Here is a 57,671-nt window from a genome sequence, read left to right on the forward strand (position 1 = left end):
CAATGAGAAATACAAGGGTGACACAATGCTTCAAAAGACTTTCACCGAAGATTTTATGACCGGTAAGAAAAGAAGAAATGATGGACAGCACAACAAGTATTATGTAAAGAACAGTCATCCGGCCATTATCTCTGCTGAAGTATTCAATATGGTTCAGGAGGAAATGGCAAAGCGTTCAAGGGTTATCAGCAACGAGGATGGCACGGTAGAAATCAGCGGAAGCAAATATAATGGCAAATATCTTCTGGGGAATTTGCTTATATGCGACGATTGCGGTGCTTATTACCGGAGAAGGACTGAACGCGGTAAGGTGGTCTGGCGCTGTGCGAGCCGGATTGAGAAGGGTAAAGACGCCTGTCCTCACTCCCCTACTTTAGATGAAGGATGGCTACAGGATACCCTGGGCGCAGTCGTTTGCCGGGACGGAGCTTATGATGAAGGCTATATCAGGAATGAAGTTGATAAAATCCAAGTTTTTGACGCCTTTATTCTGATTTTTCTTAGGGATGGGTCACGGGGGAAAATGTTGTTCCAGAACGGCAGACCTATGATATACTAATAATTGACAAGAAATGATAAGTAATTTTGAGATTTAGCTTAATGAGTGAATATGCCGGCGACGTTTTACATCATTAGCCGCCGATGTTTTACAGTTTGATGAGTCTTTTCATACAAGAAAGTTAAAGGGGGAATATGTTTGAAAAAATCGGACGATCGAATTCAATATATCGCAGATTACATTTCTGCTTATGAAGAGAAAATCAAGTTGCTTAACATCAACGGACTTTTTGATGCTGCTAAATTGTTTGAATTATTTGCAATTGAAGTGGGAAGCTTATACTTTGGTCAGAGGCTTAGTAATTTAAATATTGACACATATACTTACCCTTGCGTTGATTTGATTTCTGCGGATAAGCAAACTTACATACAAGTAAGTACTGTGAAAGACATCCCTGCAAAGATAAAAACAACACTTGAAAATATTAGGGATTCAAAGCTAGTTGAAATTAACACGTTGACAAATGTAAAGTTTTTTATGCTTAGCAATGATAGTGTTGATAAGGTAAAGGACTATACAGGAAATGACCAGATAGGCAGTATTTCCTTTACTAAAGCAAACGACTTAATTACGACAAAGGATATTCTTCAAAAAGCAACAGTCAATCTGGACTTTCAAATTGCCGTATACGAGCTGTTTAAGAGAGAAACAGAGAGTGTTAAAGATAATTCATATAAATTTCGAGAAGCTATTGAGAATAGCAAAACCGTAGGACTAGGTAATATAGATTGTAAAATAAATAATGAATACGAAATAGATCGAAGCGAACTTATTTCTAAGATAAAAGCAGATAACCATATTAATATTTCTATACAAGGGGGAGCTGGTAGCGGCAAGTCTGTTCTTTGCAAGAAGATTGTTGAAGAAGAAGCAAATCTTATTTATGCAAGGGCAGAACGGTTTCTTGAAGAAACAGACATAAACAATATTTGGGGGTTTAATGTTAGGAAAACGCTTGAATATTTAAATGGTAAGCCAGTTGTTTTTTTTATTGATTCTCTTGAATTTATTGCTGATAGCCGAACAAAATTAGATCTATTATGTGCTCTCTTTGAATGTACGAAGAAATATCCATCAGCAAAAATAATCACTTCATGCCGTACAAGCGATAAAAACGCTTTTATGAAAATCGAAAGTAATTATTCAATTTATTCATATGAAGCGTCCGAATTAACAATAACAGAGCAATTAGCGATTGCAAAAAAATACCCCATCATTAATAAAATGTGTGATATGAATTCTTATACTGAACTTCTGAAATCACCATTTTATATAAACTTGATAGTTTCAAAAATTACTGACATTGATGACATTTCTGATGAAAATCAATTAAGAGAGTATATTTGGCAAAATATAATTTGTTTGGGCGGCAGCGAGATTAAAAAAGTTGTCGAGTCAATAGCTTTTACTAGGGCCAAAGATTTTTCGCTTGGCGCAAATAGCTCGGACTATGACACAGGAATAATTAAAAATCTTATTTCACAAGGCGTAGTGGTCAGTAATGGAAAAACGGTTAGATTAAAGTATGATATCTTTGAAGATATTTGCTTTGAGCAGCACTTGGATAATGAATTTAATAAATGCAAGGGGAAGTATAATGAATTTTTTGACGAAATAGAAACTTTCGGCAGATGTATTTATAGACGTTATCAAATTTGGATTTCAAACAAATTGTTCGCGCAGGATAATCGCGAAAAGTTCTTATATGAATTGGTTTTTTCATCTAATATGCCAATAGATTGGAGAAAGCAAACCGAAATTGGATTAGTGAAATCAAGACATTGCAGTCAATTTTTCAAGGAGTATGGGCAAACGATAATTAAAAATGGGATGCTTAATGATTTTCTCAGAACAACAAATTTATACGCTTTCGAAATCAATGGCTTTTTTAAGAAGTTGCTCCCTTATATTCAAATACGACCAAGCGGAGAGGGTAGAGGGAGCTTAATTAATTTAATCATAGAAAACAGACTATACGAAAAAGATGAAATTTTACGATTAGATTTAGAAAAAATTTGCACAGATTATTCTAAAGTACAATTGAAAGAAAAGCAGACGGCAGAAGAAGCTTGTATTATTTTGGAATATATCATTGAAAAATTTTTAGTCGAAAGCGAAGAAGCTAGTTACTATAAATTAGATGATATAGTAAATCGCTTACTTGTACCTATTTATCAAATGGCGGAATATTCCAAAGACTGGATCAAAGAATTTTGGGGTAGGTTAAAATCGTACTATAAGGGTGAAAATCGAGATAAGAAACGATTAGCAGAAGATATTATAGAGGATACTCTCAAATTTAAGCACACGAAACTAGCAGAACATTTACCGACGGAATTATGTGATCTGGCAGAAATGTTTTGGACATATACACCTAGGAAAAGCCATAACAACTATGGTTTTTATGAAAGAGAAAGGGACGATAGGTCTTACCAGTATGGGCTAAGTAAAAAGGCAGAAGAATACGAGCACGGTTCAACTCGAAGCACTGCAATTGAAGATAATTTCTTTTGTATTTTATTTAGAAAGAATTTTTGGGAAGGCTTGAATTGGGCAATTAGTTTTGTTAATAAAGCAGTATCGGCCTTGGCGGAAAAACATGAAGGCGGTTTATTTACTTATGAAATTAATTTTGTTGAAGATAATTTGAAAAAGTCTTATATAGGTATATCGGAAATGTGGTTAGCAACTTTGGAAGAGCACAGAATGCCCATGGTTATAAGTGATTTATTATTTTGCTTAAAAGAAGAGTTGCGTAGTGTAATAGAAAATGATGCTGTTGTGAATAAAGAAACTACTAAATTTGCTTATAATGTCAGCAAGCTTATCTACGATAAATCAAATAACATAGCGCTGTTATCAATTATTGCAGATATAGGAATGGAGTTTCGGCAAAAACTGCCTAGCTATGCATTAGACTTAACAACAAATATTGATATTATTCTTCATGACTTAACAAGGCAAGCATTATTGATAAAGAATCCGGTTAAAGAAATGTTTGAAAAGCAGATATTGATGACGGTAGGGATGCCTTCTTCTTTACTTCCAGATAGGTACAATAAAAAGAATGTTAAGCAATACAACTTGCTGGATTATGTTATAGATTCTCAAATTTATTATGGCGAAGAAATAAAAATAAGGTGCCACAAGATTTTAGACTATCTCTATTCAGTCGTACCAAATGACAAAGAGAATGCAACCGAATATTTACAAATTCAAAAGATGGATTTGCGGACTGCGCAGGTTGTAAATGTTGACGATACCACCGTAGCATTGGTTCCTACTGTCACAGGCGAAGCGGAGAAAATAACAATTGAAAATGAAAAACAAAGACAGCCTGAAAGTCGCATATCTTCACTAATTAATAATTGCAATAAAAAAATCAGTAATGGTGGATTTAAATTAAGTGATTGTCTTGAAGCTATACAGTTGTTGTTGGAATCAAGAGAAAATTGTATTGTACCAGGAGTTTACGATAAGATTCTTATTGACTTAATTATTTGGGCACTACACGATAAAACACTTGATGAAAACATGAGGTCAAGATTTTGCCAAATATGGATAAGCGGAATAAGAACTTATTTTACAAATGGGAGTTTCATTTTTGAATATAGTTATAGTTGGGTACTTTTTACTCAAATAGAAAGCAATGTTTGCGACGAAACAAAAAATCAGATTAAGCAATTAATAATAGATTTAATAATGTATAAGGGACAACATGGAGTAGTTGCGGAAATAGCACGTTATACAAAACGATATTTAGCAACTAATGAACAACTTGCAAGAACTATCTTCAATACAATTATTAAACTTGCTGAAGATGAAATGAACCATCAGAAATTCAATGCTGAATATATGAAAAAGAATAGGCAAAAAGAAAAAATAAAATTTTCACCAAATATCCAACCGAAACTCCGAAATATTGATTTTTATATAAAAACGGATAAAAAGAAAATATATAAAAGCCAGAGAGATGAAATAATCAGAGAGTATTTATTCAATAAAGCCGAGCTTGAATTATCAAACTTTGACATGGATAATTATGATATAACAACTTTATGTTATGCGATTAATTGTGGTTTGTCTTTAAGGGATACTTCTTTTGCTGTGATTGTAAAAAAATTTGTTGTGGCCATGATTAATGTATGGAAAGAAAACCAAAACACACATCATTCACATGATATACTTGATGTTTATTCACTTTATGAAGTTATGGATTTATTTCAAAGAGAACTTGTCGCAAATGAGATTCAGACAGCAATCGTTTTAGACATTCTTTTTACAGGAATTGATTTTTCAAAATTTACTAGAGAAACTATAGAGTTTTATCAGGATGTATTTGGGTCTTTACTTGCACACTATTTTGATTCACATAGCGACAAAGATAAACGAGCTTATTGTGAAAACATTATTCACTCATTAGAAGATAAGATTATAGCAATAAAAGAAGAAAAGGTTAAGGTCGAATTTTATAAATCGTTAATATTATCTAATACTAGGTATGGTGGCAGCGGAGATTGGAGTAAATTCCCATCAGGGTATTCTTATCAAGATAAGCAATTTTTAAATGATATGTTCAGCAAATATGGCGGATTTCATTTAAAAGAGATGCTGAATACAAGTTATAAACTTCACTTAGATAAATTATTACCGGAGATACTTTTGTCAGTGAGAGACGCATTCAAGAATGCTCCGCGAACAAATAAATCAAGCTCTGATATGTTTGCAGAAATAGTAAGGAAGGAAAAAACAATTATTCTAATACTGATAACAAAAGCTTTCCTAGATTTCAGCGACAAAATAAAACAAGATGACGATTTAACAAAGGCATTTGAAGAAATCTTAGAGATGCTTGTGGAAATAAGCTACGAAGAAGCGGCAACAATCTTAGATGAATTCAGAGTTCACTAAACGTTTACTAAGTTAATTAAAATATTTAATTCATATGAAAAAGTGATTATAAGATGTTGATTCGGCAGCGACACAAAGAAATTAAGAATATGAAAATGTTGATTAATTGTTTTAATAAGGATAGAAAAGTCAGATCAGAACTACGATAAAAGTGAGCGATGTATTTTTCCGTCAAGGGGATACTAGAGGTTTATACACACTAAAGGCATTCAGAGGTTGTAGTCCTGTTGCAGGACAAAATAATTTATGGATTAATTTTAGAAAGATAAACAGAAGGTATCGAGTTAAAAGGAGGAACGACATAGTGGCTGTTAGCGATAGAGTTCAAGAAGCTCTCATAAAACTCGAGGAACACGATGTTGATAACGCTCTTATCCAATTAAGTATAGCTGTAGATGCTACCGCTAAGAAAATGTTCCCACAATTGAAAAATGCTCAAAGAATTAAATCGTTTTTGAAGGCAAAGAGGACATTCATTTGGTGGACTCTATATAACGGTATTCCAAATTCTGACGGTGAATTCTACTTATCATTTGCTGATAAAGGATATGTTTCCATCGAAGACATAATGTATAAGTACATCCGCTGCCGTTTGTTGCATGAAGGGGAAGCCCCAGCCAATATTTCATTTGACTATGTCGAGTATTTTAAAGTGAATGCTGATAGTAGCTTGATCTTACCTGTGGCCTATTTATATGCAATACTTTGGGCTGTAATTAGTAGTGATGAAAATAAAAACGAAAAGATGGTTCGCGATTTTTGCGTTTGCTTTGGATTGAAGAAAGCTAATTTAAATGATTATTGGGGCGATGAGGTTCGCATAAAGGATGCTATACGAAATGGATTTGAATACGATTGCGAGGCCATATTAAAGCAACTCAAAGAGCAAGCATGAATGTTAGTAAAAGGTGAAATCAAAGAGTTTGATAAAATACTCATGGCAGAAACGTTGATTGGAAGAAGCAAAGACAAATCAGATGGTGCAATTAAAATGGCTTTTAAATTAGCTTTGAGAAATGTATCTGAAGATTATATAACATTATGCTTAAATTCGTTAGTGATAGTGAGAGTAATCGTGGACGAGAAGCGATTTCTAATTGTATGAAATAAGAGAGAATATTTTGACGCTAAGAGGCTGTAGTTGATTAGAATTTGGGGAGGTTAGTTAGTATGCAGTACGGTTATTTAACCTTTAATGCGGTTGAAAGCATTTACAACTTAGACGGGATGAATATGGTTATCATTCCGACAGATAAAGATAGAATTTCTGAATTATATCAGTGTACTGATCTTACCAATTTTTTGTTAGAATTCTCTGATCCGATATATAAAAAGTCTGCTATGTATATTAAAGATATTCAGCCTAGATTTGATAATTCTATTCGATGCAATCCGATTTTTATCTCGAAGTTAGCAGATAATAGAAGGATTGATAGTTTTGAGTTGACTGGTGATGATGTAGATGAGTTTTTTAGTCCATCAAGATATTTTTTTAATCTGCACTGTAATAGTAAATTATCACCAAAAGAATTAGTGTATGGCAAAGACACTGCTAATATTTTTAAATTTATTTATAGAGAAAAATCGGTTGAGATTTCATTAAATTATGGGGAAATTTTAAAAAATGGAATTGCGAGCGATTTGAAATTGCATGCAAAATTATTCATAACGTTTCCTGAAACAGATGATATTTGTTTTGTCTATCAGATATATTCAATAGTAGTTAGATTTTTACATTTTGTTAGACATCAACAGCAGCATAATTTATTGCCAATTGAATTATTTGGGAAAATCGATGATAAAAAATCTCACCTAGGATTACTTTATGATAAATTATATATCAAAGGAAAATTTAACGGAGGAGATGATATCGAATCTATTTACTTTGAAAAACATATAAGTAATCTGTTGCAATTGTTTGCCGATGACGAAAACTATCCAATAGCGCATTTGCCTGAAGTGGCAGAATGGTCATATGAATATACTGCTATAAGGTTTCTAACTATATTTGGTGCATTTGAAAGAGAGTGCAAATTAAATGCTGCACTTTACGAAATATCTTATGATAGTCAAATCAAATCTTTTAAAACAGCATTGCTTTTAAAAATTGATGAACTTAAAAAAGTTACTAATTAAGAAAGTAATTTTGCAAATCAAGCAAAAAATAGAATATCTCAGCTTTGGACACAACTTGGTCAAAAGAAAAAAATTGAAAACGCATATGCTGTGTTAAATAATGCATTAAATAATTCAATCGATAATTTGCTGTGGAGATTAAAAAGAAAAAATCCTAAATCGGATATTACTAAACTAGTAAGCATTGCGGCTTCATTACTGACAAATTTGCGTGGTAAAATCGCCCATGGAGAATCAAGTGCTGTACAGTCTGATGAAGATGTTGAATGTATTCGGTTTCTTGATGTACTAGCATATGCACAAACTTTAAAACGTGCCAAAATTACTGATGTAGATATTGAATTAATTATTGGTGCTGTGTATAAGTGTAATTTTAAATATATGGAATTATTCAACAGTAAACAGAAGGACAGCCAATAGAACGTTTAGTGATAAAAGCTACATCAAGGTCCTACCAGGTTCAAGCGGCATCTTTTTGACCGTTCAAGGCACGTGGAAACTGTTGTCGAATTGCATCGAAAAGACTCTATTAAGCAATTTCATGAATAATAAGATGAGAGGTAACATTAGTAATTTTATATGGTTTTGAGAGGAAATTATGATTAATTTCGAGGAAAAGGGCGATTTTAAAGAGTGGTTCATGATGGCAAGTAATAAGATAGGAGTGTATTATCCAACAGCTAAAATACCACTTAGATTTTATAATGATTATCTAGCAAATATTAGAGTCAAAGATGTTGATGAAGTCAAAGAAATGTTACGAATATTATTGGGCGGGGGAACCTTTGGAATAGATACTTCTATGTTTGATTACTGTCCCGAACTAGATAAATATTGTAAAGAAAACAAAAATTGTGGGATAAATTACAGCATTAGCTCGGACGAGAGATATCATAGAATGAGGATTGGAAACGCTGCATGGGAGGGAATAACTTGGGGACTTAGTTTTCTACCGGTATATCCTATAAAAGTGATAGAATTGATTCAAGACTATTTTATTACTTCTATTCAATCTATGCCGGATGATATGATTGATGGATATTATCAAGCAATAGAGATTATTAGAAAGAGATTTGTAGATATTACATACCCTAAAGAAATATTTGAAGCATTAAAGCCATACGAATTTGAACGGCTCATTTGTTTATTATACAATAAAATAGGATATAACACAGAGTGGACTCAGGCAACTCGTGATGGAGGAAAAGATATTATTGCTTCCAAGGAAAATGCATATGGCAATGAATATATTTATATTGAATGTAAAAAGTATAGTAAAGCAGAATTGAAAAAAGAAACAGTTCGAGCATTTGCCTATACTGTATTAAATGATAAAGTACATAAGGGAATAATTTTTTGTACTGGTTATGTTTCTAAAACATTATATGAATATGATCAGCGAATTGAAATAATAGATTATAATAAATTAATTGAACTCTTGAACTCATATTATGGAGACTGGTTAAAATTTGTAGGAAACGAAGTATACAACGAATCCAAACAAATGATAAATAGAAGATTCACGACATGATAGGATTAAATCAAAAAGCAAAAACTGAAATTCACTTACAGACGGTTTTTTTTAAAATGCCTTTCCTCTAAGGAGATACCAGGTTCTGGTAGCATCTTTTTTGACAGTTCAAGGCATACAGAATCGGTTTGCTTAATTGAGCGGGCATAAGGCCTTGAAGATGAAGGGCTTGAGGCATATTTGTGTTATCGGCAAGTCCTGCGACCCTTGGTAGATAAAAAGATGACATGGCATTTGCTGAAGTATATATGAAATACGGAAGGAGGGTTATAAGTGAAGGTTAGAGTTTTTGACAATGAAACCGATCATTTTTTTAAATCAGAGGTATACGCAAAAATAAATACCGGTTGGTATGAAAAACAATTGGTACACGTTCCGTCAGAAAACGGTGGATATATTAAGTTTTTTGATTATTTGGATAAGAGTAAAGAAAAAATGCCGTACAAAGTTAATATAAATACAATTATATCGGATAGTCCAAAGGAATGGATTAGGCAAGAGTCTGGATTTGTAGATAATCAAATAAAAGGCTTTGAAAAACTACTACGCAAAGAAGTTCGTTTTTTCGAATATATGGGTTATTCATGGCTGTATGAAAATAAGTCTATCTTGGCTGGATTGCTGAATGGTGATGCTATACCTTTCAAAGGGAGCATTTTTGAAAACAAGGCTGTTGCCTCCGTGATAAGCGGATGGACATATGTTGAGACACCGGAAGACGTTAACAACCTATTAGAAAATGCCTATTATTTTCACGATTCGATACTTAAAACAGCAAATTATACGAGCGGTGCTTATGTTAATTCTGACCGCTCAATGTACCCTGTGGCTAACATCCGACAAGTGACCATGTTCTTTGACAGCCAATGGTGCGACACAATCGAAATGGTATTCGAAGGTGTAACCGCTTTCAATTTGCGACCGGCTGGAGATAACTACGCGGCCGATATATTAGAAGCTTCACTCATTATAAAGGATTCATCCATATTCTTTTGCGACGATGGGATTGAAGAGTGGGATGAAGATACTTGGATAACAGCTTATGGTTTACGTTGGCGTTTTGTGCGGTAATCAGTGATTAACAGAGTCCACCCCTCCACCAAGGGGATACCAGAGGGATACGGCATCTTATTGATATCCTCAAGGCATGTGGAAGCCGCAGTCCTGTTGCAACGATTGAAACACTGACGTTGCAAGGCTTAACGGGGGTGATACAAGAAATATGCTTTGACGTGAGTGAATTCCCTCACGTCTTTTCTTTTTGGTAGAATATTAATGAGGTCTCATTTTATTATATAGATGCGAAGGACAATGAAAAATGTAAGGATTATACCCGCTAAACCGAAAGAAAATAAAAAGCTTAGGGTTGCCACTTATTGCCGGGTCAGCACCTTCGGGCCGGAGCAACTGCGCAGCCTTGAGATTCAGATAAATGCGTACAAGAAAATGATAAAAGGCCATCCCAACTGGCTTTTTGCCGGTGTTTTTTATGATATTGAAAGCGGGCTTCGAAGAAGTGGCAGAAAAAGTCTAGACAAACTACTCAGAAAAGTTGTGAAAAGGTAAAATAGATTACATCCTCACAAAGTCAATCAGCAGGATATCAAGAGACACTCTGGAGATTTTGAAAATCACAATATTTTTAAGAGAGCGAGGGATCAATATGCATTTTGAAAATGAGAAACTGGATTCAATAGAGGCGGATAAAGAATTTGAGATTACGCTGAGGGGTATGCTGGCGCAGGACGAAAGCCGGAATACCAGCGAGAATATCCAGTGGGGAATTCAGCGCAAGTTCGAAAAGGGCGAGATTTATACGAAGTATAAGAATTTCATGGGCTATACCTGTGTTGACGGTGAAATGGTCATTGTGCCGGAACAGACAGAGGTAGTTAGAAAAATATTTTACTTATACATACAAGGCCAGACGTTGGGACAAATTAAAACCTATCTGGAAGCCCAAGGAATTAAGACTGTAACGGGTAAGGACATCTGGGATACAAAAACGATTCAGAGAATGTTGACCAATGAGAAATACAAGGGTGACACAATGCTTCAAAAGACTTTCACCGAAGATTTTATGACCGGTAAGAAAAGAAGAAATGATGGACAGCGCAACAAGTATTATGTAAAGAACAGTCATCCGGCCATTATCTCTGCTGAAGTATTCGATATGGTTCAGGAGGAAATGGCAAAGCGTGCAGTGTGACTCGTTCCTAACTGAAAAGGTTAAGCACTGTTCAAATGGTATCAACTTACAAATGCAATCCATCAAAGAACACATCAAATGAGTTGATACCATAAATTTGTTTCAAAGCTAATAGAACGCTAATGCGCACACTATAGCGACCTTGCTCTATTTTAGCAAGAATATCCTCAGTCATTGGAATACCCAAAATCTCTAACTGGGCAGATGCCTCACGTTGAGATAAATTAGCCTTTTTGCGCAAAGCTTTAAGATTGTGACCGATTGAAATGTCTTGTTTTAATCCGTTAGACATAGCTACCTCCCTAAGCGAAATTTCTTTTGCTGGATAAATATATCCATCTTGATTTTATCCTAATTACCGTGCTATAATTGGATAAATATATCCAGTTTGCATATTGGGAGGCCATGAATGATGGAAAACAGCAAGAACGAATACTTGGTCAAAATCGAAGAGGCTATTAAAGAACTGCCTAACAAGGCACAAAACGCCATCTATTGGATAATAACGCATTTTGAGTTTGTGGAAGAGATGTGCAAAAATCCAGAAATGACTAATGAGGAAATCGAAGAATATAAAGAAGAGGCAAAAGCAAAGGAAGATTATATAATGCTTGCTCTTCTGTGTGCTGCACAAACGTATAAGGAAAACAGCAATGAAACAACGGAACAGGAGAACTGATAATCCAAGGAGTGGAATGACAGGGTAACGCCTTGAAATGCTCCCCTTAATACTCCGACTGGCATTTATGGCGAAAGCTTATAGATGTCAGAAGCTCGGTGAAGTCGTCTGAGAGTGACCGTAGATTGTTAAGGTTTAACAATCCGAAAGCTGTCCAGAGGTGGATGGTGTCACCTAAAGGTCGGAGGTCTATAAAGTACCTATGGTCAGAATGATAAATGTTATCTGACGAATCCGCGAATGTACGGGTCTATACCTTTGGGACATAGAAATGTGTTCTGGCGTTAATTCGCAGTCAGCGTGGTAAAGTAAGAATTGCATGTATGAAATACCATAGTGCGTTACAGGCGCATCCCAACTGACAGGCTTATAGTGGAGACCTATGGGTACTTATGTAAAGATAGGATTATTGGAATGAGGAAAGGTATCGAGTTTTCCTTATGGAAAATAAGCAGACGAAGAACAATAAACCGCTGAATCGGTACTGAAAAGTAGAGGTCGAACCGTTGAAGCCCCTGTAATGGGGGTAGAGGGATGACCTCAAGTCATTATCATTCAAATCGAATCATCAGTAAATATGAGGATTTCGAGTAAGACCAAAAGAGATTACTCCGTGAAGGGAGTGATTCCTTATGCCAATAGAGAGAAAGAAAATCGTTAGTACAGAGGATTTACGCCATGCAGAATACTATGACATGCAAGGAGTGTTTGACGACCTGTATGCCAGAAGTAAAGCAGGTGAACAATTTACAGACCTGTTAAGCATTACTCTATCAAAAAACAATGTACTTCTGGCATACCGCAACATCAAGTCAAATACCGGTAGCAACACCGCTGGAACTGACAAACTCACCATTAAGGACATTGGTAAAATGCCAGTGGACGAAGTGGTGGAAAAAGTAAAATTTATCGTCACTGGTAGCAAATATGAATACCGTCCAAAACCAGTAAGAAGAAAGGACATCCCAAAGCCACATGACCCAACAGCGCTCCGGCCACTTGGTATTCCATGTATATGGGATAGGTTGATACAGCAATATGTCAAGCAAGTTATGGAGCCAATATGTGAGGCGAAATTCAGCGAAAACAGCTTTGGTTTCCGTTCCAATCGGTCAGTTGAGAATCGGGCAAGTACGGCGAATAAAACCCCGTTGCAAACAAAAATCTTGGTGTGCGTACACAGCAGAGGGACGAGTAGGATTGCACGATAACCTCCGAATAAACGTTCCCCTTATGATACCAACCACTAAGAGGAGCAAGCGCAGAATATGCGGATAATCGTATCTCGCTCTTCTGCGCATAATGGGGTAAATGTGCAATACTGGGCATTCCGTTTCAGCATACCAGTGAAATCCATTGTCACCACATCACACCAAAGCAAAATGGTGGCGGGGATAAATACGAAAATCTTATTCTGGTACATGAAACCGTCCATAAATTGATACACGCCACACGAGCAGAAAAAATTACCCACCTGCTTACACAGGCACTCTTGCATGCAGCAAAGCAGCGTTTTGGTGCATCAAGTGAAAAAACGCCTCAGATAAATGGGCAGTATCTTCTCTTTGATGAAGAAATTATAGAAAATACTGTTGAGCCTGCTTCTCCGGTAATAAATATTAAAAAACGTAAAGTCCCTGTCAGTAAAAAAGGTGACAGAGAAAAGGCTGACTGAAGGATTGATAAGAGAAACTGTAGAGTGCGTTATCAATCCGAATGAAGCTGCACGCGGAATTTGCGGCAATGAACTTAAGGTGATTGGAAAGAAACAGGTAAGATCTGAGCTGATAATCCATATGATATGATACGCAGCACTGTATAATGAATTATCAGACACCAAATTCAAAAAACTGATACGAAAGCAATACAACTACATAAAGAAAATTGCAAGAGAATGCTTCTGGTAAATAACAGCTTCACATCAAAACCTGTGAAGCTGTTATTTTAGGGTACGGTATGTGTTCCAGCGCTTACCATTTACACTAAAGTATGTTCATACCCATCCAAAATGATCTTACGGATTTGGATTTAGCGAATCGGCATAATAATTGTAACAGCAGTACCCAGATTAGGGTTGCTGGTTATAGTGAACCGGTAATCGGTTCCATAAGCAAAATGGAGCTTCTCCGCCACATTACCAATCCCGATCGGGCGTATTTTTGAATGTGCTGCACAAGATCCGTCTAAATTGTTTCTGCTGAGCAATTGATCAGCTTTTTCCTGTTCCATCCCGATGCCGTTATCTGTAATAACGATTTTTATATAATTATTTTCCCTGGTTACTGCTAACTCTATAAGGCCGGAAGATCCTTTGGGGCATATACCATGCAAAATAGAATTTTCTATCAGAGGTTGTAATATATTTTTGGGGATAAGGGCTCTCTCCAGTTCCCGGTCAAAGGTGCAATTAAATAAAAATTGATCCATATAACGATATTTTTGTATAATAATATATTGATTTATTACTTCAAGCTCTGTTTCTATATGTTCGAAAAGGCTGTTTTCTTCCAGATGAATACTATCCTGCAGCAAACAAATGAATGCGCTTGTGAGCTTTATAACATCCTGATTTCGGTTTTTTCTGGCAAGATAGATGACTGAATTAAGTGTGTTATAGATAAAATGCGGATTGATCTTGGTAAGCAACAACTCAAACGATACTTTTTGTTTGGCTTCCAGATTATCCAAAGCATCCTTCATATATTGCTTTGTTTTTACGACCATATGATTAAATCCGTCCGAAATATTGACCAGCTCACGTTCGCCTATAAGTGATACAGAAATATCCAAATCGCCGTTTGCCACGGTTCCGATTGCCTGATCCAGCTTTATTATTTGCTTTGATACATTTATCAATCGGGGGAAGATAAAAATGAAAATAAGCAATAATGCTACAATAATAATTATAATTGCCGGAATCACAAAAGGAATATCCATAATCTTATTTACATGTTGATTACTTAAAAAAGATACGATTTTCCAGTTGCAATTATTTACAACATCGGTAAAATAATAGCCGTTTTCTGATTTTTCAAAATTTGTTTTAAGCTGTTTTACTTCCTGCAGGAACTTAGTCCTTTCACCCCCGGAAAAGTAAATCATATTGTCACGCTCGTCGAATACGGCGATCTGGCTAAAGATACTGTTTTCAGTAACAATGCCTTCCATGAGAGTATCCAGATCCAAATTTATAATGACCTGTCCGATAGCTGTTGGAACCCTGTTATTGACATTATTTATGTTGAAGATGCAGCTGATAAGGTTGAGGTGAACAAAATTACTTGTTCTGGAGGGGAAAGCGTAGTTCCCTGTAAATCCAAGATACTCTTTTGAAGAATTACCCTTTAGCGCATATTTCTCAAACCAATCAATAAAAAAATCATCATAGGGGCACTCACTCCAATAAGCCGACCCGTCATTGGCAATAATGCAGTAACTGTGAATGTAATCTTTTAACAATATGTTATTTTTAATATTCTGCAACAAATGAGTCACGTTCTTCACTTTCTCCGAAGCTGATTCATAATCGCGCCGTTCAATGAATGCGCGCATATCACTGTTCAGCGATAAATATTCACTCAGCCTGTAAATTTCGTCTATAGAGTTTTCAATTTGAGTTAGATTTTTCTGTGCCTCATGATTTCCGAATTTTGCAATATTTGTTTGCATATTTGGAATAAATATATAATAAAAAATACCTGCAAATGAAATCAAAACAATAAATACAACTGCAATCAGTCGAGACATGATAGAATACTTTATTCCATGCTTCATAATCGGTATCCTTTTCCAGTATTTATCAGCGCAAGATAAAAATTATTATTTGTAGGAATGCTGATTTCGGTATTCGTACGGGGTTTCCCCGGTAATTTTTTTAAAAGTTTTGCTTAAATACTGACTATTTGAGATTCCTATCTGTTGAGCTATATCACGTATTTTCATATTTGTACTGCAGAGCAGTTCCTTTGCCTGCAATATCCGATATTCTGCCAAATATTCGTGAAAAGCCTTTCCTGTTTCTGATTTGAATTTTCTGCCTATGTACATGCTATTGCTGTTAAGCAAGGCTGATGCTTCGCTCAAGGAAAGCCAGCTGTTATAATTTTTTTTGATATAATTAATGACAAAACAAGTAGATGCCGATAAGCCGCTTTTTAGCGTATTGCTGCGGTAAAGCTCGCTTAATTGCAGCAATAAATATTCGGATACACTTTCAACATCTAAAAGCTGTGAAATCTCTGTTTTGTTCTTTATAATATCCATGCCGAATCCCGACAATAGTAACAGGATCTGGTTAACACATTTTGAAAACAGTCCGAAATCTTCCATTTTACAAGCCCGATCCAGTACATCTGAGGTCTTATCCACCATTTCCTGATAAGAATTTAAAAAACCATCGCGGTTGATAAATGAAATATCCAACTCAGCGGCGATGCTATGCTTTATTTGCCCCGATATCTGCATTGCAGGAATTTTATTAAATATATACAACGGCAGGCACTTGTGCAATAATTCAAAATCATGATGAAGTGTCTCGAGTTTTGATGTGCGAGGGAGGTAAACAGCAAAAAAATTCATGCCAAACTTCTGAAGCAAGTCGTTCTGAATCGTATTTATAAGCTGCCGGACACAAAACAAATAGTCTTTGCCGCTCGTAACATTTTGGATACAGTTCGTCATGACAACTAAATCACCATTCTGTTCAAAAATATTTGTTGTATGGTTTTCGGGAATACTCAGCTCGACGGGGCTGCCCGTATAGGACGAGAAAAGGCTGTGTTCCTTGCTGCCCCTGAGCAGAAATGGAACAAGGGCAGTGAGCATAATTAGCGTAAACTGCTTGCGATAGGGTGATAAATGCGCCTGCTCCAGGATTGAGAGCTGGGCTATCGTTAAATGCCGCTGAAGATAGTTTTTCAGTGCGTGCGTACGTATCAAAGTATTTTCATTTTCCTGTTTTTCTATTTTTGCTCTCACTTTTTTCATTACATCCAGAAGCTTTTCCGAAGTCATCTCATGTTTGACAAGATACGTAAAAATGCCTACGTCAATAGCCCTCTGAGCATATGAAAAATTCATATATCCGCTAAGAATTATAAAAGTAACAAATGGAACAATTTCCTTGATCTTTTTGCACAGTTCAATACCATCCATCCCAGGGAGCGATACATCCATAAATACTATGTCCGGAGAACACTGCTTCACCAGTCTCAAAGCATTGTCAGGACTATAAGCCCATCCTTCAACAATAAATCCGCTATTTTCCCAGTCAATTAGTGTTAAAAGATCTGATATTACAATAGATTCGTCATCTACGAAAGTGACTTTTAGATTTCTCATGTCTTACGCACCTTGTTTTCCATACAAATGTCTATATATTTCTATAAATTTCTATATATTATTGTAAGCAAACGACCGTATTAGTATTATATCAAAAGCCCGCAGGAAACTCAATAAATATATAAATAATGTACAAAACCTATAGTTTGAAGTATTGTTTCTTTCGTCAGATTTACTAAAATTATAGATAAAGTATGGTATTCCCCATTGAAACGGCCGAATACCCGCAAATAAAACTGTAAAGGAGAAATGAAAAATGCAAACCAGAAAGAAAAGATTAGCCAGAGCACTTTCGCTGGTACTTTCGCTGTTGATGCTCCTGACTGTTGCCGCTGGGTGCGGAAGTGCAAACGAGCAGGACAATAACGGTACATCCACTCCTGCCACAAAGGCAGAAACCGGCAATAAACAGGCCGGCGGCCCGGTACCAATCACAATGTGGGGATGGAACGCAGGCGAAATTGAGAAAATTGTTGATGCCTATATTAAGCTCACCAATGCAAATATTTCTCTGGATTATGTCACGGTTCAGCAGATGGAAGCCTTCCAGAAGCTGCAGACAACTATTAATGCAGGCCTTGATATGCCTGACATAGTACCAAGTGAAATCAATCAGCGCGGTACTATGATGTCACTTGATATCTGGGAAGATCTGAGCAAGGAACCATTTAATTTTGATGAATCTCTTACTTTTGATTATTTTATGCCTCTGTGTAAAAATGAAAAGGGAGAACTGGTTTGCCTGCCATATGATGTTAGTACTGCAGCTTTGGCATACAAAAAAGATATGGCAAAGCAGTACCTTGGAACAGACGATCCCGAGGAGCTACAGAAAATGCTTCCTGACTGGGATACATTTAAAAAGGTCGGATTAGAGGTTCGTGATAAATCAGACGGGAAAATATTCATGTTTGCCAGCCTTACAAACGTAAAGCAGATTATAGACGGCCAGAATCCGGCTCCGATCATAAAAGACAATGTGCTCGACATGGACAGCTCAGTCAGAAAGACTGTTACAAGAATGGTTGATTTCAGAGATAGCGGGATTGTTGATAATATTATCGAATCTTCACCGGCGTATAATGCATCCTATGCTGAACGCAAGCATATTTTCTATCCGTGTGCTTCATGGAGTCCCAACTATGTCATTACGCCAAATGATCCGGATGGCGTTGATGCCTGGGGCTTGATGATTCCCCCGGAAGGCTGCTTCAGCTGGGGTGGATCAGGCTTTATGATTCCGAGAAAAGCATTGCATAAGCAGGAAGCGTTTAACCTTGTAAGCTGGTTCTTAACTGAAGAAGGAACGAAATCCCAGCGTGAAACTGTCAGGTTCAACATTAGCAATAGGCAAGCATATGACGATCCGGAATTTGCACAGTTAACTGAAAAAAGCTTTGGCGATCAAAACTTGGGGCAGATCTTGTTTGTTGAAGCAATGAAGAATATCAATGTGCGCCCTGTTTCTGTACATGATGTAGTAATCACCGATACATTCAACTTGGTAACTGAAGCAATTAACAACGACAGGACAATTGGCGTGGACGGTGCTCTTAAGATGATTGAGACAGAATTAAGAAATAAGATACCAGACTTGAAATAATAAAGAATAAGTTTGGAAGTGGAGGGGGCCCTTCACCGGGGCCCTCTTTTTCACTGAAAAGGGAGAGGTGTACAATATGTCTGGTGATATAAAAAGTGCGGGTAAAAAGCCGGCATTGACAGTCAGGATGAAAAAAATACAGGGGAAACATGTCTGGCCGTATATTTTCGTACTACCATTTTTTGTGATTTATCTGGCGTTTAACTTTTATCCCATTATATACTCCTTTGTAATTAGCCTGACAGAGTGGAGTGGCTTCGGAGAGTCCAAATTTGTTGGATTTGCTAATTATGTAAATATATTTACCAAGGATCCCTATTTTTTGAAATCTATTGGCAACACTTTGATTTTCATGGCCTTTGACATTCCAATCGTAATAATAGGCGGGATTTTATTAGCGGCCATTTTAAACAGCAGTCTTCTAAAAGGCAGCAGTTTTTTACGGCTTGCGACCTTTTCACCCTATATAACGATTCCGGTAGCAATAGGAGTATTATTCAGCTTACTGTTTGACTGGAATTCCGGTATGATTAATAAAATATTAGTGGGAGTAGGTGCGATAGACAGTGGTATCAATTTCCTTGGAGTGCCTGCCCTTATGCGGGTAGTCATCATTTTGATGATTTGCTGGAAGTATCTTGGATATCATATGATATTCTTTAATGCAGGGATTTTAGGGATTCCGACCGAGCTATACGAAGCTGCGGATGTGGATGGTGCATCCGGCTTTACAAAGTTCACCAGAATTACGATACCAATGCTGCGGCCGATTATTGAATTTCTGATTATTATGAATATAATCTGGGGCTTCCAATTGTTTGATGAGCCGAAGGTGCTATTATCGCCATGGACATCTGCAAGCGGCGGAGCAGGGACGGTTGGAGGATCTAAAAGGGCTGCACTGACCGCAATATGGAATCTTTATGATACAACCTTCGGAACACAGATGCAGTATGGAAAAGGTGCGGCGATTGCCTATGGATTGTTTATTTTTATTTCGGTATTCTCGGGTGTCGCTCTGCTGATTATAAATAGAAATAAAAGGAAGGGGGAAATTTAGGTGAAAACGAAAAAAATGAAGTCGATCGTTCTGACACTTTTTATGTTTGTACTTGCTTTAGTTGTTCTTTTTCCCTTCTACACCATGATCATGATGAGCACTCACTACAGCGAAAATATATACAAAGGATTACCTCTGCTGCCGGGCGGGTATTTTATGGAAAACCTGAAGACGGTATTTAATGCGCATTTTGAGATATTTTATAAAAACAGCCTGATTGTATCTGTCGGTGCCACTATCCTTTCACTTGCTGTCAGCACGTTATGCGGATATGCCCTGTCAAAATACAAATTTAAAGGCGCGAATTTTCTATTTAAATTTATTTTGGTGACGATGATGGTTCCAACTCAGCTCGGGCTGGTTGCGTTCGTTGTAGAAATGAAAAAAATCGGATGGATGAATACACTGCTGCCCCTTATCATTCCACCTGCAGCTACCGGCTTCGGTGTCTACTGGATGAGAAATTATATTGCGGGCGCCCTCCCTGACGAGCTTATCGAAAGCGGACGTATTGACGGTGCAAGGGAGCCGGGAATCTTAGTCAAAATTGCTTTGCCATGTATCAAACCGGCCATATTTTCTTTGGCGCTCATGAACTTTGTAACAAATTGGAACTCATTCTTGGTGCCCCTTATTGTATTGAATAAAACTGAGACTTATACGGTTCCAATTGGAATCATTAATCTTAACTCAGCCTACAGAAATGATCTGGCGGCAAAGATCACCGCCCTTGTACTGGGAACAGTCCCATTGCTGATTCTTTTTACGGCCACTTCGAAATCCTTCATCAGGGGTATTACAATGGGGGCAGTGAAAGGATAGCATAGGGGTAAAATACCGCAGATCCGATTGAAAAAAACGATAATGCAGGAGGTTATTATGGAAAGAGCAGTATATTGTTATGGATGGCTGACGGGAAGGCCAAACTGTCATCCTGTCCATACCATGAAGCATATCGGGATGGTGGAGGAATTAGCAAAAAATCATGCTACAATGTTATCCTGGAGCATGATGGGCAGCGGTGCGATCTCGCTGCCGTTTCTGGAACGGCAGATTTATGGAGAAGTTCCTCCGCAATTACGCTTCCATGGCTTTTTGAATGATAAGGAATTTAATGAGGAATGTCTGAAGAGAGGAATATTACCGTATGCTGTAGTATATCAGGCTCAGGGATGGGAGTTTCCGGTTATTTTAAACGAAGATCAGTCACAGATCCTGGAAATGAATCTGATCCGTTCGGATAAAAACACACAATGGTACGGTCTGAGAGAGTTTACAAATAACCGGTACAATACATTATTCAATAAAGCCTTCGAAGATTATTTCCCTGACGGACTGATTAACAGCGAGGGAGAAAAGGTAACAGATCTGTGGGAGGAATGCGCCACACGGGATATGTATGGAAAGGCTACCCACAGTCACTGGGTTGAGGTCGATGGATTAAGCCAGACATGCTACGGTATGTGCCGGAATAACCCGGTTTGGAGAGAGTACCTAAAGAAGATTATTGAAATTCAGGTTGATGCCGGCGCAATGGCTATACAACTGGATGAATCCGAAACGCCGATCTGCTCCATTGGCTATGGGGGATGCTTCTGCAAGGACTGTACGAAGCAATTCCGTGATTATCTTAAAAAACTAAATGGAAAGGGCAAATTGCCGCCCGAAATGGAAGGCCTGAATTTAGACAGCTTCGATTACGGCCTGTATTTGCGGGAGCGAAACATAGCGTGGCCTGAGGATTTAATGAATATACCGCTGTCGGAGATTTACTGGAAGTTCCTGGTGGAGACACACAATGTGCATTTACAGGAGATTATTTCCTTTGTAAAACAATATGGACAGCGACAGAAGGGAACAGACATCAAGGTAAGCGGGAACTTTTCAAACATGCACCTGATGTATTTTCCATCGCTGAAGGATGTAGATTGCTGCATTACCGAGCTGCGTCGTACGGTCTTCAAGCGTCACAACTGGATGCGGCTGGCTGTCGGTTATACAGGGGATAAACCGTTGATTCTGGCTGAAAGCCCCTATGACGGATTCATGCCGAAATTTGTTGAGCTGATCCATCGTGGGCAGGCTGATGATTATTACCGTCTGTTTATTATGGAAGCTGTTGTGCACGGATGCAGTATGGCATTTCCCTATGGTGCATGGATGGGCAATAAAACAAGGGATAGTTTCCATGCTCCTTATGAAACCGGGCAGCAGGTGCAGGATTTCATATATCGTCATGATGATTTGTTCAGCAAAAAATCCGGCGCAAATGTATTGGTGCTGTACAGTTATTCTTCCTATATGATGCGTGACTGGCAATGCGGGCAGGGAGAAAATCTGGTATATATCGATAAGGATGATTTACTTTCCTACTCTGTTGCTTATGATGAGCGTGCAGCAAAGATGCCATTTTTGGACATAACGCAAAAGATGACCGAACGGCAGGTCCCGTATGATGTGCTTGTGCTCGGGGATAATGAGATGGTGCCGGATACGTTCAGCGGTGAGGATTTGTCGTCCTTTGACATGATTGTAGTTCCGGATTGCAGTTACCTTACGGAAAACCAGGCCGGCATTATCAGGGAGTACGCACAGCACAAACCGGTATTTGTTTATGGAAGCTATGCATGTAATATACCGGATGCGTTAAAACACCTTGATGATCAAAAATATTCCGTAATAGCAAACAGGGATGACGATCCCGGATGTTTTGAGGACTTTATAGAGTCATTCTGTGTTGAGTATGATCAACACAGAACAATCGGGTTTGATAATAATAATATCTATTTGCAAAAGGCAATCACTGAAAACGGGACTGTGGTTCATATTCTTAATTATGCTTACGATGCAAAGCAGCATAGAACTATCCCGCAAACTGTTACTATTGATATTAAGCAGGAGAATGTAAAACGTATTTCTACTTATACGCTCTCAGGAGATCCGCTGAAATATGAACTGCTTCAGCCGGCGGAACACGGTTTTGTCAGGATCAGAGTATATGATGTGCCATGCTATGGGTCAGTGAGATTTGAATAACAATTTGATGGAGGTATCATATTATGCGGCCAGTCGGGCTCAGATGTGAATATGTTGAAAATCCGTTGGGAGTTCAGTCCGCCCGTCCGGTACTTAGCTGGATGGGCAGTGATTTCCGCAGAGGTGCGCACCAGGTTGCATATCAGGTAGTTGCATCATCAGATGAGGAAAAACTGAAGTCAGGCGACTACGATTTGTGGGACAGCGACAAGATGGAGAGTGAAAAATTCTTCTGTATTCCGTATGAAGGGAAAAAGCTGCACAGCGCGCAGAGAGTTTATTGGAAGGTAAGGATATGGGATGAACAGGGTAGTATGTCCCAATTTAGCGAACCTGCATATTTTGAAATGGGGCTCCTGCATTCCTCCGATTGGAAGGGGCGCTGGATGGGCTTCCTGGGTGGGCTTATCGGAAATGGCATTCTAATGCGCTATTCTTTTAAGGTTGAAAAAGAACCGGTAAGAGCGAGAGCATATATATGCGGAATAGGATATTATGAGCTGCGCCTGAATGGAGACAGGGTCGGAGATAAATTGCTGGATCCGGGTGCGACGGATTACAGTAAGACGTTGCTGTATTCTGCCTATGACGTTACGGATGGATTAGGGATCGGGCTGAATAGCGTCGGCATCATTCTGGGAACAGGATGGGCGGGCACACCAAGAGCTTTGCTGCAGCTCAATATCGAGTTTGCGGACGGTACCAGGCAGGAGGTTTATACTGACTGGGGGATAGGCTGGTGCGTTGCAAAAGGCCCTATTGTATACAACAGTATCTATGACGGGGAAGATTATGACGCCAGACTGGAAAAAGACGGCTGGGATACGCCAGAATATCAAGATACATTTTTAATTGAGCATCAGCGCCCGGAAGGCTGGAGCCTGGCAACAATTATCGAACCGCCGGGAGGAGAGCTGGTGGGAGAGATATCTACTCCGATACGGTGTACAGGGGTGACTATACCAAAGCATATAAAAACATTGCCTGACGGCAGAGAATTATTTGATGTAGGCGAGAACCAAAGCGGATGGGTACGTATCAGGGTAAAAGGTGAGCGCGGAGCGAAGGTGAAATTGACATTTGCAGAGGTGCTGAAGCCTGATGGTGATCTGGAAATGTCATATCTTCGTTTAGCCCGTTGCCAGGACAGTTATATTCTGCGCGGGGATAAAGGTATTGAAGAATACGCGCCCCGTTTCACCTACCACGGATTCAGGTATTTCACAGTAGAGACCGCCGGCATTGTGTCCATTAAATCAATGCAGATGGAATTTATCCGAAGCGATCTAAAACAGAATGCTGAATTTGAATGCAGTGATGAATTTCTGAACAGACTGGTTCACATCATGTGGCATACTGACGCCTGCAATATGCACAGTATACCTACCGACTGCTGTCAGCGTGATGAAAGACATGGCTGGACCACTGACACCACGTCAAGAGCGGAAGGCAGTGTTTACCATTTTGATGTATCAAGCTTTTTCGAAAAATGGACAAGAGATGTATTTGATACGCAGGATGAAAACGGATACTTTGCAGACACGGCTCCGCACCGCTGGGGCAGGCGCCCATGCGACCCGCAGGTAAATACCCCGATTAGCCTGCCGCTGCTTTTATATCGCGCATACGGTAATAAGAGAGTTATAGAACAAAACTATGAGAGCATGAAACGTTATATCGAAGTTTTACTAAAGGAAGCCGACGACCTTCTTATATCAAGAACAGGATTCGGCGAATGGGCATGCCCGGCGGAGGAATGCTATCCGGAGCCTTATGGAGCAGGTGCGGTTTCGAAGCATGTAACAGCTACCCTCGTATCTACGGCATACCTGCATTATTCGGTGACTCAACTCAAGCAGATGGCCGGAATTCTTGGTCACGATGAAGATGCTTTGTATTTTGAGAATCTGGCAGCCGCCATAAAGGAAAAGTACAATGCCCGTTTCTTTAATGAAGCTGCCTCGCAATACGATATGGGAAGCCAGAGCTCCAATACATTATCTGTTTCCCTTGGGCTGACGCCTGAAAAATACCGGGAAGCTGTAATACGTAATATAGCCGAAAACGTGGCTGAACACGATTACCATTTGACCACAGGCAACATGGGGACGAAATCCATCGTTGAAACATTGTCGGAGAACGGCTATGAGGACTTGGTATATACCATTATGACACAGAAAACGTCGCCCAGCTTCGGGTATATGCTGGAGAAGGGGGCGACAAGCATATGGGAGCGCTGGGAGGCAGATCGTAACAATAACATCATGAATTCCCAGAATCATCCCATGCTTTCTGCCTGCAACGTATGGTTCTACAAGTATTTGGGAGGGATTCGCTTCATTGACGACACAGCAGCATATCAACAGTTGCTGATTGCGCCGACAATTCCATCACAGCTTGAATATGCAAAAACAGAAATGGATATTATGGCAGGGCATGTTTCAACACACTGGAAAAAAGAGAACGGGAGCCTAATGTTGAATGTGGAGATTCCGTTTAACACTTCGGCCAGCGTAATCATTCCAAAAAAATTTGCGGTTGAAGGGGCAAAGCTGTATGAGGGGGGTAGCATCATCTGCGATTACAGCAACAACGCTTCTTTATGCCAGGGAATTACCTCTGTAGAATCCTGTGAAGACAGGTATGTGGTTGAGATTCTAAGCGGAAGTTACAGCTTTTTATTGGAATAATGAGGGGCGTATACCACCGCAGCATAGAAGTAAATTTGGGGGGAGGTTAACATGGATAATTACATCATAGATAATAATAAAATTCGTATGCAGTGTGATGTTAAAAATCTGTATTGTGAGCGTATTTTTGTCAAATCAGACAAAGAGTGGGTTCCGGTTCTGTGCTCAGTACCATTTGCGACCATACCGACGGATGAACGCCATTTTGCAGCATTTGCACAAGAACCCACAGAACCTTATGTTAAGATGGAAGGTGAGTCTGCCCGGATTTGTCTTGAACATCCTGATTATACTGTGAGCCGTACTATTCGGCTTTCACAAAAAGCGGATGCGGTTGATTTTACCGTGACGTTTCGTGTGAAGAAGAAAATTACGCTGCGTGCACTGGAAGATAAATGGAGCTTCCTTCCTGACCGACGCGAGCAGGATGATGCATTGACAGGTCCGCTGGACTTTGTGTGGAGCCAGAGGATTAAAACATTACCTGCCGACTTTGTGTCCCACTACAACTTCAGGACACCGATTGTAATGATGCAGCAGGGTGAAATATTTGCGGGGATTGTTCCGGGACTCGAAAACGTAAAAAAGGAAGATCTGGACAAGGCACCGCTTGGGATGGATCTGGATGTTACACGTGACAGATATCCATGGATGTCATATGGCGTGATCGTGGGACAGGAAATGACCCCTGACAAGCCTTGTGAGGCTGGACATTCGCATATTGTACGGGGATCTAGTCCAGAATTCTGTAGGGTTGTACTTGATACCGGTGATGAGATCACCTACAGTTATTCAATAATTGTATCGCCGCAGCCTGTGAAGCTTGGCTATCGCTATGCGGTGCGATATCTGTGGCAGCGGTACGGAGCTCCTCAAATGGAGCTGGAGCATAGTCTGCCTAACAATCCGCGTTTTCGTGATGTTAAGACGCTTAAGCAATGGCAGCTTGAGATATGGGATAAAAATGCGGAAAATGATTATTTCTCCTATACCAAAGACGGAAAAACCGTGGGCGGAATAACAGGAAGACGTCAGGGAGAATGGTTCAGCCGGACCGATCACAAGCATGATCTCTGGTATGCGTGCTGGCTGCAGGAGTTTGTTACCGGCTACGGCACTTATTTATATGGAAAGTCGTCCGGGAAGCATAAATGGATGGAAAGGGCGGAACAGATCCTGAACCATATCTTGTCCGCGCCGCGCACGATGGGTATGTTTCCTGTTATATGCTACTATGAATCTGACGGCAGTGAAACCTGGCTGAAGGATGACGGATGGGCAGGATACCGTAACGAATTTCATACTCTGCATATGTCATGGACTGCATGGCTTATGCTAAGATGGGGTACAAAAGCATTCCCGGGGCGCATGGAGGATATATTGGAATTTTGCAAGCCCTATGCTGACTTTTTGATTGCCAGGCAGCACGAAGATGGCTGTATTCCGTCATGGTATGATGACGATGGGAATCCATCCAGGGTTCAGTTTCGTGATTTTAATGCCGAAACTGCAACCAGTGCGCTGTTTTTAATGGAAATCGGCGAGATTGCAAAAAATGAACAGTATCTTGCTGCGGGGATGAAAGGGCTGGATTTCATTACAGAATACGTGATTCCGCGCAAAAGGTGGTTTGATCTTGAGACGTTTTTATCATGTTCGAGGAAGGACTTCGATTTTTATGATTCCATTACGGCGCAGTATCCACAGTGTAATCTGTCTCAAATCCATGCATCAATTGCATACTTGAAGCGTTACCACATTACGCAAAAGGAAAACGACCTGAAGCTCGCAGAGCAGATGGCGGACTATCTCCTTTTAACACAGCAGCTTTGGAACCATCCGCTGCTTCATATCAATTCCTTCGGCGGATTTACGGTCCAAAATGCTGATAATGAGTGGAGTGATGTCAGGGAAGGACTTTGCGCCATGCTGCTTTATCAGTATTATCTGGCTACCGGAAAGCAGGAATATCTGGAGCGCAGTGTTGCTGCAATGCATGCGGGATTTGAGGTTTTACCCTATGAAAACTGGGCCCATTGCGGTTATGAAGGAATGCAATATGATTCAAGTCTTTTATGGGGCGGAGGTGTTATTCTGACGGCTGCAGAATATTTGGATGCGGAGATGGGTGCAATGGCCATTGATGCTGACGGTGGCTTCGGTACAGGTATAGATGGATGCGTCGTCAAAAAGGTGGAAGTAAACGGGGATGAGATACTCATAGATGCCACTTTTGTCGGACGGGAAGAGAACAGCCCGTTTTCCATGCGGGTATTTTCCCGCAACTCGAGAAAATATACTATTAAAATCAATGACAGGGTCATCGGTGAGTTTTCACCTGAACAACTAAAGAATAAGATTTTAATTAACGGAATGGAATAAATCAATAAAATGCTCCGCCGCAATTGCGACGGAGCATTTTTCCTGTGAAACGAAATCTTCAAAAAAGAAGACCTCAGGGCGGATTTTCAGAAAGATATTCTGCCGTCAAGGAATAACTAGGTTTTCATGACAGCATTTTTGTCTACCCAAGGCACGTGGAGATTATAGCTCTGAATAACGAATCATGGTTATGATGATAAATGAGGAGGTAAAACCACAACATATAGTGGTTTTGGAGCAGAAATTGAGCAGAAATCCAAGTAAAAAAGTGCGTTTTGACCCTGATTTTTGGAGTGTTTCATAGATGATACATAGATTTAAAAAGAAATTCAGTATATTAAGGCTAAGCGGTAAATCATTTAATGATCTGCAGCTTAGCTTTTTATATACAGATATGAAACAGTCTGAAAGATATAGGAAAGTCCATTATAAGATGTAGTGCTCCGCTTTATTGCATTAAATATTGTATTATTATAAAAGATAATGAGAGTATTCCCTTGTCGTAAGCTGTCAGGATGTTATTCTTGCTTTCTACCACTCGTTGTGTTACTATCGTGTTAGAAGTGATAGTAACTGATAGAAGGAGCGGTATTATGAAGTTATTTGAGAGTGAAACAGTTGAATTAAAGCAAGTCTATACATCTGATCTAAAGAAAGAAATTGTTGCCTTTGCAAATACAAACGGCGGTACAATCTATATTGGTGTAGACGACAGCGGAGAAATTGTTGGTCTCGATAATGCCGACTTTGTTATGCAGCAGATATCAAACTCATTAAGAGACAGTATCAGACCAGATATCTCTATGTTTATTAATATAGAGTTAATGAAAGAAGATAGCAAGTTTTTTATTAAGCTTACTGTCAGCCAGGGCACAAAAAAGCCATATTACCTGTCAGATAAAGGACTGAAACCAACAGGTGTCTATATTAGGAGTGGAACAACATCCGCACCAGCGTCAGAAGATGCAATCCGCATGATGATAAAAATGACAGATGGTGATTCCTTTGAGGCAAATCGTTCTCTGACCCAAGAGTTGACTTTTAATACACTAAATGAGGAATTCAAACGAAGAGGATTAGAATTTACAGAAGTACAAATGAAAAACTTAGGCATTCTATCTTCTGATAATATTTACACAAATATGGGGCTGCTTGTTTCAGACCAATGCAAACATTCTATCAAATTTGCGATTTTTCAAGGTACAGATAAATTAGTATTTAAAGATAGAAAAGAGCTTGGTGGTTCTCTTTTTGCCCAGCTTGCAGATGCCTATAAAACCATTGATTTTTATAATGGTACAAAAGCTACGTTCCATGATTTATTGCGCACAGATGAGAGAGATTACCCCGAAGATGCCGTTCGTGAAGCATTGCTGAATGCTATTGTTCACAGGGATTACTCTTTTAGTGGCAGTACGTTTATAAACCTTTATTCTGACCGTTTAGAGATTATCTCGTTAGGAGGACTAGTCTCAGGATTATCCCTAGAGGCAGCTATGCTTGGAGCATCACAAACCAGGAATGAAAAGCTTGCAGCCCTATTTTATAGAATGAAGCTCATTGAGGCATACGGAGCAGGTATTAGTAAGATCCTAAGCTGTTACAAGGGGTTACCGGTACGGCCTGAGTTTGAAAATGTTGAAGGCGCATTCAAAGTAGTCCTTCCTAATATTCATGCTCAAGCTTTAAGAGCAGAAGAGGAGAAGTATCTGCCAATACTCAGATTGTTTGAAGGTCAAAAAGAAATTGCTCGCTCTGATGTTGAAGAAGCTTTGGGGAGCGGTATGACGCATGCCATTAATATGCTCAAAGAAATGCAGGAAAGAGGGCTTATCATAAAAGTCGGCAATGGCAGGCTGACAAGGTATGCGGTGAAACGAAAGGATTCTAATATTTAGAAAGAAAACCTCTGTGTCATAAAATGCTGCCTGCATCAACCGGAGGTGTCCATAGCTACGGCTATGCCTGTATGTATCAAAATTTAGGGATTAAGATGAATAAATTTGCAGGTTCTGCACAAAACGATATAAAATTATGCAAAAAGACGATCTGATGTGCAGAAAGAGAGTGCGCATATAAGAGAATTCATCTACTGTATATTACCAGATGAACTGTTCTGCAATGGTATCATGAGCTTGGTATCAGCCATCAGGCAAGAAAACGGCATATATACGAAATACGGAGAAGACACAATCATAACACAGAGAACCTCGCCGACAGGCGACGGTATATAAGGTGATCGAATGGCAAAGCATGAGTTTGGAATCTTTGAAACGGAGCCGGAGCAAGATAAAAGGTATGATGAATATTGCCCCGAAAAATATGGCTGCATTGCAATACACGACGATTACATTGAACCCCTGCTCGGGGAATTAAGTGTACTGGAAACCTATATTCACACCCTTTTCCGTCCGGGCAACGGGCTCGTATATTACGGCATAACATTAATACCGCCGTCATCGCTGCTCGAATTTAAGAAAATAATTGACTTAACCGGCAGAAAAGAGTTGCAGGCCCTTTCTAAAAAAATAGAGGAAGCGATGCAGCGTCATAAATTTATGATCCATTACGGAATATAAGTAACCTCTGAAATTCAGCGGGGAGTGTTTTCTTACGAAGATACCCCGCTTTTTTTATGCCCCTTTTTAGGGATCTAAATGTATGATATCAAAACGAATGGAGGACAACCCTATTCAAATGACTGCCGAGGATGCTATCCTTACAGTATCACAGAACCTCCTGTCGTAGTTACTATTCTACGATAGTAGGTCTTTTCGTCATTATCCTTTTTTCTTGGATCTGCTCACTGTTCTGTAATTAAGCTTTCTACATCGTAAAGCCGTGTGCCTTTATTCCGTACTTTCTGGCATCTGTAATAACTTCCTGTACGGCATAGCCAACTTTAAAATGGTTATGCGCCACAAGCGCATAGGACATGCTTTTCGGAGAAACCGAGGTTATCGGTATAAAGTCAGAGAACCACGCATTTTCAAATGGTGTAACTACTCATTTTTTAGCTTCTGGGTTTATTGGCGTATTGGAATGGTGGATCAATAATTCTATGCCTTGCAATGTTCAGGAAATTACTGAGCAGCTTATGTTTTTGCTGGAACCATACACCAAGCACCTTGTATCACGCTAACTTAATTTGCTGATAATATTTTTACTATTAACTTGAATTGAAATGCAAAAGTAGGCAACAAATCAACTAAAAAGGGCCTATCCAGACGACTTTATGCGAAATATAGGTTTCCGCCAAGGGAATACCAGATGTGTACGGCATCTTATTGAGCGTATGTTAAGGTTAAAAATCAAAAAAACTTGAATCAAACCTTGTATTCATACAGATTTTACGAAAATGCGGATTGAAAACAGTTTTGAAAAGTGCTGTACCAGAAATGGTATGGCATTTTTGATTTTTATTAAAGTATATTTAGAGAATGTTTGTAAATAGAGGATTTATGGTCTATTCTTAAATAAAAGAATCCCCAAAGTAGAAATTCGATGAAAAATGAAAAAATTCCAAGACTTTTGCTGGTTCTTGAAATGCTCCAAAGGACAGATGTTGAACATCCTCTTAACACAACGAAAATCATAAACAAATTAATGCAATGTGGTGTTGACGCTGAGCGGAAGGCAGTGCTGCGAGATTTGAAAGCTCTGAAAGCCGTTGAATATAAAATTATCAAGTGTGACAATCACAATCGTAGCTATTATATGGAAGCGTACCTTTTTGAGAAGCATGAGTTGAAAATAATTGCAGATTTGGTAGCAGATGCAGCATTCCTCACTGTTCAAGCAAGTACAGCAATTTTGCAGAAAATATGGTCATTATGTTCGGTTTCCACTGCATCGCTGCTGGAGGAAGGCAGTTTTATAAATGAGTCTAATAAATGGTTGCTTCACATGGGCTTAAAAGTAAAAATCTTGCGTACAGAGGAACTGCAAATGCAGTTTGTAGAGTATGTCCGGAGAAGATACGCCGATTACTTGGAACAGTATCGTTTATAAAATCAGTGATGTCGTAAAGTGTTAAGCATACTAATAGAGATATTATTTTTATAATGTTATGGAGGAAAATGGGAATTTTTATCGAATAATATATTATTATAAGCAAAGAATTAGTGATTCTTGAATTTGATATAAATACTTCAGACAGCGATATTTAAAAAGATGGGGGATGCGTGGTGGATAAGGAGAATACGATTAAATTATTTGAAGATAGAAGAGTACGTGTTTTATGGGATGAAAAAAAAGAAAAATGGTTTTTCTCTATTATTGACGTTATGAAGTGCTGACTGGAACTGATCGCCCCCGGAAATATTGGAGCGACCTGAAATCTAAACTTAATTCAGAAGGGAGTCAACTGTCCGAAAAAATCGGACAGTTGAAAATGAAAGCCGAAGACGGAAAAATGCGGTTGACCGATGTTGCCGACACGGAGCAACTTCTGCGTTTGATTCAGTCAATCCCATCTCCAAAAGCAGAACCTTTTAAAATATGGCTTGCAAAGGTTGGAGAGGAAAGAATAGACGAAATCGCTGATCCTGAACTTGCAATTGAGCGTGCCCTCGAAACATATCTCAAAAAGGTATTGAATATGCAATATTAACGGACGAGATCTCTAAGTCCTGGGCAGGATTAACTACTAAAGAATATAAGAAGCTTAAAGACTTAAAAAAGGAAAGTTTACGGGATAATATGACGAATCTCGAATTGGTTTTGAATATGCTCGCAGAAGCTTCAACTACCGAAATTTCCAAACAAAAAGAGCCGGAAACCTTTGAAGAAAATAAGACAGTGGCTCGACAAGGCGGTCAGGTTGCAAAGGCAGCCAGAAAGCAACTTGAAGAAACGACAGGAAAAAAAGTTGTAACAAGCAAGAATGCAAAGAGTATGAAGGAGCTTAAGGAGTAGTGGAATCGCTGTATTTGGTACTAGTTATGAATAGTAAATTATCTGAAGTTTGGCGAAAAAAAGGCTCAAGTACCTATAGATGCTTGAGCTTTAAAATTGGCAGGAACCACGCTAAACTTTAGATAATTGTCATAGAACGAAACTGCGGAAATTTTGGCACTGACTATAACTATGGGGTTTTAATCTTTTCTGGACATCATATTTCTGGATTTTTATCAAAGAGTTAATGAAAAAGTGATAATCAAGATTTTGGATTTTTGGTGTTAATAGAAAAATATGCATAGCTCCCCCCTCCCCAAACAGGCATTTAAGAAAATAATATAAGTTTGGGACATTCATGCTGGTGCAGCTCTGCTGAGGTGCCCAATGCCACAACAAGGGCAGATTGAGAAATCCTTACCAGTTAACTTTTCAAGAAGCTGAAGGGCCGTTAACTTTTCCTTAGGTTTTTGCCTCATTGGCGTATTTGTAAGCTGTTTGCAAAGTTTCAGCTTCGTAGTTTTTTTGCGGTTACCCAATATCCCATAATGACGTATTTTCATAAATCTATCAGGCAGAATATGAATAAGAAAGCGTCGTATGAATTCCTCAACTGGTAGGGTCATAAGTTTTTGCTGATTGTTGTCCTTGTAATCACGCCATTTGAATGTGACAATGCCGTTTTCTAACTTAAGTATCCGATTGTTTGAAATGGCGACCCGGTGTGTGTATCTGCCCAAATACTCTACTACGTAAGCGGCATTTTTGAAGGGTGGTTTACAATAAACAATCCATTCCCTGGAATAAAGAGTTGATAGAAAGGTATTGAAAGTGTTTTTATCAACCAGATACTGCTGATTTCCGAAAAAAATAAGATTAGAGTTAGTATACGCCTGTTTTAGATAATATAGAAATTTACCGCGGAATTTGCGTGACAGAACTTTAACTGGAATAAAAAATTTCTTCTTGCTGTCAATCCACTTACCGATGTTTGATAGTCCGCCACCAGGGACGATACAATGTATATGAGGATGGTGCATAAGATTTTGCCCCCATGTATGTAAAATAGAAGTAAACCCCAGTTTTGCACCAAGATATTTTTTATCTTCTGAAAGTTCTAGAAGAGTTTCAGCTATTGACTTAAACAGAATATCATAAACAATTTTTTGGTTTTGAAATACAACGGAATTAAGTGTATCTGGAATCGTAAACACAATATGGAAGTACTTGACATTAAGCAAATCATATTTTCTTGCATCAATCCATCTTTCTTTGCTCATGGTTTGACATTTAGGGCAATGACGATTCCGGCAGGAATTGTAAGAAATTTTAGTATAGCCGCATTCATCGCAGACATCGGCATGTGCACCTAAAGATGAAGTTCTGCATTTTTCAATTGATGACATAGCCTTATGAATATTGGTGGGGAGTTTATGTTTTTGTCGATATGAATCACCATATAACAAGAATATATCCTGTATCTCAATCATCAGTAAATCCTCCCAACATATCAAGAGGGCTTGTTACATTTAAAGAATCTAGCCTCAGCAAATGTAAATAGAAACAAGTGGATCTAATGTTGGAATGACCAAGGAGTTGTTTTATGTGAAAAATATTTGTCCCGGAATCAAGTAAATGAGTTGCAAAACAATGCCTTAAAGTATGGACGGTCGCTTTCTTGGTGATACCCGCTTTTGATTTATATTTGTGAAATAGATTTTCTATTGCCTTGGTAGTAATATGAGAACCGGTACATTTGACTCTGCTGTAAAACAGCCATTCTTTAGGATGATAAGACTTCCAATATTTACGGAGTATATGGAGATTGGATTGTGATAGTAACGCATATCTATCTTTTCCGCCCTTGCCGTTACGTATCAAAATTCGCATTTTCTGGCTATCAATATCTGATACTTTTAAATTTGCAACTTCACTTAGTCTTAATCCAGCACCATATATTGTCATAAGTATGCATTGATCCCGTAAGTTCTCACAAGCATCGAAAAGTCTTTGGACTTCGTCAGTTGTAAGGATATCAGGTATTTTTCGCAGCTGTCTGTGGCGAGGGACTTGCTTGTAATTTAAACTCTGGTTTAAAGTAACGCCATACAGAAATCTAAGTCCACTGTTATATGTGTTAATGCTTGCTGGTGAAAGTTTTTTAGTAACTGATAGGTAGTGGAGGAATTCTCTGATTTCTTTTTCTCCAAGTTCAGTGGCGGGTTTGTTAAAATGCTCTTGAAAAATTTTTGACTTGGTTAAATATTCTTCTTGAGTATGTATACTTAGTCCCCTAAGCTCCATGTCAAATTTTAATTGTGCAAGGATTTCATCTTGGTTCATGATTTAAAACAGCTCCTTTAAAAAGTATTTACACTGGTGTGTATATTTAATTTTAAAGGTTTTAAATGTGATATGAAAATGTTATAATATAAACGGTAATTTTAGCACATTTTGGAATAATGAGGTTTTACCACTGCGATAGCAGTTTAGTGCTATCCATATAATGGATAGCAATATATTGGATTTTATATAACGTCCGATAAAAGGTTAAGATTTGGGGAAGATAGGTATTGCTTACCCAATAAAATTTTAGCCCTGACTTGATACCAGAGTTTTTTGACCGTTCAAGGTATTGTGAGGCGGTAGTCCTGTTGCAACAGTAAATGATTAATGGTTAAAAATGAGTAACTAATAAAAGAGCAGGCTGTTATCAATACGATTGCTGTAAAGAAAAAGAATTAATGGGTGATGGGAATGTATAGAAGTTTCACATAAAGTTCTATAATTATCAAAACAAAATAATCTGAAATCAAAGACTAAGTTTATAGGTGCAAAACAAGACCTTTGCTGAGTCTTTTTTATACAAAAAACTCAGGGGAGATACCATGCAAGACGCCTATTCAATAGCAGCCTTGTTCTTTCTCATTAAATTCTGAATTACCTCTTCAAGAAAAATAAAAAAAACTGTCCGTGATTTCTCATAAGGCAATAAGTCATCAGGCTGATTGTACTTGGAAAGCCAGAAAATATGGTCACACTGTTTAAACAGATCAGTATTATATTCTTCGACTACCATAGCGACTTGACATGACTTTGCTGTTGCAGCATTATATATACTTTCAAAGGTATGAAACTTACCAGTTACCGTAAGCAGAATAAGTAAGGTAGACTCATCTGATATTGATGAAATGGATATTTCATCCGCTACAGCGAAAATTACCTTATTTGTTACTGTTCTTAACCGATACTCGAAATATTGGGCACAAATAAGTGACGGCCCATATCCAAATAAAATAATCTTATCATGGGATTCAATAAGACTAATTAGCTCTTCAACCTTTTTTTCATCAAATTCGTCAATAAATTTTGAAATCCTTGTTAATTCATCAGAAGGCTCTTTGGAGGAAATTTCTCTTGCATATAGGAAATCCAAGTATTGCTTATAGTTTTCAAATCCAAGTTTTTTTACAAATTTAGATATTTTTGAAACAGAGCAGTCGCATAATTCTGCAGCTTCTAAGATTCGTATATTGGAATGTTGTCTGCTGTAATCATAAAGCTTTGCGTAAATTTGCTGCTCTAAAGGATTTAGAACACTTAAATTAACATTAATCATTTTGAAACACCTCAGATTGATTTGATAAAAGTTATTTTATCATTAAGAGCATGCATTGTAAATCTAAGTGGAAAATTTTCCGATTACGACATAGAAAAAATAATAAAATAGAAAATTTTCCGATTTTTCAATTGACATTTAGCGTAACTGTATATATAATCAAAGCATGATCATAAATAATATACAAAAATAGTGCACTTAATATTATGTTTTTTGGTTATTTTTTTATACAGAAATAAATTGGAGGAAGTTATGTTGAACACTGATATGATACTCAAAACATTAGCAGGTATGCTTTCACCGGATCAAATCAATATTAATGAAGATGATCTTTATGATGCTGCTGCCGACAGGTATAAGAAGTATGCCAAGGCTAAAAAGGTATTGGATGTGCCAAGTCCGATTGCAATTGTATATCCCCAAAATACTGAGCAAGTCAGCAAGCTGCTTATGTTCTGTAACGAACATGGAATCAACGTTATTCCGAGAGGTGGGAAGACAGCTACCGAAGGCGGTCTGGAAACTTGGAAAGAAAACACCATAGTTATAGACGCACTTAACCTTAATGAGATTATTAATATTGATACTTACAATGCTCAAGCAACGGTTCAGGCAGGTGTTGCACTTCAAGACCTGGAAGATGAGCTTAGAAAAGTAGGTTTTACAACTGGACACTCACCTCAATCAAAACCAGTAGCAAAATTAGGAGGTCTGGTTTCCACAAGGAGTATAGGGCAATTTTCTACATTATATGGTGGTATTGAAGATATGGTAGCAGGCCTTGAATGTGTATTTCCTGATGGTCACATTTCGCGCATAAAAAACATACCAAGAAGAGCTGGAGGCCCTGATATCCGGCACATCGCCATAGGAAATGAAGGTTCTTTATGCTTCATAACCGAGGTAACAATCAAGATATTCAGATATTACCCTGAGAATAATAAATTCTACGGCTACCTTGTGAAGGATATTGATACAGGTATCAGGATTTTAAGGGAAGTCATTGTAAATGGCTTCAAGCCATCAGTGTCCAGAATTTACTCAGAGGAAGATGCAGCTCAGCATTTTTATCATTTTTATGAAAACAAATGTGTACTGATATTTTTGGCTGAAGGACCTAAAGGAATAGTGCAAGCCACCGGTGACGCTATTGAGGAAGCTGTTGCAAAATTTGGTGATGGGGTGGTTAAGCAAGTAGACGGCCAATTAATTGAGGATTGGTTTAATCACCTGAATTGGTCTCAGAAGGATATAGATGATGAGGTTGAGGGCATGATTGAGAATGACAGCCATTCTGGATTTACAACAGAGATTTCAGCAGATTGGGAAACCATTCCAAAGATATATCATAACGTAATAGAACGTGTCAGAAATGATTTTTCAAGAGCTCACGATATTACAATGCTGGGAGGTCATTCTTCCCATAGCTATATTAACGGTACCAATATGTACTTTGTATATAACTATGATATACATTGTGCTCCTGAGGATGAAATGATTATTTATCATCATCCAATTCAGAAGATTATCGTTGAAGAAACTCTTAAAGCAGGAGGTTCTATGTGCCACCATCATGGGATTGGAAAATACCGCAGTGAATGGACTCTGATGGAACACGGAACAGCATATTATATGCTTGAAAAATTGAAACAAGCTTTTGATCCCAAGGGTATTATGAATTACGGTACAATTTTTCCTCAGGAAGAGGGAATAAAGAAGTACATTAAGTAACAGTGCAACTCATCAACCACTCTCTTTAAGTGCGTAGTAGGAGTTAAAGAGAAAATCCTTTAAATTTTTAGGAGGGCTTATGGAAAAGAGTAATTTTAAACGGTATTTTCAGTTTTTCCTAATTATTCTGGCAGCTGGTGCAATTTATCCGGTTATTTATCTGAGAACAAACTATCAGGTCACTATTCTTGAAGTATTCAACTTAAGTCAGGTACAATTAAACAACTTTTATTCAATGTTGGGTATTGCATATGTTATTGGTTATATTCCTAGCGGAATAATTGCAGATAAGATATCTGTGAAAAAACTCATAACCATATCATTATTTGGTACTTCACTCTGCGGCTTCTGGTTTGCTCAAGTACCAAATCATACATCGGTAAACATTATATTCTTCTTGTGGGGCATTTTCTCAGTATTTACTTTCTGGAGTGCACATATGAAGATTGTCAAGATGCTGGCGAAAGCCAGAGAAGAAGGTCGTTTCTTTGGAATTCTTGACGGTGGAAGAGGTGTTGTCGAAGCAGTAATGGCAAGTATAGGCCTGGCCGTTTTTGCAGCTATTCTTGGAACCAGTGAAGCCCTTCCTGATAAAAGATCTGCTTTGGTTGCCGTTGTTTATGTATATTCTGCAATAGTATTCATTGTTGCTGTTCTGATCTCTATTTTTGTTGATAGCGACAAGAAGCTTGCTGCTATGTCAGAGAACAAAGGGGAAGTTGAAGGCGAAAAGTTCCACTTTAAAGATGTTGGCAAGCTGCTTAAAAATAAATATGTATATCTGATGGGCGGAATAATTTTTATGGGATATGCAGTATTCTGGACAGTTTATTATATTGGTGGATTCCTTCAAACCAATATAGGTATTGATGCGGTTTCGGTTGGTACCATTACAGTAATAGTTCTGTGGATGCGTCCTGTAGGTGGCTTTATCGGTGGGTTCCTTGCTGATAAAATAGGTCGCCCTACTACTATCAAAATTGCTATAGGAGCAGCTGCAGCTCTTCTGATAGTTTCAGCTTTAACACCTGTTTCAGCTGCGAAACTTTTCCCTGTTATTATGGTAGCTTTGGGAATTTTCCTTTATATGATTCGTGGCACATATTGGTCGCTTTTGGGCATGTCCAAAATTGAAGCTGCAATGATGGGAACAGCAATTGGAGTTATTTCATTTATCGGGTACCTTCCAGATATTATCCTGCCACAGTTAAACAGCTTTCTTTGGGCTACATTTGGTGATAAGGGCGGTTATAATGCTTACTTCATTGTCAGCGCAGTATTAGGCTTGCTGGGTATTGCAATATTAACTGTTTATGCCAAACTAAACAGTAAAGAGAAAAAGGCTCAATAATATGAAACTTATATGTGTTGTGAAATTTGTACCCGATGTAGATAACTTCAGATATGACTTTGAAAATAATAAACTTATAAGAGAAGATATGCGCCTGACACTTAACCCCGACGATGCATGTGCAGTAGCCTTTGCATTAAAGGTTAAGGAGAAGCTGGCCGGTACAGTTGTTGAAGTGGTAACTATGGCACCGGAGAAAATAATTCCTCACATGGAGGATTTATTAAGGCTTGGTGTGGATAAAGGAGTAATTTTATCAGATAAAGCCTTTGCAGGGAGTGACACCTATGTTACCAGCAAGGTACTTTCCAGATATTTGCTGGGGCAGCATTATGATTGTATCATTACCGGCACCCACGCTGTTGACGGGGACACGGCTCATGTCCCCGCTCAATTGGGTGAATGGCTTGGCTTAAATCAAATGTCAGGTATTACTATGGTTGATATAGAAAAATTCAACAAAGATTTTGCATATGTTGATGTGGATAATGATCAGACTTACGTTACTTATGAGGTATCATTACCGGCAGTTCTCAGCTTGACAAGGGAAAGCGGTTATAAGCTTCCTTATGTCCGGAAAGGTGAGATAAACAGAGATGTAAAGTCATCAATATATATACTTGGCAGAGAAGACATAGGCTTAAATGAAGACCAGACAGGATTAAAAGGTTCATTAACACAGGTTGTTGAAACTTACGCCAAGCAGTATGAAAAACGAGACAGGACATTGGTCAAAGCCGATAATGACGGTGTTGAGACAGTGTTCCATTATCTAAAGGAAAAGGGATTTATCTAAATGAAAAAATGTCTTATCTTTCTGGATTCTGAACAGATTCAAAACAGTATAGAGCTTTTGGAGGTTGCGCGCCAGATGTATCCAGATGAGCACTGGGAATCGTATGGTGTGGCCATCAATTATTCTCCTCTGGAAGCTCATGGTTTTTTTGATTTTATAATTCAGGTAAATGCCCAGAATATTAAACAATACAACGTAAAAGAAATAACAAATGCTATTTCCGATATTCATAAACAATATAATTTTGATGTTATTTTAATTCCAGCAACCTGGTGCGGAAGAATTCTTGCACCACGATTGGCGGTAAGGCTGCAAACAGGTTTGACAGCAGATGTCACTGAAATACGTCATAAGGAAAATAACATTGAAATGGTTCGGCCTGTATTCAGCAACAGACTGATGGCTGGCATCGTTAACAAGAGCAATGGACCTGTAATGATGAGCGTACGCCAAAATGTGTTCAAATACACTCAGAATAAAAATAAGCAAACCCAACTTGTGGAGTTTGATTATTTGTCATATGAAAAAACAGGTATAAGGCAAGTACGTGTTTATGAAAAGCCCCAATCGTATGATATAAGAGAAAGCAGCATATTGGTCTCCGGCGGTGGAGGAGTAGGAAAAGATTTTTACCGCCTGGAGGCTTTGGCTGAAGTTCTGAAGGGACATGTAGCAGCCAGCAGGAGAATCGTTGACAAGGGGATTGCTCCCCGCAGTATTCAGGTTGGACAATCCGGTAAAACTGTCAGTCCGAAGCTATATATAGCACTTGGTATTTATGGGGCTATTCAGCATGTGGAAGGACTAAAAAATGTAGATTGTATTATCTCGGTTAATACCAATATTAACGCACCCATTTGCAGTCTATCTGATATTGTTGTAGAAGGTGATGCATTACTTTTTGTTGATCTTTTGACTGAGAGAATTCTAGAATCGATGCGGCATCAGGATGAGGAAAAAAATAATTAATAAAATGGAGGAAAATACTATGAAGCTATCAGATTTTAATATGGATTTCTTTTCTTTGCAGGGTAAAAATGCAATTGTAACCGGTGGAAATGGAGGACTTGGCCAGGCTTTTACCACTGCGTTAGCAAAAGCAGGTGCAAACGTACTTGTTCCAAGCCTTGCAGATGATGACGGATCTACACGTGCTCTGGTTGAGGCTTGCGGTGTAGAATATAAATTTATGGTGGCAGATATTACAGCGGATGGTGAGTGCAAGAGAATTGTAGATGAATGTGTTAATACATGGGGAAGCATTGATATACTCATTAATTGTGCTGGGATAAGTATAAATGTACAGGATGTTACCAAATATACCAGAACAGAATGGGATAAAATGATTTCCATTAATCTGACAGCAGCCTTTGAAATGATTCATGAGGCCTGCAAATACATGATTAAACAGGAAAGCGGGAAGATAATTAATATAGCATCTCTTTATTCCTTTTTGGGAGGACAATGGTCGCCGGCCTATGCATCAACAAAGCATGGCATCGTAGGCTTAACTAAGGCAATGTGCGATGAATTGGCTCAATGGAATATACAGGTTAATGCTATTGCTCCGGGATATTATGCAACACCAATGACAGAAATGACCAGAAAGAACGAAAAACGTAACGCAGAGATTCTAGCTCACATTCCTGCAAATCGTTGGGGGTATACTGCGGACCTTATGGGTACAACCATTTTCCTTGCCAGCCGTGCATCTGATTATGTAAATGGCACTACCGTAACAGTAGATGGCGGCTATTTAATGAGATAGCATCAATTCAATTAATGTAAAGAGGTATCTTATGGAAAATAAATTTATTATTGCTATAGATGGTGGTACTCAAAGTACCAAGGTTGCTTTGTTTGATACCGTTGGAACAGAAATTTGTTCACATACAGTCAAGCTTAAGCCTATGAACCTGTACGGTGACAGCAGGGCAGAACACCCGGGAGATGACCTGTGGGACAGCTTGAAGGAAGCATGCCAGCAGGCTCTGAAAAAATTTACCGGTGACAGGAAGGATATCATCGGCGTTGGATTGGGATCCATCAGATGTTGTCGTGCTCTGGTTAAGAAAGACGGCAGTTTGGCATCACCTGTTCAAAGCTGGATGGATCTTCGATTGTCAAAACCATATGAACATGATGATAACAATGTCAGATATGTCACCACGACTACCGGTTATCTGACCTATAGAATGACAGGTGAAGCAAGGGATACAAGAGCTAACTATGTGGGTCCGTGGCCTATTGATCCCGAAACCTTGAACTGGTTTGAGGATGAAGAGAAATTCAGGACCTATACTACACCAAGAGAAATGCTGTTCGAGTTAGTGGACCCGGCTAGTATTTTAGGGCATGTTACAGATGAAGCTGCTATGGCCACCGGTATTCCTGCCGGAACGCCGGTTGTTGCTACAGCTAATGACAAGGCAGTTGAAGGTCTGGGTGCAGGGCTTGTGAATGATGGAACAGTGCTGGTATCTCTTGGAACATATATTACTTCAATGATGGTTGGAGAAGAGAACAGGGCGGGTACTTTGAATTACTGGACTAATCCTGGTGCAACACCTGGGGAATTTCTTTATGAAAGTAATGGAATCCGCCGAGGCATGGCAACAGTAACATGGATTAAGGATCTGCTTGGGAGTGATATTGTGACAGCAGCAGCAGAGCAAGGTATGTCGCCGGAAGCTTATCTTGAGATGCTTGCAGCCGATGTACCTGCTGGAAGTGATGGATTATATACAGTACTTCATTGGCTGGCGAGACCTGCTCATTTACATGAAAGAGGAATGATGATAGGTTTTAACGGAAATCATAAAGGATCACATATGTTCCGTTCTGTTTTGGAAGGCATAGCCATGACAATGAAAAACCATACACAGGAAATGTGCGACGAACGAGGCGTTTCGCTGACAAGCATTATTGTCAGTGGCGGGGGATCAAATGGTGACCTGTTTATGCAGATATTTGCTGATGTTTATGGGGTTCCTGCTCACAGAAATGTTATTAATGGCTCTGCAAGTATGGGCGCTGCTATCTGTACAGCTCTGGCTTTAGATGTTTACAAGGACAGACAGGATGCCATTCAGCATATGGTAAAACGCAGGGATACATTTTACCCGATTAAAGAAAATGTTGCACGGTATAAAGAAATTAATGAGAAGGTCTATAGCAAAATTTCAGATTATACAGACCAACTCCTCAGAACATCACACGAGATATTGCACAACAAATAAATTACATGGCAGGAAAATGTTCCCCCGTTTCTATAAATGGCGGGTTCCGCTACAGTTTATAGGCGGTGAGTATACCTCCCGCCTCTTTGAATTAAGCGTTATAAAACATCACTGTGGAAAGACAAATTTGCGAAGATGAGGGATTATTATGAAAAAAATAAGACCTATTGCTTTCTGGCCGCCGGTTATACTGTTTATAACGGCATGCGTATATAACTTTATTGACCAGGAACATTTTGTAAAAATGATTAACTATGCAAATGAAAAGCTTATGGGCAATTTCTCCTGGGCTTTTTGCATTGGGGTATTAATAATGTTGGGCGTCATTGTTTATATAATGTTTTCAAAGTTTGGGAATGTTAGAATAGGCGGACGTGATGCGGCACCGATGCTGGACGACGTGAGATATTTCTCCATTACTTTAACCAGCATAATTGCTATTGGCATTTTGTTCTGGGGAACATCAGAACCCCTATATCATTTGGTCACTCCTCCCGAGTCTCTCCATATAACGCCGAACAGCCCGGAAGCAGCTGTTTTTGCTATGTCAACACTGTTTATCCACTGGGGTTTTTTGCCTCTTGCTATTTACGCAGTACCTACTATCATGTTTGCATTTGCTTTTTACAATATGAAAAAGCCGTATACACTTGCATCCACCTTAATTCCTGTTTTTGGGAATAAAGTTCTTGGGAAATGGGCCCAGGGAATTGATGCTGTATGTATGTATGCACTTATTGCAGGAATGTCGGCATCTCTTGGGACAGGTGTGCTGTCAATTGCCGGGGGGCTTAAATATTTAACAGGAATTCAGACTGGGGCCTTATTATGGGCTATGGTTGATATTGCAATTGTTGCAACCTTTGTTATATCATCAATAACAGGTATTTTTAATGGAATAAAAAGACTATCAGAGATTAATTTCATAATATTTTTGATTCTCGCTGTATTTGTATTTATAGTTGGCCCTACTTTTTTCATGCTCAATATAGGTGTTGAAGCCTTCGCAAATCATCTTCAGACATTTTTCACCAAAGCCTGCTTTACCGGTGCGGCAGCAAACGATCCATGGGCAGGTTGGTGGACAATTTTTTACTGGTGCAACTGGTTAGCGTGGGCGCCAATATCAGGAATGTTCCTTGGAAGGATCTCTTATGGACAAACAGTCAGAAAAGCACTTATTGTTACATTTGTTTTACCTGCTCTGTTCGATATCGCATGGATGACAATTTTTGGCGGGGCTGCTATTAAAATGGAGCTTACTAAGGGCAACCTGATGAAAGCCATTGGGGCTGGTCCTGAGTTTGGGGTTTATGAATTTTTTAATCAATATCCAATAGCATATATAATAATCCCTGTATTTATAGGATGTATGTTCCTGTCATATGTAACGGGTTCCGATGCATATACCACAACACTTGGAGGAATGAGTACAACAGGCATATCACAAGAGGATCCCGAGCCATCCTTTAAAATGAAGATTTTCTGGGGTGCAATAATTGGAGTTGTTACATGGGTTATGATTTCATCAGCAGGAGTAAATGGAATAAAAATGCTTTCAAACCTTGGAGGTGGCCCGGCACTTCTGCTGGAGATAATGATATGTGTTTCACTAATAAAGGTAGCACTCAATCCCAAAAAGTACGATACGTTCAAGCAGGACTATACTGAGGACGGTATTCCCATTAAATCTGACACAAAGAAAGCTCTTATGTCTGATAAAGCAGTAAAAGAAAATATACAGGGTTAATTTATCACAATAAAAAAGTATCGCAACTACTTAAAAAGTATTTTGCGATACTTTTTTATAAAATGAATACTACACGTTCTACGTGTAGTCATGACTAAGTTGGAAGTTGATCAAACAGCTGAAAGAGAATTGCAGTTTATCTACCATGATTTCCGCTTTGCTTGTTATAGTGACGCATTAGAAAAGACAAATTTGTGTTGTAGGCATGGCGTTAGGGGGAATTTCCACAGCTTTAATCGTCATGGTCCAGGATTCTGCGGAGTACAATAGAAGAGACTCGCCAGTGCCGTACATGCCTTATTCATCATTTTTATCCTGATTGCCGGCCTGTCTTTTATTTTATCCATCATAATGCCCGGAATAAAGGGAAATGGAACGGCCGGATCAGTTTAGGATTATTAACATTTATGAAACAATTTTCGTTAGATTTGAAAAAACGTCAAAATATTTGAGTACCAGGAGGTAAAAAACATGAAACAGAATTTCTGCACCTGCAAAGTCACAAGCTGCAAAAATCATCCGCTCAATCATTCAGAAGGTTGCGATCCCTGCATCAGAAAGAATCTGAAATCTTGTGAAATTCCAGCTTGTTTCTGGCTCCAGATTTCAGACGATTTCAGCGGCTACAGTACGTATACTTACGCGGATTTCACCGACTTTTTACAAAAGCATCAGGCAGAATATGAACATAAAAAGGCACAGGTAAATGAAAAAACAGGATGACACTTTTTTCTTTCAACAAAAGTATAGGTGAAGCTCTAGACGATCCTTATTTTGAACACCACCTTTTTATAATTATCAGAAGCTTTATATTTCATGTGTATATTATATCGCAAATTATGGTCATATGGTCAATGTGGGCTCATCAACAAAACCGTATACTTTATGAGCTCAGATAGACCCATTGTGTATTATAATTATAAGCAAAAGTGTTTCCCAAAAGACATTAATAAAGCAATCGCATATTTAACACAGTCAGCCGAACAGAAAAATGAGTGGGCTGATTATCAGCTCGGAAGGCTGTATTTGCTAGGGAAGGATGTTCCGAAAAATACAGAAAAAGCAGTTGCCTATCTCACAAAATCGGCAGAGCAAGGCAACCAGTTTGCTCAATACATTTTGGGAAAGCTTTATCTACTTGGGAAAGGCATACCGAAGAACAAAGAACTTGCATTAAAATGGCTTACGTTGTCAGCAGAATGGTAATGAGTACGCCCGATTCTTTCTGGATAATATGGATAAGTTCGGAGAACCTTTTGTGGAACTCGGAATTTCGAGGCTTATGTATCATGTGGGGAGGATGTTTGAGAATAATGTGCCAATGCCTGCTAAGAGTGCAGTTGGATTCAATGTAGATAGCAAGCTGATGAAGAAGATGAGAGAGAAGAAGGCGGAGCAGGGGTATAAAGATGAAGATTTGAAGAAGAGTCTATTGATTTAATAATTGTAATATATAATAAATATATTTAATTTCAAAATATGGATGTTAAATACTCTTAAAAATTTACATATATTTGAGCAGATTTTTAAGGAGTGATTTAATGCAGACCAAGATGTTAGTAAAAAAGCCAGAGCCAGCTTCAGGCAGGACAAATAATCCTGTGAATAATAATTATAAGAATAAGCCTGCTGAAAATAAAAAAAAAGTAAGAACAACAGATTACAAGAAATTGCTGCAGATGATGCTTAATAATCCTGATGCCATAACAAGAGAAGAATTCTTGTTTTTGCAATCAATTATAGGGTACAGGCAAGCAGTAGCAGCGAGAGAGAAAGCGAAGCTACGCAAACAGCAAAGAAAGATAGAGCAGACAAATGTTGCAATGAAGCCAAGCTTATCAGGAAGATCAAATTCTGAAATTGGAAAGGATTCGGATGGGAAAAAAGAAGACACAGGTTCAAAGGATAACAGCACTAAGCCTCCAATACAAATGAAAAAGGATGATGGCAATACTTCTGCTTCAAGCTCAAGTATGCAACATAATTTGCGAGCAGGACTTGAAAAACTATCAGGTGTTGATCTATCAGATGTAAAAGTGCATCAGAACTCCGATAAGCCACCGCAAATCGGAGCTTTGGCATATACACAGGGAAATGATATACATATCGCACCGGGACAGGAAAAGCATCTTCCTCATGAGGGCTGGCATGCTGTTCAGCAAAAGCAGGGAAGAGTTACACCCACAATGCAGATGAAAACAGGTGCTCTTGTGAATGACAATGCAGGTCTTGAAAAAGAGGCCGATGTTATGGGGGCTAAGGCGGAGAGTGTTGGTTCTACAGAAAGCATAGTGCAATTAAAAAAACTTCCTAATATGCAGCAGGAAAGTAAGGTTATACAGAGAATTACACAAGAAGAAGCAATGCGGCTTTCAAAGCAAAATACTCATGATACTAATGAAGGGAATACCTGGAACATAAAAGCTGGTGAATATAACAGATATGTTTTTGAAGCTCAGGACATGCTTCGGGATATAGGTTATAATCTTTCAAAGCACGGAGTTGATGGTAAGTGGAGCCCTGATGGAGAAACATATAAAGCATTGCTCAAATTCCAAAAAATCTGTAAGGCTACATATAACGGCTTAAAGCAGAATGCACCAGCCCAAACTTTAGCACAGGTTAAGTATATGCAAGGGGTCGAGCCTACTGGAAAGCTGGATAAAGCTACATATGATGCTTTAAAGAAGGAAAAAGGAAATAAGATAATTAGAGTAAAAGAGGAGAATGAAAGAACAGAAAAGAAGAAGAAAGAATTAGCAATCAATACAAACAATAAACCGAAGAAAGCTACAGAAGATAAAAAACAGGATACTATTGATGCGGATGATGTATTAGATGGAATCCAAACGGTAATTGATGTTATAGGCTTTGTTCCAGGTGTAGGTGATATAGCCGATGGAGTAAACGTCGGAATAAGTGCAGTACGAAAGGATTGGTTGGGTGCGGTATTTTCAGGGATAGCTTTAATTCCCACGGTAGGCTCTGTTATTGCAACGCCAATGAAAGCTATATCTAAAGCTTTGAAGGTTGGAAAGGTCGGAAAGTTTAGTAAGGTAGTTACGGATGCCATAGAATTCTTGGTGAAATTCTTAGGCGGTGGTAATAAAGTTATTAAAAAGCTAAGTGGTTATCTGGATAACTTAAAAGGAATTCTTCGTAAGATTCCAGAATTAATAAAATCAGCTGCAGAAATTAAGCTGGTAAAAACTCTAGGTGGAAATAAAGTAATTCAAAAAATTATTTCATTTGCAAAATTGGTTAGAAATGGAATTGATACTATTTGTAAAAAGGCAGATGAGATTTTTACAAGTGTAAAAAATGCTATTTTTCCAGAAGTGTCTGTAAAGAAAGCAGTCGCTACAGAAACACCAGTAAATAAAGCAGTCGCTACAGAAACACCGGTAAATAAAGCGGTTACTCCAGAAATGCAGGTAAAGAACGCAGCTGATACGGGAGCGTCTGGGGTCAGCAGGTTAAGTTACAAAACAACCTCTGGTGTTGACCTTGTTAGTACACCAGGGAAAACTACAACTATATTGGGGACATATGGAAAGGATACTGGGTCGATAGTAAACGAGCTTGGCAATGTTAAATCAACAAATTTTGGACCAAGGCAGAATGGGTTTAATGTTTTGAATGTGCCAGATGAGTTATATCAAAATCCAAAGCAATTTTGGAATGAATACAATCAACCATGGCTTGATAATGCTATTGTAAGAAATGATACCATTTTAATGGCTACAAAACCAGAATTTCAGGTCGGAAGTTTATTTAGGAAAAATAGCTTAGGCAAACTTGAACTATCGGGTTTTGGAAAAGAGTATAATTATTTGCGTAAAAATGGATATACGTTTAATTCTGCTACAAATCAAATGATTAAAAAGTAAATGGAGAGTGATAAATATGCAAGACATTCAAAAATCTGAAAAGTATAATGAAGACCTTGATAAACAGTTAAAAGAAACGAAGATGTTTACAAAAGAATTGTTTGAAAAATTCTACGATGCATATTCTTATGACACTGCAACAACCTACAATTGGCTTGTTAAGAAATTAAAAATTCTAAGAGATAGACTTGGACAAGGCGACACATTGCCAATTGAAAATAGTAAAAGAGTTTTAGACCATAATAATTTTTTGGATTGGGTAGAAGCAGAATTCCCCAATACAAAGAAAGATTTGATCTAGGATCTATGGGGCAGGTGTAGCAACTTGCCCTCTCTTTATGTCCTTCAGCGACTTGATATAAAATTTAATAATTGACAAGCTTGTTTCGCGGATGGTTATTGCTAAATTTGATTTCAAGTAAATTATGCACCATGATGTTAAAGGTTCTGTATTTCTGAACATTTCATTAAAAGCTACAGGTGTCAGTAATGATCACCATGTAACCCCTTGGTAAATACATGCGTTCTCATAATACGACCACCCCTCTTTAACCTGCATCATTTTCAACCCCTGGGTTCAGCACAATTTGTTCGTAAAAGTATCAAAAACAAACAGTCGCCAAATTGCCCTCAAATTCCTTCTCAATCTGTGCATGGGTATTCGTACCCCAAAGTCGCTTGAAAATCGGAAACAGGGGTAACACGTCGCCACACGGGGGCAAGGAATTTGATGATTGAAAACATGCTGCACGGATTAATTTCTCCAGCCCGGTTTTTACTTAGTCCATGAGGCATAGAACATCCCCCCATGGTTCATGGTGAACCATAGCTTGACCGACATTTTTGCCCATGCTAAAATGGAGGCAGCCGGGGGTTTAAGGGGGGATTTCCCTCAGAACTTTCAATAAGGAATATTATGAATAGCATATGCGGACAGAGAAGATTAAACGATGATTTTTTCTTCTCTGTTTTTTGTTTTTTCTATTTAAAAGGCCTCAGAATCTACTTGCAATCCTTGTTTGTCAGAGTTAATATCACACACAACAATTGAATCAAGGCTCGTGATGCCAAGCACTGAAAAGCAGTGCAAATCACGTAATTTGTCACATGGAAAATGGATAGGTTTACGCTCCCTTGCGAGGTCATAGAACTGAAGTTCTTGGACTAACGCTCATAAAGTGCGGTTGCCGGCAGGTTTTATGGAGACAAAGCAAAGAAACGGAGGAGATAGCATTTATCAGAAACGCAGGATGGCTTTTATAGGCATCAATATGCATAAGGATACCCATACGGCAGTGGTTATGGACTGCTGGACTAACAAATTAGGCGAGATCACCTTCGCTAACAGGCCGTCGGCCTATGACAAATTCATGGCCGGTGTGAAATCGCTATACGGGGACTTGCATCCCATATTCGGACTGGAAGATACCAGAGGCTTCGGGCGGAATTTTGCATCCTACCTTTTGGGGCATAAATACACCGTCAAGCATGTAAATCCTGCCTACACCGATGCAATGCGTTCAAGCGTACCCATGTCCAGAAAGGATGATTCCTACGATGCATTCTGTGTGGCAAGGATACTGAGGGATATGCAGGACAACCTGCCGGATGAACAGCATGACGATTTATTCTGGACGATCCGGCAACTTGTCAAACGCAGGGATTCCCTTGTCAAAGGCATTATTGTTGCCAAAAACCAGCTGAATGCCCAGCTTACCTATGTTTACCCAAGCTACAAGCAATATTTCTGTGATGTGGACACCAAAACAGCCATGTATTTCTGGGAGAAGTACCCCCATCCCCAGCATCTGAAAGATGTACAGCCGGAAGAATTGCTGGAGGAATTACGGCAGGTGCATAGGGGTATGACGGTAAAGAAGGTGCAGGAGATAATATCACTTTCAGAGGGAAACAGCCCACAGGAGAAGGATTATCAGAATGAGCGTGACCTCATAATCAAGAGCATTGTACGGGAATTGAAGTTCAGGAAGCAGGAGAATGAGGATATAGACAGGGAATTGGAAAGACTGATACAACTCACAGGCTACAAGCTTCATACCATGCCGGGCATCAACCTTGTCACAGCAGCTGGCATTATCTCTGAGATTGGCAATATTGAAAGGTTCCCCAACTCCGACAAGCTGGCTCGTTTCAGCGGCGTGGCTCCTATAAATTTCAGCTCTGCCGGAAAGGGCAAAGACCAGCGTAGCAGACAGGGAAACAGGGTTTTAAATGCTATATTCCACTTCCTCTCCATTCAATTGGTACAGGTAAATCCCAATGGTAAGGCAAGACACCCTGTATTGTATCAAAATAATGGCAATGAAACTACGAAACAGGAGAACTGATAATCCAAGGAGTGGAATGATAGGGAGTGCTAAAACCGGACATATAAAACTAATAATATAGGGCTGCCCGCCCAACAAAAAAACTTAAGTTTGCCGTGAAACGGCTGTTGTTCTCTGGCTACATAGCAATGGAAAAAAGAGATTTTAAAACGGGTTCAGTCGAGGAGCGAAAAACGGAGGATGATGTGTCAAGGGACTGGGACTCTTACCCGGAGTTTGGTGATTATCTTCATTTATTGTTGTTGATTAAGTGAAACTTGTAAAAAGTATAACATAAACAATAAAGTAAGGAAAAATAAGGGAAAATGAGGTAAAATAAGGAAAAATAGTCAAAAATAAGGTAGAATAAGGTAAAATAAAGTGGTTTTCGGTAGTATTTGTAAAAAGATTTTACCAAAACCACTTTAACTATTTTATAGCTTATGTTAGAATTAACTGGAAGATTAAAGTAGAACAAGTAAAAAGTAGAACTTAAAGTGATTTTAGTAAAAAATAGAATTTAAAGTGATTTAATAAAAGTAGAATTTAAAGTGGTTTTGGATTAAAGTAGAATTTAAAGTAATTTTAGTAAAAAACATGTCATATATAAAGGTGAATATTATGAATTTTGATAAACCAATTGATATGGCTAGAGCAACTCACTATGGAAATAACTATTATGAGGTATATAGTAAAAAACTGAAAAGAATTGTAAGTTTATTTTCATCTCTGGAATATACAAATTTTCTTACTCTTGAAATAAATCCTTCAGTAATAAGTTTTGTGAGCAACCTTAATTTAGGTTTTGATCAGTGATTATGGGTTGAGATGTAGCATTACGTTATTTTGTGTTGCTTTTTTATTATAGCGAATAAATCACCAGACGGAAATGGACATTATTTGTAACCATGTATCGGCGATGTCAGATAGCAGAGTGAATACAGTGCAGATATAAATTTTTGAGAGGGTGGATGCAGTGTTTGACAATGGGTTAGGATTTACAATGATGTTGGTTTCAACCATATTTGTGTTGGTTACAACATATTACCTGTTCGTTTTATTTAAAGAAATTTTTACGAAAAAGCGGACATTTCAAGGAAATGGTGTCAAAGGTATCGAAGTACTTCTGTTTTCTTTCGTGCTTTTAGGAGGCATTGGTTATTGTTTGTATAAGGCACCCTACGCACTGTACAATTCCACATGGGCATTGATTGATGAATTCGGACCGTCTTCCTTGATGAATGCAGTGAAGTGCCTGGTAGTTGTTATACCTATGTTCTTTTTATATTATATGCTTTCATATTTCTTTGTTAAAAAGGGTGATAAACCGTATTTTATGATTGTCGTCCTCAGTATTTTAAGCGGAATAGGTAATTCCATGGTCATATTTGTTATCAATGCGGCTCTAAGCAGAGTAATGAATGATGAAAGCAGAAGAGCAGGGGTTGAAAGTGGTTTATACTTATTCTATATCCTTGGTATTGCACTCTTTACTGTCAGTGCTATGATTGTCAGAAAGAAATTAATTGTAATTACCAGTGAAGTTGTATATGACAAGAGGATACAAATCATTAATAAATTGATGCAGGCACCCTATGATAAATTTGAAGCACTGGAAGATGGAAATATACATGCGGCACTGAACAATGATACGGAGAATGTAAGCGGTTTTGTTAATGCCTTTGTGAATGGATTAACCGGAGTTATCACCCTTGTTACCTGTTTCATCTACCTGGCAACGATTAATTTTCTTGGTATGGTGATTTCTGTCCTGGTTATCTGCGGTGCTGTTGGGGCATTTTTAATTGCCAGCAAGAATGCAGAAAAGATGTTTGAGAAAAACAGGGATATTCAAAATACGTTTTTTAAGTACATCAATGATATGCTAAAAGGTTTTAAGGAATTGTACATAAATAAAAGAAAAGGGAAAGAGTTTACCAACGATATTAAGAAGAGCTGTGAAGACTATAGGGATACACGCGTACAAGCTGAATTTGATTTTGTCGGCGTATCCATACTGGGTGAGATTCTCTATATTGGTGTAGTAGGCATAGTAGTTTTTATTTTCCCGTTGCTTTTCCCTAATCTGCAAAATAATACACTTCGAAACTATGTCCTGGTGTACCTGTATATGGGAGGTATTGTCAACCAGGAAATTTTTCTGGTCCCCGGCGTAATGCGTGTTTTGGTCAGCTGGAGAAGAATCAATCAGTTTATTAAGGATATTTCATGTATTGAGAGCAATGAAAAGAAAGCAGACAACAAGGTACAAAACAGTAAATTTGACATTAAAGTAAAAGACGTTGTGTTCCAATATAAAAATGAGAACGGTGAAAAGTTCAGAGTGGGGCCTATCAATTGTGATTTTAAGTCAGGAGAAATCATTTTTATTTCTGGAGGAAACGGAAGCGGGAAATCCACATTGGCAAAGCTGATAACCGGCTTATACACCCCTGATGAAGGTGAAATTTCCATTAATGGGGAAAAAGCCGATCAGGAAACTTTAGGGAGTTACTTTTCCGCAATTTTCGGTGACTATTATCTATTTGATAAAATGTATGGAATTGACTACCAGTCCAAAACAGAAGAAATTCGGAAGTATCTCAAGGTACTCAGAATTGATGACAAAGTACAGGTCAAGGATGGTTTGTTCAGCAGTACCAAACTTTCAACGGGGCAAAGAAAAAGATTGGCATTATTAGTAAGCTATTTGGAAGAACGGCCGGTGTATCTCTTTGACGAATGGGCGGCCGACCAAGATCCTGAATTTAGAAAGTTCTTCTATAAAGTACTGCTGCCGGAACTAAAAGCTCGCGGCAAAACAATCATCGCCATAACCCATGATGACAGTTACTTTGATGATGCGGACAAGCATATCAAGATGGAAACGGGACAAATATTGGAGTATAAAGTGAACTTAACTGCAAGTGCTTAAAACGAAGCTTTGAAGACATTCGTGTGATAAATTTAAATAAAGGGGCAGTAAAAATGCGAAAGTACTTATTGGCAGGTTGTTTGATATTATTATTATTGTTTCAGGCAGGGTGCGGCGAAGAGATACCTGTAATAGCCGGGGACGCAAGTTTTCAGGCGGAAGGGGTCAGTATAGTAAATGAAGGAAATTACTATAATGTTAAGATTGATTTTACCTGTGGGTTGACACATAAACAGTTAGGAGAAGCTTATGCAAAAGGGATTTTAAAAGTGGTGCCCAATTATGAATCTCTTGTTGATTCGTACATTGGAGAGAATCTCACAAGCTATGAAAATAAATATGCAATGTATAGAGTAGAGGATATCAAGCCCCAGGTAAACAAGGAGTATGCAGAAGAGATCGAAGGGATGGCTTCGGTTTTTTCGGGGGGAAGCCAAAATAATTTTAAAGATAATAAAATCTCAAAAGATGAGTTCTTTCTTTTTAACCTTTTTACCGATGCAGTCCGGGGCACTCAATGCAGTTATATTTCTGTATATGGTGACCGTTCTGACGATCATAGGAATATGGTTGCCAGAAATCTTGACTGGTACGGAGGGAGTGTAAACCAACTTCCAAAGATCCAGGCCTTCATTACTTATAAATACACGGATAAAAAAGTATATTCCATCGGCTATCTGGGATACATGGGCATACTGACAGGATTTAACGACCATAAAGTTTTTGCAGGAATTCTTGATTCAGGAACAAATGCTCCTTACTCTTCAGAGGGGCGGAGATCCTATCCGTTAGACCTTCGTTTTGCCTTGGAAAATACAAAAACCATGAAAGAAGCGGCAGAATTTATGCAGGACCCGACAAAACTCTATTCCTTTAATCACAATATTGGTTTTTCAGATCCGGATACCAGCATCATTTTAGAAAACAATTTCAGCGGAAACGGAACAAATGGACATAAGGTCAAACGTGCCATAAGAACAGAAGATTCCAAATTAAACAACAGTGTTTCATGGGAAATCAAGGATTCCATTGCCTCGGTCAATTCCTTTATTCTTTATGGTAATCATGATAACCACAGCAGCAACAAGTACAATACGAAAAGATGGAATAATATTAAAAAACAACTGCAGAACAAGGGGGCAACCGTATCCTTTGAAGAGCTAAAAGAGGTTGCCTGCTATGCTGATGGTTCACCCGGAACCTTTTCTGAAAGTGGAGATGTATATAATAAAATGACTCTCCAGATGGTTATTTTCCAACCGGACACTTTGAAGCTTGAAGTATTTTTCCGGCCAAAGAATATAAGAAAGAATCCTGGAAATCCGGTTTTTGAGAAAATAACAGTTTCCTGATAACAAGATTGTCAACTTACACTGAATAAAAAAGATGACTATGTTTTAATTAGGGGGGAGCAAATGAACAACTATAAAACATTAACCGAATTGTTCATTTCCAGAAAAAATGAGGAACAAAAGGGGATTACATTTATACTGGGTGACACCCAGGAGAAATATATTTCTTATAAAGAACTATATCATACATCTCTAAAACTTTTATATCACTTCCAAAAATTCGGATATAAAAAGGGCGATGAGGTCATCTTCCAAATTGATGACAATGAAAGGTTTATTTACTCTTTCTGGGCATGTATTCTTGGAGGGATGATTCCTGTGCCCGTCACAACGGGAAATAACGATGAGCATAAAATGAAATTGTTTAAAATCTGGGACATATTAAATAATCCCGGAATCATAGTGACAGCCGACTTTTTTGAAAAGCTGTGCGCGTATGCGGAAAAAAACAATATAAGTGATAAAATAGAGTGTATAAAAAGAAGTGCAGTTTTTGTGGAAGAGGTTATACAAACCGAGAATGATGGAGATATTTATCTTTCTCAATCCAATAATATTGCGTTTATTCAGTTCTCATCAGGTTCTACAGGGGATCCGAAAGGTGTTGTGATTACCCATGAAAATGTACTGGTAGACCTCAATGCCGTTATTCAATGGGATCATATTGAACCCAATGATATCGGATTAAACTGGATGCCGCTCACGCATGATATGGGGCTGATCGGTACTCATATAAAGGGTATGCTGGCATGTATGAACCAATACAACATCAATACAGCTCTTTTTATAAGACATCCTTCCTTATGGATTCAGAAGGCCAGTGAACATAAGGTAACAATCCTTTATTCTCCCAACTTTGGATACAAGCATTTTCTTAAATTCTATCATGCTGACGATAAAATAAACTGGGATTTATCAAATGTCAGGTTAATCTATAACGGAGCAGAACCCATTTCTTTGGATTTATGCAATGAATTTCTGGACAGTATGTCGGTCTATGGGCTTAAAAGAAATGCAATGCATCCAGTGTATGGCCTTGCGGAGGGTACAATTGCCGTTGCTTTCCCGGAACCAGGTGAAGATTTTAGATTCCATGTTTTAAACCGGAATCATCTCAAAGTGGGCGAAACTATCGCACAAACAAGCAAAGAAGATAAAGATGCAGTAATTTTTATGGATGAGGGTTATCCCATTTACAATTGCTATGTACGCATCTGTGATGAGGAAAATCATGATATTGGTGAAAATAAGATTGGGTATGTTCACATTTCGGGAGGAAATGTTACATCAGGATACTATAATAATAAAAAAGCAACCGAACAAACCATAACACCGGATGGGTGGCTAAATACCGGTGATTTGGGCTTTATGAAAGAAAAACGGCTCATCATAACCGGGCGGGCAAAGGATGTCATATTTGCTTCAGGGCAAAACTATTATTCTCATGACATTGAACGGATCGGAGAAGGTGTCGAGGGTGTTGAACTGGGGAAAATAGTTGCAGTTGGTGTATTCAACGAAAACCGCAAAGGTGACGACCTGGTCTTGTTTGTCCTGCATAAGCAAAAGCTTGAAAACTTTATTCCAATTGTTAACAGCTTAAAAAGAGTTGTAAGCGAGAAAATCGGCATTGAAGTTGCCCATGTCAT

General features: G+C 38.5%; 47 protein-coding genes and 1 pseudogene (1 of these 48 only partly in view). 42 read left to right on the forward strand and 6 right to left on the reverse strand.

What is annotated here, in order from left to right; translation table 11 throughout:
* From T344_RS29135 to T344_RS31790, 10 genes are all read left to right on the forward strand, one after another.
* Positions 1 to 559, forward strand: a 559-nt coding sequence (locus T344_RS29135; RefSeq protein ID WP_207641872.1) for a recombinase zinc beta ribbon domain-containing protein, incomplete at its 5' end; no start/stop codon positions are given.
* A 138-nt stretch (positions 560 to 697) separates the two neighbouring features.
* On the forward strand, positions 698 to 5,470 hold the full coding sequence (locus T344_RS0123240; protein ID WP_027630689.1) for an SMEK domain-containing protein: 4,773 nt from the start codon (positions 698 to 700) through the stop codon (positions 5,468 to 5,470).
* 304 nt (positions 5,471 to 5,774) lie between these two features.
* Entirely contained in the window at positions 5,775 to 6,365 is a 591-nt protein-coding gene (locus T344_RS0123245; protein WP_027630690.1) for a hypothetical protein, read from the forward strand.
* A complete protein-coding gene (locus T344_RS0123250; RefSeq protein WP_027630691.1) occupies positions 6,366 to 6,575 on the forward strand; it encodes a hypothetical protein in 210 nt (69 codons plus the stop codon). It begins immediately after the preceding gene.
* 65 nt (positions 6,576 to 6,640) lie between these two features.
* On the forward strand, positions 6,641 to 7,606 hold the full coding sequence (locus T344_RS0123255; RefSeq protein WP_027630692.1) for a hypothetical protein: 966 nt from the start codon (positions 6,641 to 6,643) through the stop codon (positions 7,604 to 7,606).
* 90 nt (positions 7,607 to 7,696) lie between these two features.
* Positions 7,697 to 8,026: a hypothetical protein gene (locus T344_RS0123260; protein ID WP_027630693.1), complete on the forward strand. Its 330-nt coding sequence runs from the start codon at positions 7,697 to 7,699 to the stop codon at positions 8,024 to 8,026.
* Between the two features lie 178 nt (positions 8,027 to 8,204).
* Positions 8,205 to 9,137: a restriction endonuclease gene (locus tag T344_RS0123265; protein ID WP_034862932.1), complete on the forward strand. Its 933-nt coding sequence runs from the start codon at positions 8,205 to 8,207 to the stop codon at positions 9,135 to 9,137.
* Positions 9,138 to 9,410: 273 nt separating this feature from the next.
* On the forward strand, positions 9,411 to 10,208 hold the full coding sequence (locus T344_RS0123270) for a hypothetical protein (RefSeq protein ID WP_027630695.1): 798 nt from the start codon (positions 9,411 to 9,413) through the stop codon (positions 10,206 to 10,208).
* A 240-nt stretch (positions 10,209 to 10,448) separates the two neighbouring features.
* Entirely contained in the window at positions 10,449 to 10,703 is a 255-nt protein-coding gene (locus T344_RS31785; RefSeq protein ID WP_278246185.1) for a recombinase family protein, read from the forward strand.
* Positions 10,704 to 10,758: 55 nt separating this feature from the next.
* The gene (locus T344_RS31790) at positions 10,759 to 11,346 is read left to right on the forward strand and encodes a recombinase family protein (protein ID WP_479692237.1); all 588 of its coding nucleotides are present in this window, start codon (positions 10,759 to 10,761) and stop codon (positions 11,344 to 11,346) included.
* A 46-nt stretch (positions 11,347 to 11,392) separates the two neighbouring features.
* On the opposite strand, the gene T344_RS0123280 is transcribed toward T344_RS31790, so the two are convergent.
* On the reverse strand, positions 11,393 to 11,638 hold the full coding sequence (locus tag T344_RS0123280) for a helix-turn-helix domain-containing protein (RefSeq protein ID WP_004625094.1): 246 nt from the start codon (positions 11,636 to 11,638) through the stop codon (positions 11,393 to 11,395).
* Between the two features lie 117 nt (positions 11,639 to 11,755).
* Between T344_RS0123280 and T344_RS0123285 the strand changes: the two genes are divergently transcribed.
* The 3 genes from T344_RS0123285 to T344_RS0123295 all read left to right on the forward strand — a co-directional run bounded on the left by T344_RS0123285 (position 11,756) and on the right by T344_RS0123295 (position 13,700).
* Entirely contained in the window at positions 11,756 to 12,025 is a 270-nt protein-coding gene (locus T344_RS0123285; RefSeq protein ID WP_027630696.1) for a hypothetical protein, read from the forward strand.
* 632 nt (positions 12,026 to 12,657) lie between these two features.
* Positions 12,658 to 13,236 carry an RNA-dependent RNA polymerase family protein gene (locus tag T344_RS0123290; protein ID WP_027630697.1) on the forward strand — a complete coding sequence of 193 codons (579 nt, stop codon included), beginning with the start codon at positions 12,658 to 12,660 and terminating at the stop codon, positions 13,234 to 13,236.
* A 281-nt stretch (positions 13,237 to 13,517) separates the two neighbouring features.
* Positions 13,518 to 13,700, forward strand: a complete 183-nt coding sequence (locus T344_RS0123295; protein WP_027630698.1) for an IS66 family transposase — start codon at positions 13,518 to 13,520, stop codon at positions 13,698 to 13,700.
* Between the two features lie 353 nt (positions 13,701 to 14,053).
* Here the strand turns inward: T344_RS0123295 and T344_RS0123300 are convergent, their stop codons facing one another.
* On the reverse strand, positions 14,054 to 15,799 hold the full coding sequence (locus T344_RS0123300; RefSeq protein WP_027630699.1) for a sensor histidine kinase: 1,746 nt from the start codon (positions 15,797 to 15,799) through the stop codon (positions 14,054 to 14,056).
* A 45-nt stretch (positions 15,800 to 15,844) separates the two neighbouring features.
* The gene (locus T344_RS0123305) at positions 15,845 to 17,365 is read right to left on the reverse strand and encodes a response regulator transcription factor (protein ID WP_027630700.1); all 1,521 of its coding nucleotides are present in this window, start codon (positions 17,363 to 17,365) and stop codon (positions 15,845 to 15,847) included.
* 256 nt (positions 17,366 to 17,621) lie between these two features.
* Here T344_RS0123305 and T344_RS0123310 point away from each other — a divergent pair, with 256 nt between their 5' ends.
* The 12 genes and pseudogenes from T344_RS0123310 to T344_RS29145 all read left to right on the forward strand — a co-directional run bounded on the left by T344_RS0123310 (position 17,622) and on the right by T344_RS29145 (position 33,053).
* Positions 17,622 to 18,968: an ABC transporter substrate-binding protein gene (locus T344_RS0123310; protein WP_027630701.1), complete on the forward strand. Its 1,347-nt coding sequence runs from the start codon at positions 17,622 to 17,624 to the stop codon at positions 18,966 to 18,968.
* A gap of 76 nt (positions 18,969 to 19,044) precedes the next feature.
* Positions 19,045 to 20,028: a carbohydrate ABC transporter permease gene (locus tag T344_RS0123315; RefSeq protein WP_004624880.1), complete on the forward strand. Its 984-nt coding sequence runs from the start codon at positions 19,045 to 19,047 to the stop codon at positions 20,026 to 20,028.
* Complete coding sequence (locus T344_RS0123320) at positions 20,029 to 20,850, forward strand: carbohydrate ABC transporter permease (RefSeq protein ID WP_027630702.1); 822 nt, start codon at positions 20,029 to 20,031, stop codon at positions 20,848 to 20,850.
* A 57-nt stretch (positions 20,851 to 20,907) separates the two neighbouring features.
* The gene (locus T344_RS0123325; protein WP_027630703.1) at positions 20,908 to 23,064 is read left to right on the forward strand and encodes a hypothetical protein; all 2,157 of its coding nucleotides are present in this window, start codon (positions 20,908 to 20,910) and stop codon (positions 23,062 to 23,064) included.
* A 23-nt stretch (positions 23,065 to 23,087) separates the two neighbouring features.
* A complete protein-coding gene (locus T344_RS0123330; RefSeq protein ID WP_027630704.1) occupies positions 23,088 to 25,754 on the forward strand; it encodes an alpha-L-rhamnosidase in 2,667 nt (888 codons plus the stop codon).
* 51 nt (positions 25,755 to 25,805) lie between these two features.
* Positions 25,806 to 28,136 carry a hypothetical protein gene (locus T344_RS0123335; RefSeq protein WP_027630705.1) on the forward strand — a complete coding sequence of 777 codons (2,331 nt, stop codon included), beginning with the start codon at positions 25,806 to 25,808 and terminating at the stop codon, positions 28,134 to 28,136.
* A 593-nt stretch (positions 28,137 to 28,729) separates the two neighbouring features.
* On the forward strand, positions 28,730 to 30,034 hold the full coding sequence (locus tag T344_RS0123350) for an RNA-binding domain-containing protein (RefSeq protein WP_027630706.1): 1,305 nt from the start codon (positions 28,730 to 28,732) through the stop codon (positions 30,032 to 30,034).
* A 156-nt stretch (positions 30,035 to 30,190) separates the two neighbouring features.
* Positions 30,191 to 30,370, forward strand: coding sequence for a hypothetical protein (locus tag T344_RS31200; RefSeq protein ID WP_162178053.1), 180 nt, complete (start codon positions 30,191 to 30,193; stop codon positions 30,368 to 30,370).
* Between the two features lie 9 nt (positions 30,371 to 30,379).
* Positions 30,380 to 30,715: a hypothetical protein gene (locus tag T344_RS0123355; protein ID WP_027630707.1), complete on the forward strand. Its 336-nt coding sequence runs from the start codon at positions 30,380 to 30,382 to the stop codon at positions 30,713 to 30,715.
* A gap of 356 nt (positions 30,716 to 31,071) precedes the next feature.
* Positions 31,072 to 31,278: a TetR-like C-terminal domain-containing protein gene (locus T344_RS31205; protein WP_242842132.1), complete on the forward strand. Its 207-nt coding sequence runs from the start codon at positions 31,072 to 31,074 to the stop codon at positions 31,276 to 31,278.
* A gap of 362 nt (positions 31,279 to 31,640) precedes the next feature.
* Entirely contained in the window at positions 31,641 to 32,147 is a 507-nt protein-coding gene (locus T344_RS0123360; RefSeq protein ID WP_027630708.1) for a hypothetical protein, read from the forward strand.
* A 176-nt stretch (positions 32,148 to 32,323) separates the two neighbouring features.
* Positions 32,324 to 33,053, forward strand: a pseudogene (locus tag T344_RS29145) (BRO family protein).
* Positions 33,054 to 33,388: 335 nt separating this feature from the next.
* Here the strand turns inward: T344_RS29145 and T344_RS0123385 are convergent.
* From T344_RS0123385 to T344_RS0123395, 3 genes are all read right to left on the reverse strand, one after another.
* Complete coding sequence (locus tag T344_RS0123385) at positions 33,389 to 34,522, reverse strand: IS91 family transposase (protein WP_027630711.1); 1,134 nt, start codon at positions 34,520 to 34,522, stop codon at positions 33,389 to 33,391.
* Entirely contained in the window at positions 34,515 to 35,375 is an 861-nt protein-coding gene (locus T344_RS0123390) for a tyrosine-type recombinase/integrase (RefSeq protein ID WP_027630712.1), read from the reverse strand. Before T344_RS0123390 ends, T344_RS0123385 begins: the two co-directional genes overlap by 8 nt.
* A gap of 556 nt (positions 35,376 to 35,931) precedes the next feature.
* The gene (locus T344_RS0123395; RefSeq protein WP_027630713.1) at positions 35,932 to 36,651 is read right to left on the reverse strand and encodes a MurR/RpiR family transcriptional regulator; all 720 of its coding nucleotides are present in this window, start codon (positions 36,649 to 36,651) and stop codon (positions 35,932 to 35,934) included.
* Positions 36,652 to 36,903: 252 nt separating this feature from the next.
* On the opposite strand from T344_RS0123395, the gene T344_RS0123400 reads away from it, so the two are divergent.
* The 17 genes from T344_RS0123400 to T344_RS0123480 form a co-directional block, all read left to right on the forward strand.
* Complete coding sequence (locus T344_RS0123400) at positions 36,904 to 38,382, forward strand: FAD-binding oxidoreductase (protein ID WP_027630714.1); 1,479 nt, start codon at positions 36,904 to 36,906, stop codon at positions 38,380 to 38,382.
* 79 nt (positions 38,383 to 38,461) lie between these two features.
* On the forward strand, positions 38,462 to 39,733 hold the full coding sequence (locus T344_RS0123405) for an MFS transporter (protein WP_027630715.1): 1,272 nt from the start codon (positions 38,462 to 38,464) through the stop codon (positions 39,731 to 39,733).
* 1 nt (position 39,734) lies between these two features.
* Positions 39,735 to 40,529 (forward strand): electron transfer flavoprotein subunit beta/FixA family protein, encoded by a 795-nt coding sequence (locus T344_RS0123410; protein ID WP_027630716.1) that lies wholly within the window; start codon positions 39,735 to 39,737, stop codon positions 40,527 to 40,529.
* Positions 40,530 to 41,498, forward strand: coding sequence for an electron transfer flavoprotein subunit alpha/FixB family protein (locus T344_RS0123415; RefSeq protein WP_027630717.1), 969 nt, complete (start codon positions 40,530 to 40,532; stop codon positions 41,496 to 41,498).
* A 19-nt stretch (positions 41,499 to 41,517) separates the two neighbouring features.
* Complete coding sequence (locus tag T344_RS0123420; protein ID WP_027630718.1) at positions 41,518 to 42,297, forward strand: SDR family oxidoreductase; 780 nt, start codon at positions 41,518 to 41,520, stop codon at positions 42,295 to 42,297.
* Between the two features lie 31 nt (positions 42,298 to 42,328).
* A complete protein-coding gene (locus tag T344_RS0123425) occupies positions 42,329 to 43,768 on the forward strand; it encodes an FGGY-family carbohydrate kinase (protein ID WP_027630719.1) in 1,440 nt (479 codons plus the stop codon).
* A 148-nt stretch (positions 43,769 to 43,916) separates the two neighbouring features.
* Positions 43,917 to 45,518, forward strand: a complete 1,602-nt coding sequence (locus T344_RS0123430) for a BCCT family transporter (protein WP_027630720.1) — start codon at positions 43,917 to 43,919, stop codon at positions 45,516 to 45,518.
* Between the two features lie 471 nt (positions 45,519 to 45,989).
* A complete protein-coding gene (locus T344_RS29150) occupies positions 45,990 to 46,241 on the forward strand; it encodes a DUF6485 family protein (RefSeq protein ID WP_051572196.1) in 252 nt (83 codons plus the stop codon).
* A 183-nt stretch (positions 46,242 to 46,424) separates the two neighbouring features.
* Positions 46,425 to 46,724, forward strand: coding sequence for a tetratricopeptide repeat protein (locus tag T344_RS0123440; RefSeq protein ID WP_162178054.1), 300 nt, complete (start codon positions 46,425 to 46,427; stop codon positions 46,722 to 46,724).
* A 52-nt stretch (positions 46,725 to 46,776) separates the two neighbouring features.
* On the forward strand, positions 46,777 to 46,959 hold the full coding sequence (locus T344_RS0123445) for a hypothetical protein (RefSeq protein WP_027630722.1): 183 nt from the start codon (positions 46,777 to 46,779) through the stop codon (positions 46,957 to 46,959).
* A 100-nt stretch (positions 46,960 to 47,059) separates the two neighbouring features.
* Positions 47,060 to 49,408, forward strand: coding sequence for an eCIS core domain-containing protein (locus T344_RS31435; RefSeq protein ID WP_207641873.1), 2,349 nt, complete (start codon positions 47,060 to 47,062; stop codon positions 49,406 to 49,408).
* Between the two features lie 16 nt (positions 49,409 to 49,424).
* The gene (locus tag T344_RS0123455; protein ID WP_027630723.1) at positions 49,425 to 49,709 is read left to right on the forward strand and encodes a hypothetical protein; all 285 of its coding nucleotides are present in this window, start codon (positions 49,425 to 49,427) and stop codon (positions 49,707 to 49,709) included.
* A gap of 898 nt (positions 49,710 to 50,607) precedes the next feature.
* Positions 50,608 to 51,756, forward strand: a complete 1,149-nt coding sequence (locus T344_RS29165) for an IS110 family RNA-guided transposase (RefSeq protein WP_242842133.1) — start codon at positions 50,608 to 50,610, stop codon at positions 51,754 to 51,756.
* A 600-nt stretch (positions 51,757 to 52,356) separates the two neighbouring features.
* The gene (locus T344_RS0123465; protein ID WP_027630724.1) at positions 52,357 to 52,551 is read left to right on the forward strand and encodes a hypothetical protein; all 195 of its coding nucleotides are present in this window, start codon (positions 52,357 to 52,359) and stop codon (positions 52,549 to 52,551) included.
* A gap of 160 nt (positions 52,552 to 52,711) precedes the next feature.
* Positions 52,712 to 54,670 carry a cyclic peptide export ABC transporter gene (locus tag T344_RS0123470; protein WP_027630725.1) on the forward strand — a complete coding sequence of 653 codons (1,959 nt, stop codon included), beginning with the start codon at positions 52,712 to 52,714 and terminating at the stop codon, positions 54,668 to 54,670.
* Between the two features lie 53 nt (positions 54,671 to 54,723).
* Positions 54,724 to 56,022: a C45 family autoproteolytic acyltransferase/hydrolase gene (locus T344_RS0123475; protein ID WP_027630726.1), complete on the forward strand. Its 1,299-nt coding sequence runs from the start codon at positions 54,724 to 54,726 to the stop codon at positions 56,020 to 56,022.
* A gap of 63 nt (positions 56,023 to 56,085) precedes the next feature.
* Positions 56,086 to 57,671: the 5' portion of a non-ribosomal peptide synthetase gene (locus tag T344_RS0123480; protein ID WP_027630727.1), read on the forward strand. Its footprint extends 8,287 nt past the window's final position; only the first 1,586 of its 9,873 coding nucleotides appear in the window; the start codon lies at positions 56,086 to 56,088; its stop codon lies beyond the right edge, outside the window.

This window comes from Ruminiclostridium cellobioparum DSM 1351 = ATCC 15832, from assembly GCF_000621505.1.
In the GTDB taxonomy this organism is placed as follows: Bacteria; Bacillota; Clostridia; order Acetivibrionales; family DSM-1351; genus Ruminiclostridium; species Ruminiclostridium cellobioparum.

Bases quoted from the DNA above. Each gene is read 5' to 3' on its own strand.
- T344_RS0123290 (WP_027630697.1), top strand. From the start codon at position 12,658: ATGCCAATAGAGAGAAAGAAAATCGTTAGTACAGAGGATTTACGCCAT.
- T344_RS0123305 (WP_027630700.1), bottom strand. From the start codon at position 17,365: ATGAGAAATCTAAAAGTCACTTTCGTAGATGACGAATCTATTGTAATA.
- T344_RS0123475 (WP_027630726.1), top strand. From the start codon at position 54,724: ATGCGAAAGTACTTATTGGCAGGTTGTTTGATATTATTATTATTGTTT.
- T344_RS0123360 (WP_027630708.1), top strand. From the start codon at position 31,641: ATGAAAAATGAAAAAATTCCAAGACTTTTGCTGGTTCTTGAAATGCTC.
- T344_RS0123390 (WP_027630712.1), bottom strand. From the start codon at position 35,375: ATGAACCAAGATGAAATCCTTGCACAATTAAAATTTGACATGGAGCTT.
- T344_RS0123455 (WP_027630723.1), top strand. From the start codon at position 49,425: ATGCAAGACATTCAAAAATCTGAAAAGTATAATGAAGACCTTGATAAA.
- T344_RS31435 (WP_207641873.1), top strand. From the start codon at position 47,060: ATGCAGACCAAGATGTTAGTAAAAAAGCCAGAGCCAGCTTCAGGCAGG.
- T344_RS0123265 (WP_034862932.1), top strand. From the start codon at position 8,205: ATGATTAATTTCGAGGAAAAGGGCGATTTTAAAGAGTGGTTCATGATG.
- T344_RS0123385 (WP_027630711.1), bottom strand. From the start codon at position 34,522: ATGATTGAGATACAGGATATATTCTTGTTATATGGTGATTCATATCGA.
- T344_RS0123395 (WP_027630713.1), bottom strand. From the start codon at position 36,651: ATGATTAATGTTAATTTAAGTGTTCTAAATCCTTTAGAGCAGCAAATT.
- T344_RS0123420 (WP_027630718.1), top strand. From the start codon at position 41,518: ATGAAGCTATCAGATTTTAATATGGATTTCTTTTCTTTGCAGGGTAAA.
- T344_RS0123280 (WP_004625094.1), bottom strand. From the start codon at position 11,638: ATGTCTAACGGATTAAAACAAGACATTTCAATCGGTCACAATCTTAAA.
- T344_RS0123430 (WP_027630720.1), top strand. From the start codon at position 43,917: ATGAAAAAAATAAGACCTATTGCTTTCTGGCCGCCGGTTATACTGTTT.
- T344_RS29165 (WP_242842133.1), top strand. From the start codon at position 50,608: ATGGAGACAAAGCAAAGAAACGGAGGAGATAGCATTTATCAGAAACGC.
- T344_RS0123415 (WP_027630717.1), top strand. From the start codon at position 40,530: ATGAAAAAATGTCTTATCTTTCTGGATTCTGAACAGATTCAAAACAGT.
- T344_RS31785 (WP_278246185.1), top strand. From the start codon at position 10,449: ATGAAAAATGTAAGGATTATACCCGCTAAACCGAAAGAAAATAAAAAG.
- T344_RS0123350 (WP_027630706.1), top strand. From the start codon at position 28,730: ATGAAGTTATTTGAGAGTGAAACAGTTGAATTAAAGCAAGTCTATACA.
- T344_RS0123250 (WP_027630691.1), top strand. From the start codon at position 6,366: ATGTTAGTAAAAGGTGAAATCAAAGAGTTTGATAAAATACTCATGGCA.
- T344_RS0123330 (WP_027630704.1), top strand. From the start codon at position 23,088: ATGCGGCCAGTCGGGCTCAGATGTGAATATGTTGAAAATCCGTTGGGA.
- T344_RS0123255 (WP_027630692.1), top strand. From the start codon at position 6,641: ATGCAGTACGGTTATTTAACCTTTAATGCGGTTGAAAGCATTTACAAC.
- T344_RS0123400 (WP_027630714.1), top strand. From the start codon at position 36,904: ATGTTGAACACTGATATGATACTCAAAACATTAGCAGGTATGCTTTCA.
- T344_RS0123315 (WP_004624880.1), top strand. From the start codon at position 19,045: ATGTCTGGTGATATAAAAAGTGCGGGTAAAAAGCCGGCATTGACAGTC.
- T344_RS0123465 (WP_027630724.1), top strand. From the start codon at position 52,357: ATGAATTTTGATAAACCAATTGATATGGCTAGAGCAACTCACTATGGA.
- T344_RS0123425 (WP_027630719.1), top strand. From the start codon at position 42,329: ATGGAAAATAAATTTATTATTGCTATAGATGGTGGTACTCAAAGTACC.
- T344_RS0123285 (WP_027630696.1), top strand. From the start codon at position 11,756: ATGATGGAAAACAGCAAGAACGAATACTTGGTCAAAATCGAAGAGGCT.
- T344_RS0123410 (WP_027630716.1), top strand. From the start codon at position 39,735: ATGAAACTTATATGTGTTGTGAAATTTGTACCCGATGTAGATAACTTC.
- T344_RS0123335 (WP_027630705.1), top strand. From the start codon at position 25,806: ATGGATAATTACATCATAGATAATAATAAAATTCGTATGCAGTGTGAT.
- T344_RS0123405 (WP_027630715.1), top strand. From the start codon at position 38,462: ATGGAAAAGAGTAATTTTAAACGGTATTTTCAGTTTTTCCTAATTATT.
- T344_RS29150 (WP_051572196.1), top strand. From the start codon at position 45,990: ATGAAACAGAATTTCTGCACCTGCAAAGTCACAAGCTGCAAAAATCAT.
- T344_RS0123325 (WP_027630703.1), top strand. From the start codon at position 20,908: ATGGAAAGAGCAGTATATTGTTATGGATGGCTGACGGGAAGGCCAAAC.
- T344_RS0123355 (WP_027630707.1), top strand. From the start codon at position 30,380: ATGGCAAAGCATGAGTTTGGAATCTTTGAAACGGAGCCGGAGCAAGAT.
- T344_RS0123310 (WP_027630701.1), top strand. From the start codon at position 17,622: ATGCAAACCAGAAAGAAAAGATTAGCCAGAGCACTTTCGCTGGTACTT.
- T344_RS0123300 (WP_027630699.1), bottom strand. From the start codon at position 15,799: ATGAAGCATGGAATAAAGTATTCTATCATGTCTCGACTGATTGCAGTT.
- T344_RS31205 (WP_242842132.1), top strand. From the start codon at position 31,072: ATGCTTTTCGGAGAAACCGAGGTTATCGGTATAAAGTCAGAGAACCAC.